Genomic DNA, 56,086 nt, shown 5'->3' with positions numbered 1-56,086 from the left:
CTCGTTGCAGCGCTGGCGCTGGCCGGTTGCACCACCGGCTCTGAAGAGGCCGGTCCGGCCACCCAGATCTTCACCTCCGAATATGGCGCGGTGACCGACGCCGGCTACACCATTCCGGCCATTCCGATCTCCCAGATCGACAAGCGCTATCACCGCCAGATCGTGCGCTACAATTCGGGCGAGAAGCCGGGCACCATCATCGTCGATACGCCGAAGCGCTTCCTCTATTACGTGCTGCCGGGCGGCAAGGCCGTGCGCTACGGCATCGGTGTCGGACGCGAGGGTTTTGCCTGGGAAGGTGACGCCTATATCGCCTGGAAGCAGCCCTGGCCGAAGTGGACGCCTCCGAAGGAAATGGTGGAACGCCAGCCGAAGCTGAAGAAATACGCCGAAGACGGCCAGCCCGGCGGCCTGACCAACCCGCTCGGCGCCCGCGCGCTCTATCTCTTCAACGAAGACGGCCAGGACACGCTGTTCCGCCTGCACGGCACCCCGGAATGGAAGTCCATCGGAACCGCCGCCTCCTCGGGCTGCATCCGGTTGATGAACCAGGACATCATCGATCTCTACGAACGCGTCCGTCCGGGCCGTTCGGCCAAGGTCATCGTCAAGCAGTAAGCGCCTGACACCGAGACCGTAAAAAACCGCCGCCGGAGCGATCCGGCGGCGGTTTTTTCATGTCATGTCGTCAATCCGGGATCAGGCGTGTTTCCGCTTGAACTCCAGACGGCGGCGGTGAAGCACCGGCTCGGTGTAGCCGTTTGGCTGCTCGCGGCCCTTGAGCACCAGATCGAGGGCGGCCTGGAAGGCTACCGAGCCGTCGAAATCATCGGCCATCGGACGATAGGCGGGATCGCCCTCGTTCTGGCGGTCGACCACCCTGGCCATCTTCTGCATCGTCCTGACGATCTGGTCCTCGCTGACCACGCCATGGTGCAGCCAGTTGGCCATGTGCTGCGACGAGATGCGCAAGGTGGCGCGGTCTTCCATCAGGCCGACATCGTTGATGTCGGGCACCTTGGAACAGCCGACGCCCTGTTCGACCCAGCGCACGACGTAGCCGAGAATGCCCTGCGCATTGTTGTCGAGCTCGGCCTGAATTTCCGCTTCCGTCCAGTTCGGGCGCGGCGCGACCGGCACCGAGAGGATGTCGGAAAGCTTGGCGCGATCGCGGCTCTTGAGCTTTTCCTGCACCTCGGCGACATCCACCTTGTGATAGTGGGTGGCATGCAGCGTGGCAGCCGTCGGCGACGGCACCCAGGCCGTGTTCGCGCCGGATTTCGGATGACCGATCTTCTGCTCGAGCATGGCATTCATCAGATCCGGCATCGCCCACATGCCCTTGCCGATCTGCGCGTGCCCCTTGAGCCCGCATTCGAGCCCGATATCGACGTTCCAGTTCTCGTAGGCCGAGATCCAGGCCGCCTGTTTCATGTCGCCCTTGCGGATCATCGGGCCGGCTTCCATCGAGGTATGGATCTCGTCGCCGGTGCGATCGAGGAAGCCGGTATTGATGAAGACGACGCGGTCGGAAGCGGCGCGAATGCATTCCTTGAGGTTGATGGTGGTGCGGCGCTCCTCGTCCATGATGCCCATCTTGATGGTGTTGGGCTTCATGCCGACGGCCTTCTCCACCCGGTCGAAGATCTCGACGGCAAAGGCCACTTCCTCGGGACCGTGCATCTTCGGCTTGACCACATACATCGAACCCTCGACCGAGTTCATGCGGCGGCCTTCGGGACCTATGTCGTGAAGCGCGATCAGACCGGTCAGAAAGGCGTCCATGATGCCTTCCGGCACCTCGTTGCCGTCCTTGTCGGTGATGGCCGGATTGGTCATCAGGTGACCGACGTTGCGCACCAGCATCAGCGCGCGGCCCTTGAGCGATGCCGGCTTGCCGTCGGGCGTGACGAATTCCACATCGCCCTTGAGCTTGCGGGTGAAGGTCTTGCCACCCTTGGACACGTCCTCGGTGAGGTCGCCCCGCATCAGGCCGAGCCAGTTGCGGTAGACGACGACCTTGTCCTCCGCATCGACGGCGGCGATCGAATCCTCGCAGTCCATGATGGCCGTGACGGCGGATTCCAGCGCGATGTCGCCAATGCCGGCCGGGTCGGTCTTGCCGATCATGCTGTCGGAATCCACGAAGACCAAGGTGTGCAATCCGTTGGTCGTGAAATAGAGCCGGTAGGCGGTGTCGCTCTCGCGCCTGAAACCGGCATATTGCGCCGGATCCTTGAGCGTCGTTTCACCCGAGGCGGTCTCGATCTTCAATGCGCCGTTCTCGAAATCGAAACCGGTGGCATCGGCCCATTTGCCGCTCGCAAGCGGCACGCTGTCATCGAGGAACGATTTTGCCCAGGCAATGACGCGGGCGCCGCGGTCTGCGTCATAGCCGCCGGCTTCGGGCAGGTCGCCCAGCGCATCCGTGCCGTAAAGCGCGTCGTAAAGCGAACCCCAGCGGGCATTGGCCGCATTCAGGGCGTAACGGGCATTCATGACAGGGACCACGAGCTGCGGGCCGGCGATGGTGGCGATCTCGGGATCGACGTTTTCGGTCGTGACCTGGACCGGTCCTCCCTCAGGCACGAGATAGCCGATCTCGCGCAGGAAGGCCTGATAGGCTTCCATGTCCGCCGGCGCGCCGTTCTTGCGATACCAGGCGTCGATCTCCTCCTGCAGCTTGTCGCGCCTGGCGAGAAGCGTCCGGTTCTTCGGCCCCAGTTCATGAACTGCGTCAGCGAGAGCGAGGAAAAACGCGTCCGCATCGACGCCGGTGCCGGGGATGGCTTCCCTGACGATGAAATCGTGAAGATCACCGCTGATCGTCAGACCGTGTTTTTCGACCTTGACCAAATCTATTCTCCCATGAGTTTGCCGCACGCGTCGTCCGCACCAGCCTGTCTGAAATTGAACGGGAGAGTGCCTTCCGTGCGGACAACCGTCAATCGGACAAAATCGAACAGGATTATTGCCTAAACAGACAAAGTGAATTCAATGCCGATCAGCCTCGTGGCGTAACCCGCATCCTGAGCCCGCCGCCCGGCTGGGTGGTCAGCTTCTGCACCGGCCAGGGGCTTGTTTCGGGCAAGACGTCGAACCGGAAGCCGCCCAGCAGCACGGCGAGCGCGATCACGGCTTCCTGAAGCGCGAAGGTGGCCCCGATGCAGATTCGCGGGCCGGCGCCGAAGGGCAGATACTGGAACCGGTCGATCTCGCCCCGGTTTTCGGGCAGGAACCGCTGCGGGACGAAGGCTCTCGGATTGCTCCAGAGCTTGCGGTGGCGATGCAGCGTCCAGGGCATGATGAGCACGGTCACGTCTTTCGGGATATCGACCGACGTCCCGTCCGGCGCCGTGTAGACATCGTCCTTGACGGCCCGGCGATTGATCGAGGGCGCGGGCGGATAAAGGCGCATCGTTTCCTCGAAGACGGCGCGGGTCCAGGGCATCTGGTCGAGCCACTTGACCGGATCCGGCTCGCTCGCCGTCACCCGGTCGATCTCGGCCTCGACCTCCAGCCGTTCGGCCGGCGAATTGGCAAGGCAGTAAAGCGTCCAGGCAAGCGCGCGCGCGGTGGTTTCATGGCCCGCGCCGATAAAGGTGATCAGATTGTCCTCGATCTCCTGCTCGGAAAGCCCGTCCGGCCCCATCTGCCGCAACAGCAGCGTCAGGAAATCCTCCGGCACGGAATGAGGATCGGCTTTCATCTGGGCCAGCCGGGCTTCCATCGTCTGCCGGACGATGGAGCGGAATTTCGCCATCACGCGGCGACCGGCAACCCGCATGACCCGCGGTACCCAGCTCGGTGCCTTCAACAGATCGAGCGGATCGACCCGCCCCATCGTCGAGAGAAGCCGGTCGACGTCCTGCGCAAAGCCCGCGTCGGAGCCGTGAACATCGTTGGAGAACAATGTCTCGGACAGGATGTCGAAGGTCAGCTCGGTCATGTCATGAGACAGATCGAAGATGCCGCCCTCGGGACCGGCCGAACGATAGCGGTCGACGAAGTTTTCGCTGCGATCGAGCATCTGCTCGGCAAAGCCGCGTGCATGGCGAGGGGTGAACACGGGCGCCATGGCCTTGCGGGACCGCTTCCAGACCTCTCCCTCCGCCGTCAGCAGGCCGTCATTGAGGATCGGCCTGAGAACCAGCTGGCGAATGACCGCCATGCGGTAGTTGGAGGCGTTATCGACCAGCACGTGACGGATCAGGCCGGGGTCGTTGGCAATCAGCGTGCGCTCGTTGAGGAACCTCGTGTGGATCCAGGGCTCGCTATAGGACGGCTCCCCCCACAATTCGAGCGGATTGCGCATGACCGTGGTGATGATCTCGAACACACTCGGCGGCACGGTGCGCGGTATCGGCGCAGGCGGGACGAACGGTTCCGGGCGGGCATCCATGATCGCAATCTCCTTTGTCCATAAGATAGGAAGCCGGCAGCATGCTGCCAGTCCGCCAGCCGCCGAGGGCCCGGTTCCGCGGGGCCGGCAGGACCGATACGCGGCAATTTGCGAGTCGCCTGAGAAGCCTTGCCCGGAGATCTGGCGGCAACGACCCCGCCATCCACCGCAAATGCTGCGGCGAGATTTGGCTTTTTGGCCGGAAATCCTATATCTTGAGGGGATATTCACGCCTGATTCGCCGCCCTCTTGCAGGTGGCAGCAAGCATCACAAGACACACAGGAATTACATGAGCGACACACCGATCGATCCGCAAGTCGACACGGGGGCCGTGGAGCCCGAATACGGCGCAGATTCCATCAAGGTTCTCAAAGGCTTGGATGCCGTTCGCAAACGGCCCGGCATGTATATCGGCGACACCGATGACGGCTCCGGCCTGCACCACATGGTCTACGAGGTGGTCGACAACGCCATCGACGAAGCGCTGGCCGGACATGCGGACCTCGTCACGGTGCAGCTCAATTCCGACGGTTCCTGCACGGTAATCGACAATGGTCGCGGCATTCCGACCGACCTGCACAGCGGCGAAGGCGTCTCTGCGGCCGAAGTGATCATGACCCAGTTGCACGCGGGCGGAAAGTTCGACCAGAACTCCTACAAGGTCTCGGGCGGCCTGCACGGCGTGGGCGTTTCGGTGGTGAATGCACTGTCGGATTTCCTCAAGCTCCGGATCAACCGCAACGGCAAGGTCCACGAAATGCAGTTCTCGCGCGGCGTGGCCGACGCGCCGCTCGAAGTGGTGGGCAGCTATGTCGAGAACAAGCAGCCGCAGACCTATGAGGGTCGTTCGGGCTCGGCGATCACCTTCATGCCGTCGTCCGACACCTTCTCGAAGACGGAGTTCGATTTCGGCACGCTGGAACACCGCCTGCGCGAACTCGCCTTCCTCAATTCCGGCGTCCGCATCATCCTGACCGACAAGCGTCATGCCGACGAGAACACCGTCGAACTGCACTATGAAGGCGGCCTGGAAGCCTTCGTGCGCTATCTCGACCGCACCAAGAAGCCGCTGGTTGCCGATCCGATCACGCTCTCGGGCGAGAAGGACGGCATTACCGTCGAAGTGGCGATGTGGTGGAACGACAGTTACCACGAGAACGTGTTCTGCTTCACCAACAACATCCCGCAGCGTGATGGCGGCACCCACATGGCCGGGTTCCGCGGCGCGCTGACCCGTCAGGTCACCTCCTATGCGGACGGTTCGGGCCTGACGAAGAAGGAAAAGGTCAACCTCACCGGCGACGACTGCCGCGAGGGCCTGACCGCCGTTCTTTCGGTGAAGGTGCCGGACCCCAAATTCTCCTCCCAGACCAAGGACAAGCTGGTTTCGTCTGAGGTGCGGCCGGTGGTCGAAAACCTCGTCAACGAAGCCCTGTCGATCTGGTTCGAGGAGCACCCGACGGAAGCGCGCACGCTGATCGGCAAGGTGATCGAGGCGGCCGCCGCCCGCGAAGCGGCCCGCAAGGCCCGCGAACTCACCCGCCGCAAGGGTGCGCTCGACATCGCCTCGCTGCCCGGCAAGCTCGCCGACTGCTCCGAGCGCGACCCGGTGAAATCCGAACTGTTCCTCGTGGAGGGCGATTCCGCGGGCGGCTCGGCCAAGCAGGGCCGTTCGCGCGAAACCCAGGCGATCCTTCCGCTGCGCGGCAAGATCCTCAATGTCGAGCGCGCACGCTTCGACAAGATGCTCTCGAGCCAGGAAATCGGCACGCTGATCACCGCGCTCGGCACGGGTATCGGCAAGGACGAGTTCAACGCCGACAAGCTGCGTTATCACAAGATCATCATCATGACGGACGCCGACGTCGACGGCGCCCACATCCGGACCCTGCTTCTGACCTTCTTCTTCCGCCAGATGCCGGAACTCATCGAGCGCGGGCACCTTTATATCGCCCAGCCTCCCCTCTACAAGGTAAGCCGGGGCAAGTCCTCGCAGTACCTCAAGGACGAGAAGGCGCTCGAGGACTTCCTCATCTCGAGCGGTCTGGACGAAGCCGTTCTCGAACTGCAGTCGGGCGAAATGCGCTCGGGCCAGGATCTGCGCGAGATCATCAACGACGCGCTTCGCGTGCGCAGCCTGATCGACGGCCTGCATTCGCGTTACGATCGTGACGTCATCGAGCAGGCGGCCATCGCCGGCGCACTGAACCCCGAGCGCATTGCCTCGCCGGAAAGTTCGGTTGCGACCGCGGCCCACGTGGCCGAACGCCTGAACCTGATCGCCGAGGAGACCGAGCGCGGCTGGACCGGGGAAGTCACCGACGGCGGCGGCCTGCGCTTCGAGCGCACCGTGCGCGGCGTCACCGAATCCATGCTGATCGACGCCGGCCTGATCGGCAGTCAGGATGCCCGGCTTCTCGACCAGATGCTCCCCAAGCTCACCGAGATCTACGAGAACACCCCGAAACTGCGCCGCAAGGACGCGACGGAAGTCATCGCCGGACCGCGCGGGCTTCTTGCCGGCGTGTTCGCCACCGGCCGCAGGGGCCTGACCATGCAGCGCTACAAAGGCCTGGGCGAGATGAACGCCGAGCAGCTGTGGGAAACCACGCTCGACCCGAATGTGCGCTCGCTCCTGCAGGTGCAGGTGGCCGACGCGCTCAATGCCGACGATCTGTTCTCGCGGCTCATGGGCGACGAGGTGGAGCCGAGGCGCGAATTCATCCAGGACAATGCGCTCAACGTCGCAAACCTGGATATCTGATCAGAAGCATTTTCGATTTTGCCGGAATCGGCACGATCGAAATGCGCAAATGAATTCATTGGCCTGTCGAACCTATGCGTTTGCGCCTGAAGGCGAAACGGACCGAATGGAATGGCTCGGGAAACCGGGCCATTCTTCGTTCCGGACGCCTGTCGCGGCCCGGCGGCGCATCGGCACGTCAAGCCTCGGGCCAGCACCACCGGCTATCGTCGGACCTTGCCGCGCTTGTTGCAGCGCATATATTGCCTTGCAGCGTAAGCGTGTTAGTGTGCCGGGGTTTGCGAGCCCAGTGAACTGATCGCAAGCATGAGCGCCGAAAAGGTGCCGGAACGATCCGGGGAGGGTGGACCCTGGCATGACGCGACGTTGTCGTCGACGAAAGGAATCGGGGCATGCTGTACCATTTCTACGAATTCACGCACGCCGCCCTGGCGCCCTGGCGGGCTGCCGCGGACACGATGCGCCTGGCCTACAAGAATCCGCTCAATCCGTGGACGCACACGCCCATGGGCCGCTCGATGGCCGCGGGGCTCGAACTCTTCGAGCGCACCACCCGCCGCTATGCCAAGCCGGAATTCGGACTGAACACGACCAAGCTGAATTCCGGCCCCGTCGATGTGACCGAGGAAATCGTCTGGTCGAAGCCGTTCTGCAATCTCATTCATTTCCGCCGCGACCTGCCCGAAGGCCGCCGGCCGGATCCCAAGATCCTTCTCGTCGCGCCGATGTCCGGTCACTATGCCACGCTCCTGCGCGGCACGGTGGAGACGCTCCTGCCCAAGGCGGAGGTCTACATCACCGACTGGGTGGATGCCCGCATGGTGCCGGTCCTCGAAGGACGTTTCGATCTCGACGACTATGTCGACTATATTATCGAGATGCTGCACGAACTCGGCCCGGATACCAATCTGATGGCCGTGTGCCAGCCCTCGGTGCCCGCGCTTGCCGCCGTGGCGGTGATGGAAAAGCGCGACGACCCGATGGTGCCGCTCACCATGACCCTGATGGGCGGGCCGATCGATACCCGCATCAACCCGACCGCGGTGAACCAGCTGGCGCAGGAAAAGCCGATCGAATGGTTCGAGAGCAACGTCATCATGAATGTGCCGTGGCCGCTGCCCGGCGTCGGGCGGGCCGTCTATCCCGGCTTCCTGCAGCTTTCCGGCTTCATGTCGATGAACCTCGACCGCCATGTCATCGCGCAGAAGGACTTCTTCGTTCACCTCGTCGAGGGCGACGGGGATTCGGCGGAGAAGCATCGCGAATTCTATGACGAGTATCTCGCCGTCATGGACATGACCGCAGAATTCTATCTGCAGACCGTTCAGACCGTCTTCATCGACCATGCGCTTCCGAAGGGCGAGATGACCCATCGCGGCGAGCTGGTCGACACGACCGCCATCAGGAATGTCGGCCTGCTGACCATCGAGGGCGAGCGCGACGACATTTCGGGCGTCGGCCAGACAGAGGCCGCGCAGACCATCTGCCCCAACATTCCGGACGACAAGAGGCACCATTACGTGCAGCCGACCGTCGGCCATTACGGGGTTTTCAACGGCTCGCGCTTCCGGGCCGAGATCGCGCCGCGCATTCTCGACTTCATCCGCACCCAGCAGCAGATGAAGGACAAGGCGAAGGCATCGCCCAGCCGCATCCGCCGCGTCATCACCGGTGGCAAGGCAGGTTGATCCGCTCCGTTTATTCGCGGAAATGCAGCAATTTAATCGAATTCGACCGTTCAATTCTTGAACGGCGCGTCACATCTCACCACATCCATATCAAGAGGCGGCGATATTCGTGGCCTCCGCTAGGGCAATTTCGTTTCTTGCCGAACCGGCAGGACCGGAATGCGTAAATGCACTCAACAGCCTGCTTGGCTGTCCGTTTCCGCCTGACGGCGAAACGGTCTGGATGAGGTTACGATTGATGAACACCAACGCACTGATCCGTCCCGCCTGGACGCCGGCGACCATCGCGCTGATGGTTCTCGGTTTCATGGTCTTCTGGCCGCTTGGCCTGGCGATGCTGGCCTACATCATCTGGGGCGATCGTCTCGAAAGCTTCAAGACCGAGGTCAACCGTTCGACCGACAATTTCTTCAGCACCTTCCGTGGCTGCACCCGCGGCCCCGCTTTCCGCGAGACCTCGGGCAACGTCGCCTTCGACGAATGGCGCGACAAGGAAATCGACCGCCTGAACGAGGAACGCCGCAAGCTCGACGAAGCCCGCGCCGAGTTCGATGCCCATATGCGTGATCTACGCATGGCCCGTGACCGTGAAGAATTCGAAAACTTCATGGCCGCGCGTCGCCGCAAATCCGACGACGGCGACAAGCCGACCAGCGTCCCCGAATTCGGCTAAGGCCGGATTACATCGACACCATGCTCAAGCGGCGCCTTCGGGCGCCGTTTTTCCTTCCGGGCATTCGAGGTGAAAGAATGTCTTTCCCTGTCGGGCATCCGCAACGAATCGCGTAAACAGACCATCATGTTCGCCAGCCTCCGCAAGACGCCTGTTTCCCGCCCCAAAGGCCCGGCTCGCCGGGATCTCGAGGTCAATGGGCGCTTGGTGCAGCTGACGATACGCGAACATGCGCGCGCGACCCGTATCACGCTCAGGATCGAGCCGGGCGGACAGGCCCTGCGGCTCACCATTCCACCCGGTCTTCCCGACCGCGAGGTCGACAGTTTCCTGACGCGCCATCACGGCTGGCTGATGACCAAGCTCGCCCACCTTCCGGGCGACACGCAGGTGGGCGAAGGCTCGATCGTCCCCATCCGGGGCGTCGACCATTTCATCGAGCGTTCCGGCAAGCTGCGCGGCCTTGCCGAGATGCTGGTGCTCGACGGCGAACATGTCCTGCGGGTCTCGGGCGCAGCCGAACATGCCGGACGGCGCGTCGCCGATCATCTGAAGCGGGAGGCGAAGAAGGATCTCGAAGCGCTCGTCGCCGGCCACGCCGCCACGCTCGGCCGCAAGGTGCGGTCGATCTCCTACAAGGACACGAGAAGCCGCTGGGGCTCCTGCACCTCGGACGGCCGGCTTTCCTTCTCCTGGCGCATCGCCATGGCCCCGCCCCACGTCATCGACTATCTCGCCGCCCACGAGGTGGCCCATCTGGCGGAAATGAACCACTCGAGCGCCTTCTGGGCCGTCTGCGAGGGCCTGTGCCCGCGCACAGACGAGGCCAAACGCTGGCTCAAGAAAAATGGTAACCGCCTGCAGGCGCTGCAGTTTTGACCGTCAATCTTCCATGATGCCGGCAAGGGCCAGATGCTGGAGCAGCATGATGGTCTTGGCATCGCGGATCTCGCCTGAACCGATCATCCGGAGCGCCCTTTCCAGGGTCGGCTCGAGAACCTCGATCTCCTCCCCTTCCGCCTCCTCGCCACCGCCGGCCGAGACCTTCATCTCCGCCTCGTAGGGCGCGATGAAGAAGTGCAACTGCTCGGTCACCGAGCCCGGCGTCATGAAAACGGTCCAGAGCTTTTCGACGGCGCCGACGCGGTAGCCGGTTTCCTCCTCGGCCTCGCGGCGAATGGCCGCTTCGGGATCCTGCCGGTCGAGAAGTCCGGCGCAGGCTTCGATGAGTTCGGGATCTTCACCCACGACATGAACGGGCAAGCGGAACTGACGGGTCAGGACCACCGTTTTTCGCGCCACATTGTAAAGCAGGATCACCGCCCCATCGCCGCGGTCGTAGACCTCGCGCGCCTGGCGCTCGGTCCGCCCGTCATGCCGCCGGAAATCGAAATCGTAGCGGGTCAGCCGGCCCCAATTGTCCGAAAGCAGCGTTTCGTCGCGCATGGTTACACGTGGAACATTGGTCGTCGAGCCGGAGGAGTTCATTGGCGGCTTGCCTTTCGTGTGAGATCATCGAGCAAACACGAAATCGCGGAACTGTTAAATCCCGGTGGATGTCGAAAGGCCACCGCGACCCTTATTTGAAGGGGTGAAGCCTCGACTCAGCCTTTTTTTCATGCCAGTGGAGCGACCATGGGTACGAAGGTCAAATTCTGCGGTCTCAAGACACCGGACGCCGTGCGGCTTGCCGCAGAGCTGGGCGCCTGGAAAATCGGCTTCATCTTCTTCCCCAAGAGCCCGCGTCACGTCGAGGTTCCGGTCGCCGCGGAACTTGCTGCCGTCGCACGCAATCTGGGTCTCGAGACCACTGCTGTGACAGTCAATGCAAGCGAGGCCGAACTCGCGGCCATCGTCGCCTCCATCCAGCCTGACCTGTTGCAGTTCCATGGTGCGGAGACACCGGACCATGTCGACAGGATGAAGGCCCGTTTCGGCCTGCCGGCGATGAAGGCGTTTTCGGTCCGGGAGGCATCCGATCTCGATGCTGTCGGCCCTTATCGCGGCATAGCCGATTTCATCCTGTTCGACGCCAAGGCGCCCAGGGGCTCGGAGCTTCCGGGCGGCAATGGCGTGTCCTTCGACTGGTCCTTGCTCGGTGGACTTCAGCCCAGGATCGATTATGTGCTTTCAGGAGGACTGACGGTCGACAATATAGAGGAGGCACTCGCTGAAACCGGTGCGCCTTTCGTCGATGTCTCCTCTGGAATAGAATCCGCGCCGGGGATCAAGGATCCGGCCAAAATGCGCGCTTTCGCGGCGGCCGTTCGCCGCCATGACGAAACGCAGGCGCTGACAAGGGAGTCTGTCGCGTGAACAAGCCAACCATTCCGAATTCATTCCGCACGGGACCGGACGAACAGGGCATGTTCGGCATTTTCGGCGGCCGCTTCGTCGCCGAGACGCTGATGCCGCTGATCCTCGAGCTGCAGGACGAGTGGAACAGGGCCAAGACGGATCCGGAATTCCGCGCCGAACTCGAGCATCTCAACACGCACTATACCGGCCGGCCCTCGCCACTCTATTTCGCCGAGCGGCTGACCGAGCATCTGGGCGGCGCGAAGATCTATTTCAAGCGCGACGAGCTCAACCACACCGGCTCGCACAAGATCAACAACTGCCTCGGCCAGATCCTGCTCGCCAAGCGCATGGGCAAGACCCGCATCATCGCCGAGACCGGCGCAGGCCAGCATGGCGTGGCATCGGCGACGGTAGCCGCACGTTTCGGCTATCCGTGCGAAGTCTATATGGGCGCCACCGACGTCGAGCGTCAGGCCCCCAATGTCTTCCGCATGAAGCTGCTCGGCGCGAAGGTCAATCCGGTGACTGCGGGTCACGGCACGCTCAAGGATGCGATGAACGAGGCGCTGCGCGACTGGGTGACCAATGTCGAGGATACCTATTACCTGATCGGGACCGCGGCCGGCCCGCATCCCTATCCGGAAATGGTGCGCGAGTTCCAGGCGGTGATCGGCAAGGAAACCCGTGAGCAGATCATGTCCGCCGAAGGCAAGCTGCCCGACCTTCTGGTCGCGGCGGTCGGCGGCGGTTCGAACGCCATCGGGCTGTTCCATCCCTTCCTCGACGACAAGGGCGTGCAGATCGTCGGCGTCGAGGCCGGCGGCAAGGGACTGAACGGCGACGAGCACTGCGCTTCGCTCACCGCCGGTTCACCGGGCGTCCTGCACGGCAACCGGACCTATCTGCTGCAGAACGAGGACGGACAGATCAAGGAAGGCCATTCGATCTCCGCGGGGCTCGATTATCCCGGCATCGGCCCGGAACATTCGTGGCTCAAGGATTCCGAACGGGTCGAATATGTCCCCATCATGGACGACGAAGCGCTCGAGGCGTTCCAGCTGCTGACCAGGCTCGAAGGCATCATTCCGGCGCTCGAGCCGTCCCACGCCTTGGCCGAGGTCATCAAGCGCGCGCCGAAGATGCGCAAGGACCAGACCATCGTGATGAACCTTTGCGGCCGCGGCGACAAGGACATCTTCACCGTCGGCAAGATCCTCGGAATGGGGCTCTAGGCTCAGATGGATCACCGGCGCATCCTCGACGACAGTGAGCTGTACGCCCCGCGCGAAGCGGGGTTCGTGACGCTCGTCGATCATCGGGATGCCATCGTCAAGCTCAGCGCCATCCATGCCCAGGGACTTGCCGCGCTGGACAGCGGTCTGGTGGAGGCTTCTCACGCGATCATCGAGAATGCCGAGCTCGTTTCGGCGCTGAAATTCTGCGAAACCGCCCAGCTCGGCGCCGGATTTGCCATTCTCCATGTGGGCGAGGAGGCGGTCTGGCTGCTTCTTCATTTCTGGCTGCCGGGCGGGATCGTCAGCCGCCATCTGTGGTACACCGAGATCGGCACGCACGAATTCAAACCCGCTCCGGATCATCTGATGGCCTGCCTGTGGGAACTTGCAGTCATCGATTTCGAGCGCCGCGCCTGGATGGAGACCGCTCTGGCCGGACGTCCGATTTCGGAGTATTTCTCCCGCACCCTTCCGGCTCAGCCGGTCTAGTTCGAGAGATTTTCGCGGCACTCAGGCCGCAGAGACAGGAATGACAGTTCGATGAAGACGCGTATCGATAGCCGTTTCGAAAAGCTCAAGGCCGAGGACCGGCCGGCCCTGGTGACCTATTTCATGGGCGGCGACCCGGATTTCGACACTTCGCTCGAAGTGATGAAGGCGTTGCCGGCGGCAGGTTCGGACGTGATCGAACTCGGCATGCCCTTTTCCGATCCGATGGCCGACGGCCCGGCGATCCAGGCTGCCGGCCTGCGCTCGCTCAATGCCGGCCAGACGCTGGTCCGCACGCTCGAGCTCGCCCGCAGATTTCGCGAAACCGACGACGAGACCCCGATCGTGATGATGGGCTACTACAATCCCATCTACATCCACGGCGTCGACAGATTTCTGGCCGAAGCCAAGGAAGCCGGCGTGGACGGCCTGATCGTGGTCGATCTGCCGCCGGAAATGGACGAGGAACTGTGCATCCCCGCCATCGAGGCCGGCATCAACTTCATCCGGCTTGCGACGCCCACCACCGATGACAAGCGGCTGCCCGCCGTTTTGCGCAACACCTCGGGTTTCGTCTATTATGTCTCGATGACCGGCATTACCGGAACCGCGATCGCCGACACCAGCAAGGTCAACACGGCCGTGCAGCGGATCAAGGGCCATACGGAGCTGCCGATCTGCGTCGGCTTCGGCGTGAAGACTGCCGAACATGCCCGTGCCATCGGCGCGACCGCCGACGGCGTCGTGGTCGGTACGGCCATCGTCAATGTGATGGCGGATGCGATCAAGGCGGGGAAATCGGCCGGCGAGACCGCCGGGGCCGTTACCGCACTGGTCAGCGAACTGGCGAAGGGCGTTCGTGAATCGCGCCTCGCCACCGCCTGAGCCGAAACAAGAACAATAAGACGGAGATACCGCGTTGAACTGGATCACAAATTACGTCAGGCCGAAGATCAACTCCATGCTCGGCCGCCGCGAAGTGCCCGAGAATCTCTGGATCAAGTGTCCCGAGACCGGCGAGATGGTCTTTCACAACGATCTGGTCGAGAACCATTATGTGATCCCGGCATCGGGCTATCACATGAAGATGTCGGCCACGGATCGCCTGAAATTCATCTTCGATGACGGCGCATACGAACTTCTGCCGTCGCCGAAGGTGGCACAGGATCCGCTGAAATTCCGCGATTCCAAGAAATATACCGACCGGCTGAAGGAATACCGCGCCAAGACCGGCAAGGACGACACCATCGTGGCGGGCTACGGCAAGGTTCACGGCGTTCCGCTCATCGCCTGCGTGCACGATTTCGGCTTCATGGGCGGCTCGCTCGGCATTGCCGCCGGCGAAGCGATCGTCCAGGCATTCCTGGCAGCCATCGAGCGCAAGGTGCCGCTCGTCATGTTCCCGGCATCGGGCGGCGCACGCATGCAGGAAGGCACGCTGTCGCTGATGCAGCTTCCGCGGACCACCGTTGCGGTGGAAATGCTCAAGGAAGCCGGCCTGCCCTATATCGTGGTCCTCACCAATCCGACCACCGGCGGTGTGTCGGCTTCCTATGCCATGCTTGGCGACATCCAGCTCGCCGAGCCGGGTGCGGAGATCGGCTTCGCCGGCAAGCGCGTGATCGAGCAGACCATCCGCGAAAAGCTGCCGGAGGGCTTTCAGACCTCCGAATATCTGCTCGAGCACGGCATGGTCGACATGGTTGTTCACCGTCACGACCTGCCGCTCACCATCGCCCGCCTTATCTCCATGCTGATGAAGAAGCCGCCGATCGCCGCCGCCGAGGTGGAGACCGCCGGCGTGGAACAGCTGGCTGCACCCGCCAATGGCGGCGAGCCGGTGCCTCTCCCCGCAGCCAACTAGCAGCCCTTATCCCGAAGCGGAGCGCGGCCTTGTCCAAGGCGGAGACCGAAATCGACGCGCTCATGGCGCTTCATCCGAAGGGCTACGACCTGTCACTCGACAGGATCGGCCGGTTGCTCGAGCGTCTTGGCAATCCGCAGGACCGCATGCCGCCGGTCATTCATGTGGCCGGCACCAACGGCAAGGGATCGGTCACGGCCTTCTGCCGGGCGATCCTGGAGGCGGGCGGGCTGACGGCCCATGTCCACACCTCCCCCCACCTCGTCAACTGGCACGAGCGCTTCCGGCTCGGCGCCGAAGGCGGCGGCAAGTTCGCGGAGGACGGCGTTCTCGCCGATGCCATCCGCCGTGTCGCAGAGGCAAACAGGGGCGAGCAGATCACCGTCTTCGAAATCCTGACCGCCGTCATGTTCGTGCTGTTCTCGGAACATCCCGCTGACGTCGCCATCGTCGAAGTGGGGCTCGGCGGCCGTTTCGACGCGACGAACGTGATCAGCAGGCCCGCCGTTTCGGTCATCATGCCCATCTCGCTCGACCATCAGGCCTATCTCGGCGACCGGGTCGAGCTCATTGCGGCGGAGAAGGCCGGGATCATCAAGCAGGGCGCTCCCGTCGTCATCGGCGAGCAGCCGGAAGACGCTGCGCGCGACGTGCTGATCGCGACCGCCGAGCGCCTCCGCTGCCCCTATACGGTCTATGGTCAGGATTTCATGGCCTTCGGCGAACATGGCCGGATGACCTATCAGGACGAGGATTGTCTTCTCGACCTGCCGTCGCCGCGTCTGGCCGGTCGCCACCAGTATGCCAATGCCGCAGCCGCCATCAGGGCGCTCAAGGCCGCGGGTTTTTCCCTTTCGGACGAGGCGATCGCCAAGGGCGTGGAAAGTGTCGAGTGGCCGGGACGCCTGCAGCGGCTGACCTCCGGCCATATCCATGACCTGGCAGCCGACGACAGCGAAATCTGGATCGACGGCGGTCATAATCCGGGCGCAGGCAAGGTCGTGGCCGAAGCCATGGCCAATCGCGAGGAAGCCGATTCGCGGCCGCTCTTCGTGATTGCGGGAATGCTCAACACCAAGGAGCCGAGAGGCTATTTCGAACCATTCGTCGGGATCGCGCGGCATGTCTTCACCGTGCCCCTCCACATGAGCGATGCCGGCCTCGACCCCGTGGCCCTCGCAACCGATGCGGCAGAAGCCGGATTGTCCGCGGAAGCGGTAGACGATGTCGAAAGCGCCATGCGCAAGATTGCCGCAACCTGGAGTGAGTGGGACAATCCCCCGCGCATCCTGATCGGCGGATCGCTCTATCTGGTGGGCGAGGTTCTCAAGCTCAACGGCACGCCGCCGCAATGACCCCTCCGGTATCCAAGACATGAAAAAACCCGCCGGCAGGACCGGCGGGTCTTCATCAGACAATAACGATCACATCGTTCAGGCAGCGCCCGAAATCCAGCCGCTGAGTGCGGTCTTGGGCGATGCACCGACCTTGATGTCGGCGACAGAACCGCCCTTGAACATGGCGAGCGTCGGGATGGAACGCACGCCGAACTGGGCCGCAAGTTCCGGGTTCTCGTCGATGTTGAGCTTGGCGATCTTCACCTTGCCATCCATCTCGGCGGCAATTTCCTCGAGGCTCGGGGCGATCATCTTGCAGGGACCGCACCATTCCGCCCAGAAGTCCACCACGACCGGGACATCGGATTCGAGTACTTCGGACTGGAAGTTCGCATTGTCGACTTTCACGGTTGCCATTGCGCGGCACTCCTTCGAATTCTGATTTGGTTGGCTCCAATGTGATGATTCGGAGCGGTGTATTCAAGGGTAATTTATCCCGCGGTCGCCTGATCGGAGACGAGGGTGGCAAATGCCTCGTCCATCTCGGCGGCTGAAAGCATGACGAGTTTCGGCAGGCCGGTGTAGAGAAGTGCCGCCCTGATCGCCTTGCCGGGATAAAGCGGCTTGAGCACCTCGCGATAGACCGCGAGCTGCGCCGCATGGGCCGGATGGTGAATCTCGCCCGGCAGCATGGCACCGGTCTTGTAGTCGAGAATCAGCACTTCGTCGCCAGACACCGAGAGCCGGTCGATACGACCCGACACGACGCGCTGCCTGCCGCCGAGCTCGATCGTGCCCATGACGGACACTTCGGTTCGGCTCTCGGCATCGAAGATATCCGAGAAATCGGGATGATTGAGGACGGCCAGCGATTCGGCGACGAGAGCTTGGCGGTCTTCCGCCGGCATGGATGGCATTGCGCGCTCGCAGTAGCGCCGCGCCGCTGCCTCCCGTTCGCCGCGCGGCAAGCCCGGGAGAACCTGCAACAGCCGGTGCGCCGCCTTGCCGCGCTCGGCGGCGTGTGCGTTCGACGTCCGGTCAGCCGAAAAGGGCGAGATGAATTCGTCGCGGGGCTCGTCGCCGGAAATTGCCGCTCCCGCCGCCGAGGGCATCAGCGGCCGGGGCAGCCCCGCGGGACGCGGGAGGGGTGTAGCCGGACAGTGGAAGCTTGCCCGGTCCGCTTCGCCGTCCCGGCTTTCCGTCGTGTCGATCGCCGCTGCCGGCTGTTGGTCGCGCTCATAGCGGATCCGGCGGACCGCGAAGCTCTCCTCGCCGACGGGCCGTTCGAACTGCTCGACCAGTAGATCCGCGTCGTCTTCCGCAAGTCCGAAGCCGGATTCCACCATCGAATGCCAGGTCGGCGTGCCAGCCTCCCTCAGGCCACGATACCCGCAGACGACAAGCCGGTCGGCGGGGCGCGTGAGACCGACATAGAGAAGCCGGCGATATTCCTCCTCCGCCTGGCTCTTCTGATCGGCAACGGCTTGCTGCGCGGCGGCGACCGAACGTGACGCCTTGTCGGGCAGCCAGAGCGGATATCTGCCGCGCGGTCCCTCAACCAGCCAGAATTTCGGCACATGGGAGGCCTGGAAATCGGCGCCACCGGAATCCACCAGGAATACGATCGGCGCCTCCAGCCCCTTGGAGGCGTGCACCGTCATCACCCGGACCGCGTCGCCTTCCTGCTCCATCTCGCGCTTGATCTCGGGTGACTGGCTGTCGAGCATCGCTATGAAGGACTGCAGCCCGGGAATACCCGCCTCGTCATGGTCGAGCGCAAGGCCGAGGAACTCGTCGAGGACGTCGCCGACTTCGGTTCCGAGCCGTCCGAGATAGGCGACGCGACCGCCTTCAGGCCCGAGGATGGTGGCGAAGAAATCATGCACCGAGAGCCGGCCGGCCAGGTCGCGCCAATGGATTACCGATTTGTGGAATTCGGCAAATGCCGGATCTGTCACCGCCAGCTCGGCGAGGCGGCGGGCGAGCGACATGCCGTCATCCCGCCCGGCAGCCAGCCTGAAGAGCGCATCCTCGTCGAGCTGGACCAGGGGGCTTTTCGCCAATCCGGCCAGCGACAGGTCATCGCCGGCATGGAGCACATGACGGCCGAGCGCGATCAGATCCTGAACCGCGATGTGATCGGTGAGTTTCAACCGGTCGGCGCCCGCCACGGGGATGTTGCCGCCGGCTTTCAGCATGCGCAGCAGCGTCGGCACGAATCCGTCGCGCTTGCGCACCAGGACAAGAATGTCGCCCGCCGTCACGGGCCTGAGATTGCCTTTGCGGTCAGCAATCGTTTCGGAGCCGATCCATGAGCGGATGGTCGCGGCGATGCGCGCCGCAAGCCGGGCCGCAGGGGCGGATTCCGGCACGTGGTCGAACGGATCTGTCCAGCTTTCGCCGGTCTCTACCTGTTCGGCGGCGATCATGTCCCAGAGTTCGACCTCGCCGGGTGCCGAGCGACGGGCGCTTTCGTGGATGATGGCTGCGCGCTCCTCGCCCAGGCCACGCTGCGCGTCCTGGCTCTCATAGACCAGATCGACAAGCTTGAGCACTTCGCGGGTCGAGCGGAAGGAGACGCGAAGCGGAATCGTCTCGAAATCACGCCCGGAGGCCTCGGCCTTGCGCCTGGCGTAGCGGCGTTCCTCCGAAAAGCTTTCCGGTCTCGCGCCCTGGAAGGAGTAGATCGACTGTTTCTCGTCGCCCACGGAGAAGAGGGTGCGCATGCCGCCGCGCGATCCTTCGCCGGCAAAGAACTCGCTCGCCAGTGACCGGATGACGTTCCACTGCAGGGGAGCCGTGTCCTGCGCCTCGTCGACCAGAATGTGATCGATGCCCTGATCGAGCTTGTAATGAACCCATGCACCGGCGCCGGAGCGCGACAACAAGGAATCGGTGGCCGCCACGAGATCGTCGAAGTCGAGAAAGCCCTGTCGGTGCTTGAGCCTCTCGAAGGCGGCGATATAGCGCCGCGCCAGGTGAAGGGCCGTGAGATTGTCGTCGAGCACGTCGAAGGCAGACAGCTTCTCGAGCGCCGTCGCCACCTGCGCCTTGGCTTCCTCCAGCCGTTCGGCGATATCCGGGATGACGGCGGCAACCTGTTTGGCACCGACATTCTTGAGCGACTTGATCTCGCCGGAGGCATTCAGGAACGCATCCGAAACGATTCTCGATGCCTCTTCCTTCGTCCCGGGAACGGCCTTGAGCATGTCCTGCGCGAAGGCGAGCGCGGTCTTGGCCGGCTTGTCGCCGCCGGCGGCACTTTCGATCTGCCTCAGCGTCTCGACGTCGAGGGCTTGGAGCGGCCAGAAGAGCGACAAGGCGTCCTGGCGCGTCGCCTGCGGCGCAATATCGAGGCCATCGCGCAATTCCGCCTCGATCCCGGCCCGCCTGTCCGCGCGCGCGAGGAAATCGGAAATGGCGCGGCGGTGCGAATAGATGTCGGCCAGAAGCGCTTCCAGACCGCCCTCACCCGCCCGGTCGAGAATGGCATCGATGGCGGCGGGAACGCCGTCATCGGTCTCGTTGACGCCGGCGGAGAACATGAGCCTGCGGGCTTCGGCCAGAAGATTGGCGGCCTCCCGGTCATCAAGCACCTGGAACCGGCCGGCGATATTGGCTTCGAGCGGGAAGCGCTGCAGCACGGCCTCGCAGAAGGCGTGGATTGTCTGGATCTTCAGCCCGCCCGGCGTTTCCAGCGCCATGGCGAACAGCTGCCGTGCACGGGCGAGCGTCCCCGCACCCGGCGCCGCCTCGCCCAGATCCTCGATGGCTTTCGCAAGGTCTTGTTCCGGCATCCGGCTCCAGCCGGCCAGGATGCGGAACACGCGATTGGACATCTCGGCGGCGGCCGCCTTGGTATAGGTCAGGCAGAGGATCGAGGACGGCCGCGCACCCGCCAGCAGAAGGCGGATCACGCGGTTGGCGAGAACATGGGTCTTGCCGGAGCCGGCATTGGCGGCCACCCAGGCGGAAAGCCCCGGTGTCGCGGCAAGGCGCTGGCGAAGCGTGGTCTCGCTGACCGGATCATGGGCGGTGTCGACGCGCAAACGGTCGTCAGTCATCGCCGCCTCCATTTTCACCCTCGGCGGCGGTCTGCCACTCGGCGACACGGGCGAGATGATCGTAATCGCCGGAGAACTCGCGGGCGGATTTCGGGATCACCCGGGACATGTAGCCCCGGCGACCGTCGCGCAGGGCCGAAACCAGCCCCTCGAACTCGCGGGCCGCTCGCGCGGCCAGCGCTTCGGCGCGGTAATCCGGATCGTCCTCCTTGCGCGGCGCCTTGTTGACGCGATCCTCGTATTTCTCGTTGCCCGTGAGACGCAGATAGAGAAGTTCGGAAACCGGTAGCGGCCCGATATCCCGGAAACCGCCAAGTCCGAGCACATGGGCTTCGAGCGCCAGTTGCGGATCAAGGAGCGTGCGGGCCTGCTTCAACGATGGCGAGGCGCCCGTCTTGTAGTCGATCAGACTGGCACTTCCGTCCGAGAGGATCTCGATGCGATCGGCGAGACCGCGGAGTTCCGCACCCGAGGGCAACGTCATCCTTGCGTAGGCCTCGACGAAAGTCTTCTCGCGGTTTGCCGCGCGGGCGGCCTCCCACCCGGCGATCACCGGGGCCGCGCGCGACAGGCGGTTGCGCCAGACGAGCCTCAGCTCGATCGGCAAACCTTCCCCGTCCAGCACCTCGTCGGCGATGGCCATGAGCCGCTGTTCGGTCAGATCGGCAGCCTCCGCATCGCGCACGAAGCGTTCGAGAATGGCATGATAGATCGTACCGCGTTCGCGCGGGCCGGGATCGGCAATGAAATCATCAAGCGGATCGAGCCCGAGAATGCGTTTGGCATAGATCGAATAGGGGTCGCGGCGCAGGCGTCCGACCTCGGAGAAACTGTAGCTGGTCGGCTGAAGCCCAGCGGGCGGGTGCGGCTCGGGGCGGCCGGGAAATGTTCCGGCCCCGGCAAGTTCGGCGGCGCGCAGCCATTTCAGTATCGCCTCTCCGCGCTCGCGCATGCCGCCCAGAGCCTCCGGCCCAGCCGTCGCCGCCAGCCGCTGCAGCCATCGCGAGGCCACCGTGGGAGCGCGTCCGGCGCGCAACGAGCGCGACAGGATGGCATGGGGCATGGCGATCGCCATCTGCACGTCGTGGGCCGCCTGGCCGATGCGCCGTTCCGGCGGTTCGAGCCCTATCGCCGCCTTCATGGCGCGAGAGAGAAACGGATCCTCCTTGCCGGGCGCGGGCCAGCTTCCCTCGTTCAGCCCGCCCAGAAGCACCGTATCGACGTGCTGCAGGCGCGCTTCGAGCGAACCCCAGACGAAAGCGCGCGGATGACCGCCGCCTTCGGGCTTGACCACCTGGCCGCTCAGCAGGGCCTCCAGTGCCGCAATCCATTCGAAACCGGAAATCGCGAGGCCCGTCCGGCTGTCGCGGCAATCGGACAGCAGACCGGCAAGCGCCTTGCCCGCGTCGCCACCCCAGAGGGCGGTGAGCGAACCCGCGGCATCCCTGGCGATGGCTTCGACCACCAGTGCAGTCGCAAAGGCGAGGTCACCGACCGGCGCGGTGCCGGAGCCGTCCGCAAACAGGGCAGTCAACGGTTCGAAGGCCGCCACGATCTTGCGCGCATGGCCCTGCGCCTGCGCGATCTCGGTCTCGCTCAGGCGGTGAAGCCAGGCCGGGGCATGGCGGTCGGTTTCCCGGCGCTCCTTGCCTGCCATGACGAGGTCCGGCAGGCTGGACAGCCTTGCCTCGCCCGGCCTGCCACGCAATCCGAGCGTCTCGACCGTCTCGCCGAGCCGCCGCGCCTCATTCGATTCGCATCCGAAACGAGCCAGAGGATGCTTGATCAGGGCTGCCAGCGCCACCGGATCCGACGGGCCGAAGGCCACGGAGACGGCGAGGCGCGCCAGCGAGCCGGCAGACGTGTCGCCAAGGCTGCGGCCGCCCGAATCATCGGCTTCGATGCCGTAGCGCCCGAGTTCTATCACCACCCGCCGCGCAAGCGCCCGGTCCGGCGTGACGAGGGCCGCCACGGGTTCGGCATTTCCCGCCGTGGGTTCGAGGGCGGCCCGCATGGCGGCTGCGAGCGCCTGGGCCTCCTCGCGCTCATTGGCGGCCTCGATGAGCGTGACCCCGGCCAGCGCAGTCGCGGTCAGGTCCGGAGCCGCAGGAACGGCAGCATCTGACCAGGCCGTGGTGGCGGCGGCGGGAAGCAGGGCCGTCGAGACGAGCCGGTTGCGAGCCCGGATCGTTTCCGGCGGCTGTCCGAGTTCCGGTATGTCGGAGACGGCGGAGGGCGGCAGGCCGAGCGCGCCCAGAAGCCGGAAGAGGCTGTATTGCGGGTGAGAACGGATGGTCACCGCGTCGAGCCGCGCGGAAGGGTTCTGAACCCTCCCGGCCGGCTCGGCGAAATCGGAGATCATCGCCCAATGGGCGGGGGCCATCAGCTTGTCGAGACCCGGCAGCACGACCGCACCCTGCCGGTGGCCGGCAATGGCCGCGATGAGGCGGGCGGTCGAGGGACGCGTGCCCGTGGAACCGGCGACGACGACCGGGCCTTCAAAGCGGCCCTCGGCGATGCGGCGGGTCTCGGCATCGATGAGGGCATTGTGGTGAGCCGCCGGACTCGACTGGTTCCGTTCACCGAGCAGCGCCGGCCAGAACTCCCGCGCCACCTTGAGGAACTCGGCAGTGATCCGCCACCATTCCTGAAGATCGGCTTCGATCGCTTCATCGAGCCTGGCGAAATCGGCCTCCTCGGATTCCACCGCCTGGACGAGATCGAAAAGAGCACGCGCCAGCCATACGGCATCGGCCGGATTGGCCGGAGCCATCATCGGCGCACCATCGAGATGGGCGGCAATCGCCTCGGGGAGCCGTGATTTCCAGGCAAGCACCAGCTCGGCCAGCGAGAGGATGGCATCCACCGTGCCGACAGGCGGGTCGAGCTCGAGCGCTACCGGTGTGTCCTCTTCGAAATAGCCGGTGTCATCGTCGGTTTCCCCAAGTGCGCGGATGACAGGGAGGATCGCACTGCCGGTTCCAAGCCGGTCGGCGATCTCCGAGCGCAGCACACGGGCGGCGCGGCGCGTGGGAAGATAGACGGTGACGGCAGAAAGCGCCATCGGATCGTCAGCCGGATTCGGCAATCCGAACCCGAACGTGTCATCGACCAGCGCTTCGGCCAGGAGGCGAAGGAATCCCGCGCCCGGCGGGACGGAATAGATGCGCCTTGTACCGCCGGTAACGGTCACGGCGCGTTTCCGGACCGGTAAGCGTGCATGGCCGCCTCGGCTTCCCCGATCGCTTCCGGTGTGCCCACCGTGAGCCACAGCCCCGCCATCGGCATGCCGTGGAGCCTGCGGCGTTCGATCGCTTCGTTGAAACAGGCATTGAGCGAAAATTTCGCCGGCCGGCCGGTACCGAAGATCGCCGGATCGATAACGAGCGCGCCGGCATAGATCAGCGGATCGCCCTCGCCCCGGTAACGCTGAAGCCGACCGCTGTCATCGGCGACGAAATCGCCCTTGCCGTCGAAGCCCGTCGCCTGATCGGGCCGTGCGGTCATCAGGGCGATATCCATCTCCGCGGGATTCCAGATTTCAATGAGCCGGGTAATATTTTCCGCCGTCGCCTGGGGATCCTCGAGCCAGAACGTGTCGGCATTGATGACGACGAAAGGCTCGGAACCGAGTTCGGCAAGCGCATTGACGATGCCACCGCCGGAATCGAGAAGTTCGGCGCGCTCATCGGCAATCGTGACTGCGTAGCCGGAGTCCGACAGCCAGGCCTCCAGCTTGTCGGCGAGGTAATGGACGTTGACGACGATAGTGTCGAGACCGGCGCTCCCGAGGGCCTCGAGCCCGTAGGCGATCAGCGGCTTGCCGTCGACCTCGACGAGCGGCTTCGGGATGCGCTCGGTGATCGGGCGCATGCGTGTACCCAGGCCCGCGGCCAGCACCATGGCGGAGCGGATTGTCATCGGCGTCTAGAACTCCCCGTGTCACGAATCGGCGGTGGCAATTCCAGCGCTTGCGAACCACGAACGCAAGGGCTCAAGTGCCGGATGCTCCAGCGAGCGGGCCATATAGGCTTCGATCCGCGGCAGATGTTTCAGATAGGCCGGCTTGCCGTCGCGCCTGTCGAGCCGGACGAAGATGCCGAGGATCTTGGCGGCGCGCTGTGCGGCCATGATCGCATAGGACCGGCGAAAGGCATCCGGATCGAAGCCGCCGTCGGCCATCAGGCGCTGCTCCTCGTAGCGGGCGAGCAGCATCCGGGCGAGCGGCTCCGGCACGGTGACCCGGGCATCCTGCACCAGCGAGGCGACGTCATAGGCGGAAGGGCCGATCAGCGCATCCTGAAAATCGATGAGACCGATGCGATCGATGCCCGTCTCTTCCGGCCGCCAGATGATATTGGGTGAATGGAAATCACGCAGCACCAGTGACTTGTGGGCACTTTCCAGCGCGTCGAAGAGCCCCTGCCAGCGGGCAAGATAGTCCTCACGAATCCGGCCCTCGACCTCGGAGCCCGTCCTGTAGGGCAGGTACCAGTCGGTCAGAAGCTCGACCTCGATTCCGAGCGCCCGACGGTCATAGGGAGGGATCTCGTAGGTCTCGCCGTCGGGCAGCATGATCGGACCGGGCACGCCCTTGGCATGCAGGGCCGCCAGCACGTCGATGGCCTGCACATAACGCTCCGGCACGGGCTCGCCCTTTTCGTCGAGCGGGGTCTCGCTGCCGAGATTTTCGACCAGCAGGAAGCCGTGCGCCATGTCGGCGGCGGGAATGCGCGGAGCGGCAAAGCCCCATTCGCGCAGCAGACGGTCGATGGCCACGAAGGGTTTCACATCTTCGGCCAGATGAGCGATCTGCGAATAGGGCAGGCCGTCACGTACCGGCGGACCGTCAGGCCGGCGCGGCGCATTCATCAGGATGAGGCTGCCGTCGCCGATGCGTTCATAGGAGCGCGCCGACGCGTCACCCAGCAGGAACCGGCGCCGCACGCCCTCATGGCCGTTCGCATCGAGAAAATCGCGAGCGACGCGGGATCGGATGAAACGTTCGAGAAAGGGCCCCGTGCCCGAGATCTCGATATCCCGGCCCTCGTCTCCGCCTGTCAGAAACAGTGAAATCGCGTCACCCGGCAGGGTGCCCTCGGCGCGCTCGGGCCATTCGACAAGGGCGGCACCGGTTTCCAGGATCTCGTCGAGGCCGAGCTCGTCAAGCTCGTCGGCCGATCCCAGACGATAGAGGTCGAAATGGCTGACCGGCACCCGCAGATCGTAACTCTGGACCAGCGTGAAGGTGGGGCTCGGCACTTCCAGCCGATCGTCACCTGCAATCGCACGGATAATGCCGCGCGCCAGCGTCGATTTGCCGGCGCCCAGGTCACCCGAAAGCGCCAGGCAATCGCCGGGAGCCAGGGCCAGCGCGATATCTTCGGCAAGGCGGAGCGTGGCAGCCTCGTCGGGGAGATGGATGACGGTGCGATATTCAGACATGCGCCCGGGACTATTCAGCCGCGTCACGGCTTACTTGCGGATTGAGAGGAAACCGGCAGGTAACGGTTGCGCCGCCCTTTACCCGGTTCTCGATCATGACGGTGCCGTGGTGCAGGCCGACGAAACTCTCCACAATCGACAGGCCGAGGCCCGCGCCCCGCTTGCGCCCCGACTGCGAGCCGGTGGAAAAGCGCGAGAAGAGGGTTTCGCGCATGTCCTCGGGCACGCCGGGGCCGTTGTCCGAGACGCGGAAGACGACTTCGCCGTCCTCGCGGGCGCATTCGAGCTCGATGACCGAGCCTTCGGGCGCGAAATTCGCGGCATTCATCATCAATTTGAAGAGAATCTGCTTGAGCCGCTGATGGTCGCCGACCATGGATTCCGGCGCCTGTTCGTCGCGGATGACGATCTGAAGGCTGCTCTCCTTGAGGCGGCTGTTGATCTGCTCGCGGGCTTCCTCGAGAAGCTCGGGTATCTCCACGTGATCGAGGTCGAGCTTCATGATGCCGGCATCGACCGTGGCAAGATCGAGGATGTCGTTGACGATGGTCAGAAGCACGGAAGAGGACGCCGCGATATGCTCGACATATTCGCGCTGGCGGTCGTTGAGTTCGCCGATCGTCGGCGTGGAGAGCAGGTCGGCGAAGCCGATGATGTTGGTGAGCGGCGAGCGCAGTTCGTAGGATACGTGCTGGACGAAATCGTTCTTCAGCGCATCGGCCTTGCGCAGCGCTTCGTTCTTCTCGGTCAGCATCCGCTCCGCACCGACGGAATCGGTCACGTTGACGAAAGCGATCATCGTCTGCGCGTTGGGCAGCGGCACGACGGCGTAATCGAGGATCAGCCCCGTATTGAGCTCAAGCCGCCCTTCGCGGGTGCTGCGATCCTCGTCGAAACCGGTGATCGCTGAGGTGAGAAGCGGCCAGCCATCGGCCTTGTCGTGCGAGGCCTGGCAGAGATTGGCGATCTCGCGGATATGGGTGCCTGGCCTGGTTTCAGCCTCGGTGAGCCCCCAGAGCGAGCGGAAGGCGGTGTTGGACAGCTTGATCTTGCCGTCGGGACCGAAAACGCTGACGCCCTCGGTCAGATGGTCGATGGTTTCGCCCTGCACACGGACCAGCGTGTTGTAGCGCGCCTCGAGATCGACCTGTTCGGTCAGGTTCTCGAAAATCCAGGTGGCCCCGCCCAGCGGATGGGCATTGGCAATGACGTTGAGCGTCTGGCCATCCGGCAGGTGCCAGAGCTGCGGCTCGGTATCGACTGAGCGATAGACCGAGAGCACCTGTTCCTTCCAGTCGCGCCAGGAATGGGGCTCCGGCAGCTTTCCGAGACTGCGCAGCTTTTCGAGCAGTTCGCCATTGTCGGGGCGGCGTTCGAGATAGGCGGTATCGAGATCCCAGAGCTTGAGGAAGGCCTGGTTGAAGAACTGCAGGCGCTGCTCGCGGTCGAAGATCGCCACCGGGGTCGCAAGCTGGTCGAGCATGTCCGAATGACTGCCGAGCGTGCGCTTGAGTTCCTCGCGCACATCCTCGATCTCCGACACGTCGAGGGCCAGTCCCGCCTGCCCGGCGGCCGTCTTGACGTCGGCGACCTCGAGAAAGCGGCGATGGCCACGTACGACGGTCGAGACCTTTTCGAGGAAAGGCCGCTCCGGCGTGACCGACATGCGGATGCGTTCGCGGGTGGCGGACCCCAGAAGCTCGAGCTTGCGATCGATGGCGTCCTGGCGGCTTTCGCCCTCTACGGCCTCGGCATAGGCCTCGTTGACCCAGCGCAGCTGGCCATCGGCATCGCGCAGCCAGACCGGCATGTCGATGATGTCGAGCATGTTCTGGAGAAGATCGACGGAGACGAGCAGACGGTCGCGTTCGGTGCGCAACTCCGCCAGCTCGGCGCGCAGGTTGGACAATGCCACAAGACGGATAAAGGCCCGGCCGCCGGCCACACGGCCCTGGGCTTCCAGGACCTGACCGGTATTGGTTTCCAGCGTGATATCGAAGCTCTGGGCATTCGACCGGAGTTTTTCGGAAGCGCTTTCGAGCGCCCGCGCCGATGTCGGGCTCAACCAGCCGGAATAGGCGAGAAACCCCTCGACCTCGTCGGGCGCGCCGATTTCCGGCGGCAGCGTGCCCAGGATTTCGGCGGGCACGCCCACGCCTTCCCAGATGATGATGCGGCGATTGCGATCGATGATGAGGGACTGGTAGCGCGCAGCACGGGCATTCGCATCGGCGAGCGAGGCCCGCAGCTCCCGGTTTTCCGCATCGGTGCGGCCGCGTTCCCTGATCAGCCAGATCGCCGAGATCATGGCGGCGGAAACCGCCCCGATGACCATCGCGAAATTCACGACGTCGAGCGTGGAGAGCGAAAGCTTGGCGACGTCCTCGGCGGCACGTGCGGGCGCGGGGAAGACGGCGGGCAAGGCGATGCCGGCCGCAAGCCAGCTGCGCAACCGTTTCAGCCGCACCGAATCCCCGGCGTGGCCGGGCGCCTGGTCATCTGTCCCGCCCGACTGCAATTTAGCCGTCATCGATTTGGTCCCCTGCCGGGCGATGCGCGCGTCGGCCCGGTCATGTTCATGAGGGCCGCGTCCAATCCCGCGCGAATCATCGCCTCAAAAACATACCGGTTTGTCGAATCACGGTGAAGACCAAGTGTGCCAAAAAGAGATGCGCGCCCTTTTGTCAAGAGCGCGCACACAAGATGTAGTAGGTTATGAACTATTGGTTAATAGCGGTAGTGTTCCGGCTTGTAGGGACCTTCCGGCTTCACGCCGATATAGGCGGCCTGCTCTTCGGAAAGCTCGGTCAGCCTGACTCCCAGCTTGTCGAGATGGAGCCGGGCGACATGCTCGTCGAGGTGCTTGGGCAGCACGAAGACCTTGTTGTCGTATTCGCCGTGTTTGGTGAAAAGCTCGATCTGGCCGAGCACCTGATTGGTGAACGAGGCGCTCATGACGAAGGACGGGTGACCGGTGGCGTTGCCGAGGTTCAGCAGGCGGCCTTCAGAAAGCAGGATCAGGCGCTTGCCGTCCGGGAACTCGATCATGTCGACCTGCGGCTTGATGTTGTCCCACTTGTAGTTGCGCAGCGAGGTCACCTGGATCTCGTTGTCGAAGTGACCGATATTGCCGACGATGGCCATGTCCTTCATCTCGCGCATGTGGTCGAGACGGATGATGTCCTTGTTGCCGGTGGTGGTGATGAAGATATCGGCGGTCTTCACCACATCCTCGAGCAGAACCACTTCATAGCCGTCCATGGCCGCCTGAAGTGCGCAGATGGGATCGGCTTCGGTGACCTTGACGCGGGCGCCTGCGCCCGAAAGCGAAGCGGCCGAGCCCTTGCCCACATCGCCGTAACCGCAGACAACGGCGACCTTGCCGGCCATCATCACGTCGGTCGCGCGGCGAATGCCGTCGACCAGCGATTCCTTGCAGCCGTACTTGTTGTCGAATTTCGACTTGGTGACGGAGTCGTTGACGTTGATGGCCGGGAAAGGCAGCAGGCCCTTCTGCTGCAATTGGTAGAGGCGGTTCACGCCGGTGGTGGTTTCCTCGGTCACGCCGCGGATGGCGGCGCGCTGCTTCGTGAACCAGCCGGGGGAGGCTTCCAGGCGCTTCTTGATCTGGGCGAAGAGAACTTCCTCTTCTTCCGAACCGGGGTTGGAGAGCACGTCCTCACCGGCTTCGGCACGGGCGCCCAGCAGGATATACATGGTGGCGTCGCCGCCATCATCGAGGATCATGTTGGAGACGCCGCCATCGGTCCACTGGAAGATCTGGTCGGTATAGGTCCAGTACTCCTCGAGCGTCTCGCCCTTGACCGCATAGACCGGGATACCGGCCTTGGCGATGGCCGCGGCGGCATGGTCCTGGGTCGAGAAGATGTTGCAGGAAGCCCAGCGGACCTCGGCGCCGAGAGCGACCAGCGTCTCGATCAGCACGGCGGTCTGGATGGTCATGTGCAGCGAGCCGGAAATGCGGGCGCCCTTGAGCGGCTGGCTCTCGCCGAACTCGGCGCGGCTGGCCATCAGGCCCGGCATTTCGGTTTCGGCGATGACGATTTCCTTGCGGCCGTAATCGGCGAGACCGATATCAGCGACCTTGTAATCGGGGGATTGAGCCATGGAAGTCTCCGGCAATATTTTCGCGCCCGGCCAGCGGATCCGGCGGGTAACTTTGGGCGCTCAAATAACAGGATTTGCCGCGACTGGCAACCATGACATAAAGATGTCTTTATGTCTTGATGAGGCTTGCATCAAGACGGTGCCGGCGACTTACTCCTCTTCGCCGAAACGATCGGCAACCAGCTTTTCCAGTGCATCGAGCACATCCTCGGCCTGCGGGCCGGACGCCTCGACGAAAATGCTGCATCCGGGCGAGGCCGCAAGCAGCATCAGCCCCATGATGGAGGTGCCGCCGACCGTGGTGCCGTCGCGCGACACCTTCACATCGGCATCATAGCCCTCGGCAACCTGGACGAATTTCGCCGAAGCGCGGGCATGCAGGCCGCGCTTGTTGCGAATGGGGAATTCCCGCGATGTGCCTTCACCGGTCATTATTTGCTCGTCAGCAGCCGGCTGGCCACATTGATGTATTTGCGCCCGGCTTCCTGGGCTTCCTGCAGCGCACGCTGCATGTCACCGCCGACGCGAATGCCGGCAAGCTTGATGAGCATCGGAAGATTGACGCCGGCAATGACTTCGACGCGACCGTCTTCCATGACGGAAATGGAGAGATTGGAAGGCGTACCGCCGAACATGTCGGTCAGGATGATGACACCTTGACCATCCTCGGCGCGGGAGACCGCTTCGACGATATCCAGACGGCGTTGATCCATATCGTCTTCGGGGCCGATGCAGACCGTCTCGAAAGACGACTGCGGTCCGACCACATGTTCCAGCGCATGCCGGAACTCTTCAGCGAGCTTGCCGTGGGTGACAAGCACCAGACCGATCATTCTGCCTCCACATATGTCCTACCGGTGCGGAACGCGGATCAGGTTTCGTCACTGTCCGCGAGGCCGGTTCAACAGGCTCGCCATCTTGGCCAGACAGCGACGATATTCAAGACCAAATGTCATCAAACCGTCTTTTTTCGCACTGCGGCAATTTGCGCCGACTCACGGCTTCGCCGCGAGAGCCGACAGGATGACCTGCAGGGGGTCGACAGGTGAACGGTAGTCGACGCGAATGAGTTTCAACCGGCACGTGCCGATCATGCAGAATTCATCGTCGGGCGGGAGGCGTCCGGCGCCTTCCGGGCTTGCGGCCATGACGACGGCCTCGAGAACCGCGCTTTGCCGCCAGGCAAAGGAAAAGATGCCGGTTCCGCGGATTTCGGCCCTGCCGGCTATAGGCTGCGGACAACGGGCAATCACCCGGCCGCCCGAAACCGCCAGGTTCACGCCGTCATCGGCGATGAGGGCCGCGTGGGTTCCAGTGGTCCGCGCCGAGGACATGCAACGCAGGGCGGTGGTGGTTTTGCCCGAACCCGAAGCGCCGGTTAGGAGAAGTCCGCGCTCGCCGATCACCACCGCCGTGGCATGGACCGGCGCTCCCTCGGCAAGCGTGAGGGCGGGGTCATTCATCAGATGTCGGCCGCCGGCAGGTCGACGACAAACCGGGCGCCGGACCATCTGCGCTCATCCGCATCGGGGGCGGGCGCCTTTGCGGCCTTCCTGCCCCTGGCCGGCTTCGGCTCCAGCGGAATGTTCTCGGCATAGAGCCGGCCGCCATGGGCCTCGATGATCTGCCGGCTGATCGACAGGCCCAGGCCGGAGTTCTGGCCGAAATCCTCACCGTCGGGCCGGTCCGTATAGAAGCGCTCGAAGACGCGTTCGATATTTTCTGCCCGGATACCCGGTCCGTTATCGGCGACGCTGACGCGGATATTGTTGCGCCGGCGGGAGAGATGAACGGAGATCTCGCCTGAATCCTGCGGCACGAAGGACCGGGCATTCTCGATCAGGTTGGTGATCACCTGGCCAAGCCTGAGATCGTGGCCATAGACGCGGAAATCGGTCTTGTCGTCAGCCTTGCCGTCGACGTGGAAGGAGATATCGACCGTGCGATCCTTGCGACCGACCTGCCTGGCGATGCCGACGAGGTCACCGAGCAATTTGCGCATGTCGACGATGGCGCTGTCCTGGCGGGCGAGTTCGGCATCAAGACGCGAGGCATCCGAAATATCGCTGATCAGCCGGTCCATGCGACGCACATCGTGCTGGATGACGTCGAGAAGGCGCTTCTGCGATTCCGGCGTGCGCGCCACAGGCAGGGTTTCCACCGCGCTGCGCAGGGATGTCAGCGGGTTCTTGAGCTCGTGGCTGACATCGGCGGCGAAGCTCTCGATCGCGTCGATGCGGTCATACAATGCGTTGGTCATGTCGCGCAGCGCCACGGAGAGGTTGCCGATCTCGTCCTGGCGCGCCGAGAAATTGGGGATCTCCTCGCGCTCGCGCGCACCACGACGGACACGGACGGCAGCAGCCGACAGGCGACGCAGCGGGGTGGCTATCGTGCTTGCAAGCAGGAGCGAGAGGATCACGTTGACCAGCGCCGCCACACCGAAGACACGGAAGATCGCCATCCGCTCGGCATGGACGATCTTGTCGATGTCGCCAGCCTGGGTGGAGAGAAGCAGCACGCCGAGGACGGCCCGGAAACGCTGGATCGGCACCGCGACGGAGACGATCAGCTCGCCCTTTTCGTTGACGCGCACGATCGCGCCGCGGCTTCCCGTCAGCGCGTTCATGACTTCCGGGTAAATCGTGCCGTCCGCGCCCGGCGGCTCGCGGTAGAGCGGCAGGTCGCGCCGCTGGAACAGCCGGTTGAACCAGGCCCAGATACGGTCGTCGAAGCTGAACGTGTCGGGTTCGGCGGATGGCAGGTCGAAGCGCAGCACCTGGCCGGATGTATAGAGATAGCGCGAATCCAGAAGCAGGCTCGCATCCTCGTCGAAGATGCGGGCGCGCGTGCGCGTCGGCGAAATCAGGCGCCTGAGCACCGGGGCGACGCGTTCCGGATTGATCGGAAAATCGAGACTGTCGCTGCTCGAAGGCTTGATGGTCTGCCCGGCCTGCAGTTCGAGCAGCTTTTCGGGATCGATGGTGATCGAGTTGGTATCGACGGACGCGGAGGCCGCAATCGCACCCGCAATGATCTCGCCCTGGGTGAGGAGGCTTTCGACGCGGGCATCGATGAGGCCTTCGCGAAACTGGTTGAGGTAGAGGATACCGGTCACCAGAACGAAGAGCGCCAGCAGGTTGAGCGAAAGGATACGGCGCGTCAGGCTTGAAAACAGCACGTGGCCAAAGAGGCGACGCACCATCGTCACCAGCCGGGTGAACCCGGCGGGACGCCGGCCCGCCCGGGCCTTGCCGCCGGGAGCGCTCTCCATGTCCTCTGCTTCAATCGCCATCGTTTCCGATCCGGGGCGTCACCGGCCCGCTAGCCGCACCCTGCCTCAGGCGCTTTCGCGGAAGCGGTAACCGACCCCGTAGAGCGTTTCGATCATGTCGAAGTCGGTGTCGACCACCTTGAACTTCTTGCGCAGCCGCTTGATGTGGCTGTCGATGGTGCGGTCGTCGACATAGACCTGTTCGTCATAGGCCGCATCCATCAGCGCATCGCGACTTTTGACCACGCCCGGACGCTGGGCCAGAGACTGCAGGATCAGGAACTCGGTGACCGTCAGCGTCACCGGCTGGTCCTTCCAGGTGCAGGTATGGCGCTCCTGGTCCATGACGAGGTGGCCGCGTTCGAGCGTCTTGGACGGCGTGGCCGTGGCGCGCCCCTGGGCCGCACCCTCGCGGCTGGCCGCGCGGCGCAGCACGGCCTTGACCCGCTCGACCAGCAAGCGCTGCGAGAACGGCTTGGTGATGAAGTCGTCGGCGCCCATCTTGAGCCCGAAGAGTTCGTCGATCTCCTCGTCCTTCGAGGTGAGGAAGATCACCGGCAGGTCCGACTTCTGGCGCAGGCGGCGGAGAAGCTCCATCCCGTCCATGCGCGGCATCTTGATATCGAAGATCGCCAGCTGCGGCGGGCGTGCCGCCAGGCCGTCGAGCGCCGATGCCCCGTCGGTATATGTTTCCACGCGATATCCTTCCGCCTCCAGAGCGATCGACACCGAGGTCAGGATATTGCGGTCGTCATCGACGAGCGCGATGGTCTGCATCTGTTCAAACTCCATCATTTTCAGGCCTACCTCTTGGACGCGCCCCACACGCCCGCGGACCGGCACGATCATGCCGCTTCGCGAAGCCGCCACATGCGTCCATGAGGATAAACTGGGAACAAAATGTGGCACAGTTTTACGTAAGTGTCATTCGACGATTGGCCGGTCATCCATACCCTTGATTGCTTCCAGGGGAAAAACAACGCCCAGTTAAACCGATTTAACCGGAACTGAAATTTTTTAAATCGATTAATTTATTGATTTCATTGATTTTTCGATGAAAGATATGTTGTCCCTGTGGCGCGTTGCCACTATGGTCCGCGCGAATTTCAGATTTGGGCTGCTTCCCAAGACAGCTTCAGCACGAAGGAAAGAAAATGCTCGAAGAGTTTGGAACCCGCAATCCCGCGGAGGGAATCGACCGTGCCGGAATTACCGACGCCGCGGTCGTAAGATACAATCTGCGAGAAGCCGAACTCGTCGAACTCGCCGTATCACGCGGCGAGGCTCGCCTGACGGCCTTCGGCGCCCTTCGCGCGCTGACCGGCCAGCATACGGGCCGGTCGCCCAAGGACAAGTTCGTCGTCAGCGACGACACCACGCGAGATACCGTCTGGTGGGACAACAACAAGCCGATGGACCCGGAAGCCTTCGACCGGCTGCATCAGGACATGGTGGCACACGCAGCCGGCAGGGACCTCTTCGTGCAGGACCTGATCGGCGGCGCCGATGCGGAGAATTCCATCCGCTCGCGCATCGTCACCGAATATGCCTGGCATTCGCTGTTCATCCGCAATCTGCTGATCCGCCCCGAGCGGGCCGCGCTTGAAAGCTACGTGCCGCAGCTCACCATCATCGACCTGCCGAGCTTCACCGCCGATCCCGAGCGCCATGGCTGCCGCTCCGGCACGGTCATCGCCTGCAATTTCGACAAGGGCATCGTGCTGATCGGCGGCACCTCCTATGCCGGCGAGATGAAGAAATCGGTCTTCACCGTTCTCAACTACCTGCTGCCCGAGCGCGGCGTGATGCCGATGCACTGCTCGGCCAATGTCAGCCATGACGGCGAGGCTGCAGTCTTCTTCGGCCTCTCGGGCACCGGAAAGACCACGCTGTCCGCCGATCCCTCGCGCATCCTCATCGGCGACGACGAGCATGGCTGGGGTGCGGACGGCATCTTCAACTTCGAGGGCGGCTGCTACGCCAAGACCATCCGCCTGTCGCGCGAGGCGGAGCCCGAAATCTACGGCACCACCGAGCGCTTCGGCACCGTTCTGGAAAACGTCGTGCTCGACGAGAACCTGGTCCCCGACTTCGACGACGGCTCGCTGACCGAGAACACCCGCTGCGCCTACCCGCTGCACTACATCCCCAATGCCAGCGAAACCGGCCGCGCCGGACACCCGAAGAACATCATCATGCTGACGGCTGACGCCTTCGGCATCCTGCCGCCGATCGCGAGGATGACGGCCGAACAGGCGATGTACCACTTCCTGTCGGGCTACACCGCCAAGGTGGCCGGCACCGAGAAGGGCGTCACCGAACCGGAAGCCACATTCTCGACCTGCTTCGGCGCACCCTTCATGCCGCGCCATCCGTCCGAATACGGCAACCTGCTGCGCAAGCTGATCGGCGAACACAAGGTCGATTGCTGGCTGGTCAACACCGGCTGGACCGGCGGCACCTATGGCGTGGGCTCGCGCATGCCGATCAAGGCGACGCGCGGACTTCTGACCGCAGCGCTCGACGGTTCGCTCAAGGATGTCGAGTTCCGCACCGATCCCAATTTCGGCTTCCAGGTGCCGGTCGCGGTGGAAGGCATCGACAGTTCCATCCTCGATCCGCGCTCGACCTGGGCCGACAAGGATGCCTATGACGCCTTGGCTTCGCGCCTGACCGGCATGTTCGCCGACAATTTCGCGAAGTTCGAGAACTATGTCGACGGTTCGGTGCTCGACGCCGCTCCCGGCCTGAAGGCCGCCGCCGAGTAGCAAGGACCGTCCGGGAACACTTCTCCCGCCTTGAGGAGGAAGGCAGATGCCGCCGTTCGCACAATACGGCGGCATCTGTTCTTTTGGCCCCCGTCATCCCACTAGCCCGCCGGTTGGACAGAACCTGAATTTCGCCGTCATTGCCTGCTTGTCTGTTGAGGACAGGGCAGAGGGGTTTGCGGCAATTGTTTCGGCGCATCAGGTGGATAGTCGGCACATGCGGGCTGGTGACCGCGGCAATCGGCTTCTTCTCGTCACCCTATTACCAGGTCGCGAAGGTGGCGCTCGACTATGACGAGCCCTATGCGATCGCGAGCTACCGCCTCGCCAACCTGCCGAAATCGGATTTCGAACGGGAGATCAGTGAAGCCATCGACGCGGCGGAGTTCGATGATGCCCGGCAGATCGTGGCGATCGGCGAAGCGCAGGGCCATGCGTTCGATCCCGATCTCGTCGCCCGCACCGTCGAGACACCGGCTGAACGGACGATCCGCGAGAGCGCCCAGTTCGCACGCGGGTTCGTGACCGGAGACGTCAGGGGTGTTTCGGGTTTCGCCGGCGCCGTCTCTTCGGATTTCATGATCGTGGGCGATATACGCGACATTCTCATCCAGGGCCCCCGCGCCATATCGGGCCAGGATTACGACAGGCTGGTTCTCGGCCTTTCGCTGGTGGGAATTGCAACCGTTCTGCCATCCGGCCCGATCGATGTCGGCGCCTCGGTGCTGAAGACGGCCAAGCGCACCGGCAAGATGAGTGCGCGGCTTTCGAAGACGCTTGGCCGCACGCTCACGCGCCTCGTCGATGTCGAGGCGCTGAAGGCCGCGATTTCCGGCGGTTCGACAAGGATCGTGCGGATGGCGCGCAAAAGCGGATCGGCGCGCATCCTAAAGGTCTCCGACAAGCAGGGTCTGAAAGCGGCCGACAAGTCGGCGCTTGTCCGCCGGTTCGACGGTGTGTTGCGGGCGGGTCCCGCGCAGGAACTGGCCGAAATGGCTGCCGCGACACAGACGATTGCCGGCAAGGGCGGACTGAAGGCATCGGTGCGCGCACTCGCCCATGCCGATACACCCGCGGATCTCGGGCGCATCGCGAAGCTTTCGGCCAGGACCGGGGACAAGACCGCCGGCGTTCTCAAACTTCTCGGCAAGGGCTCGTTCCGGCTCGGGCGGCTGCTGTTGAAGGTGGTATATGCCACCGTCTGGGCGCTCGGATGGTTTCTGGGCGCGGTCTGGTACTCGCTTTCCCTCGCCCGCACCCTTGCCCGCATGTCACGGCGGATGGCAACATTGCCCGCATGAGCACAGATCCACTTTACGCCGCCCGCAACATCGTCATCCAAGGCTGGGAACTGACGGAGAACTTCATTCGGGCCGCCGGTCCCGGCGGACAGAATGTCAACAAGGTCTCCACGGCCGTTCAGCTGCATTTCGACATCCGGAATTCGCCCAGCCTGGCGCCGATGACGAAAGCGCGGATGATCCGCCTCGGAGGACGCCGGGTGAGCAAGGACGGCGTGATCATCATCGAGGCGAACCGCCATCGCACCCAGGAACGCAACCGGGCCGATGCCCGCGAGCGGCTTGTCGAGCTCGTGGACCAGGCCTCCGAGCCACCGCCGCCGCCGCGGAAGAAGACACGCCCTTCGCGCGGCGCCGTCGAGCGCCGGCTGAAGGCCAAGTCGATCCGCGCGGATGTCAAATCCAAGCGCGGACGGGTCAGCGACGACTAGCAGGATCTACCTGTAATTTGTTGGCAAGGCCGAATTGCCGTGCTTATCTCGCTTCATCAGCCAGGGAGGAATGGAATGGGACTTTTCAACTTCATCAAGAATGCCGGCAAGAAGCTCGGAATCGGCGGCAGCGATGAGCCGGATGCCGCAGAGATCAAGAAGGAGCTGGAGACGCACAAGCTCGGCACCGACAAGGTCGACGTGGCGGTGGAGGGCGACAAGGTCGTGGTCAAGGGTGTTGTCGAGGACCAGTCGATCTTCGAGAAGGTGGTCGTCGCCGTCGGCAATACGCTGGGCATTTCCAAGGTCGAGGCCTCCGAACTCAAGATCGTACCGCCGGATTCGGGCCTGTCCCTGACGGCAACCGACATGACCGAGTTGGTCAAGGCGTCCACGCCCGCCAGGGAGCCGAAGCTCCACACGGTCGAAAAGGGCGACACACTCTGGGCCGTTTCGGAGAAGGCCTATGGCAACGGCAAGCACTACAAGGTGATATTCGAGGCCAATCGTCCCATGCTGAGCCATCCCGACAAGATATATCCGGGTCAGGTGCTGCGCATTCCGGAACTCGACAAGGCGTGAACGCATTCGTCAGGCAAGGCGGGCGTCCTGCCCCCTGCTGATGTACCGACAGGAGGAGACGGAGTGATGATGGTGTTGCCGAAGGGCGTTCGCCACATTCCCGGCTTCCTCGACCGGCAGAACCAGGAGGCGCTGCTTTCCGATATCCGCGATATCGTCAAAGCGGCGCCGCTGTTCGTCCCGGTGATGCCGAGAAGCGGCAAGCCCTTTTCGGTGCGGATGACGAATTGCGGTCCTCTCGGCTGGGTCGCCGACCGCAAGGGCTACCGGTACCAGAATTCTCATCCGGAGACCGGCAGATCATGGCCGCATTTCCCCCCGCGCCTCCTCGACCTCTGGAACGAATTGTCCGGCTGCGATTATCCGCCGGAGGCGTGCCTGATCAATTTCTACACCGTGGACGCAAGGATGGGACTGCATCAGGACAAGGACGAGGCCGATCTTGACGCGCCGGTCCTCTCCGTCTCGCTCGGAGATGCCTGCCTGTTCCGGGTCGGCCAGGTCGAGCGGCCCTCACCCTCGCGCTCGTTCCGGCTGGAAAGCGGCGATATCGTCGTAATGGGTGGCGCGGGACGACTGGTCTATCACGGCGTCGACCGGATCTATCCGGCGACGTCCACGCTTTTGAAGAACGGCGGCAGGATCAACCTGACGTTGCGACGAGTGACCAAACCCTGAATTAGCGCGAGCAATTTTTACTAGGCATTTTTTTAGGTTTCTCGTTTTTAATCGGCGTGTCCTCGATCACGACCGAAACATTCATGCCATGCCCCAGTCTTTCGCGGTGAACCCGCCGAAAAACAATCTCACGCAGCTGCAGTCACGTATCGCTTTTGCCATTGCCGCCTATGCCTTCATCATTGGAATCATAGACTACGCACTGGTCTGGTATCTCGTTGAGGACGGCATTTCGCCGGTCAACTTGCGGCTCCCATACTGGGACTTCAGCAATCTCTGGTCCGGGTCGAGACTCGTGATCGAAGGCAAGCTCGATCTCATATTCGACCCGGAGACATATCGCAGGGAAATCAGCCGGCTTCATGGGCTCGACCTGACGAATCAGGAATGGAGCTATCCTCCGAGCCTCCTGCTGCTCGGCGTGCCGCTCGCTCTTTTTCCCATCTGGTTTGCCTACATCGTCTGGTCGGCCGGAACGCTTTATGTCTGGCACCTTGCCGTCCAACAATTTCAGCTTCCGAAGCTCGCCCATTTTTTCGTCGTCTTCAGTCCCGCGGCCATCACCAATCTGTCGCTGGGCCAAAACGATGCGTTGATGGCGGCATTCCTGATCGGCGGGCTCGTGCTGGCGCCGAAACGGCCGATCATCGCCGGTGTCCTGTTCGGGCTCCTGACACTCAAGCCGCATCTCGGGCTTCTCGTCCCGTTTTGCCTCATTGCCAGCTGGAACGTCAGGGCCATCCTGTCGGCGACTGCAACGACCGTGCTGATCATCATCGTCACCGGGCTCGCATTCGGCTTTAACGTCTGGACCGAATTCTTCGAGGTTACGCGTCCGCTCATGATCCGCATCATGGAGGCGCCCTTTCCGCAGGGGTACCACGCCAAGGCAACCACGGCGTTCGTCCTGCTGCGCTCGCTCGGCTCCGATGTCAGTCTTGCCTATGCCGCCCAGCTGCCTGTGATCGTGCTGTCCGTCGGGCTGACGATCTATCTCTGGCACCGGCAGAACATGCTTGATCACGGAAGCCGCGTCGCACTGACCGGCGTGCTCGTCGTCCTGGCGACGCCTTACGGATATACCTACGACTGCCTGCCACTCTATCTGGCGATAGCGTGGTTCCTGTTTCGGCTGAAGCGTCCGAACCTGTTGCTGCTGGGCGGGGTGTGGTGCTTCCCCTACATCATGGTCCTGACAAACGAGCTTTTTCTGTCGCTCGGCTTCATCGCGCCCGCGCTGCTGACGACATGGCTGTTCGTTCGCCTGCGGGGAGAGATGACTGCAAGCCGCGCGCCGGATCTCACAGCTTCCTAAGCGCCACCTGCTCGATGAGGTGATCCGGTCCTTTTCGGAGGATCAGATCGGCGCGGGGGCGCGTCGGCAGGATATTGCGCTTCAGGTTCTTGAGGTTGATGTTGGCCCACAGGTCTTCGGCCTTGGCGCGTGCCGCCTCTTCCGCGATCGAGGCATAGCGGTTGAAGAAGGATTCCGGATTGCGGAAGGCCGTCTCGCGCAGGCGCATGAACCGCTCGACATACCAGCGGTGAATGTCCTCCTCATCCGCATCGATATAGATCGAGAAGTCGAAGAAGTCGGACACAAAAGGCACGATCTTGCCGTCCTCCGGCAGATCGCGCACCTGCAGCACGTTGATGCCCTCGAAGATCAGGATATCCGGACGGTCGATGACGGTAAATTCGTCGGGCAGCACGTCATAGGTCAGGTGCGAGTATTTCGGCGCCTTCACATTGGGCTGGCCGGCCTTGATGTCCGAGAGGAAACGCAAGACCGCGCTGACGTCGTAGCTTTCCGGAAACCCCTTGCGTTCCATCAGGTTCTCGCGAAGCAGGATCTCGTTGGGATACAGGAATCCGTCCGTCGTAACGAGATCGACCTTCGGGCTCGAGGGCCAGCGCGCGAGAAGCTCAGCCAGGACACGGGCGGTGGTCGACTTGCCCACGGCCACCGAACCGGCGATGCCGATGATGAAGGGCGTTTTCCAGGCCTGGTCGATGTTGAGGAAGCTCTTGCGCTGATTGAACAGCAGCTGCGACGATTCCACATGCGTCGACAACAGGCGCGACAATGCGAGATAGATGCGACGGATCTCGCCGAGATCGACCGGATCGTTCAGGGACCGCAGCCGGCGCACCTCCTCCTCGGTCAGCGTCAGCGGTGTATCGGCGCGGAACCGGGCCCAGTCTTCTGCGGAAAAGAAGCGATAGGGCGAAAAATCGTCGCCCCGGAAATGGTCGAGCGTGTCGCTCGCCGGATCGATATGGCTCATTCTGCGTGGCTCATGGCAAATTCTCCCCCCGCCGTATCGCCAGTTCAGCTGGCGCTGCGGGAAGCCTTCTCCGCGATCCCGCTCTGGCCGGTCCGCCGCTCAAGCTCCGCCAAAACGTCACTCAGCGGCACATCGCTCATCCTTAGCACGACGAGAAGATGAAAGAGAAGATCGGCGGATTCGCTCGCGATTTCCGCCTTCTCGCCCTTCATCCCGGCAATCACGGTTTCGACCGCTTCCTCGCCGAGCTTCTTGGCGGCCTTTTCCATGCCGGATGCCACGAGCCTGGCGGTCCAGGATTCCTCCGGCGAGGCGGCGGCGCGCCTGGCGATGATGGCCTCGAGATCGGCAAGGGTGAAATCGGTCATAGGTCATGTCCCGTGAAAGTCAGGCTGGACGGTCGGAGTGATCGATCCGCAGGTCCGGCTCAGTTGAGCCGCATCTGCAATCCGGCTTTTGCCATATGTTGCTTGGCTTCGCCGATCGTATAGGTGCCGAAGTGGAAAATCGAGGCGGCAAGCACGGCCGTCGCGTGACCGTCCCGGATACCCGCGACCAGATGATCGAGGTCGCCCACCCCGCCCGAGGCGATGACGGGAGCCGGGATGGCGTCGGCGATCGTCCGGGTGAGCGCGATGTCGTAGCCCGCCTTGGTGCCATCGCGGTCCATCGATGTCAGCAGGATTTCGCCGGCGCCCAGATCGACCACCTTGCGTGCGAACTCGACGGCGTCGATCCCGGTCGGGGTCCGTCCGCCATGGGTGAAGATCTCCCAGCGGTCGGTCTCACCCTTTTCGGAAACCTTCTTGGCATCGATCGCAACCACTATGCACTGATTGCCGAACTTGTCGGCGGCTTCGGCCACGAAGTCGGGGTTCTGCACCGCAGCGGTGTTGATCGACACCTTGTCGGCACCTGCGAGAAGAAGTTTGCGGATATCGGCCACCGCGCGTACGCCGCCACCCACGGTGAGCGGCATGAAGCAATGTTCGGCGGTGCGCGCCACGACGTCGAAGATCGTCTCGCGATTGTCCGATGAAGCGGTGATATCGAGGAAGCAGAGCTCGTCGGCACCTGCGGCGTCATAGGCGATTGCGGCCTCGACCGGATCGCCGGCGTCGATGAGGTCCACGAAGTTGACCCCCTTGACGACGCGGCCGTCCTTGACGTCGAGACAGGGAATGACGCGGGATTTGAGGGTCATTGTGAAATCTCCCTGGCGTCGTTTCTCTTGCATGCGCGTCCTGGCGGGCAAGCCGCTGCGGGCGTCGCGGGCCGCCCATCCGTCACGTCGAAACAGGGAATGACACGGGATTTGAGGGTCACTACAAATACACCTCTGGATTGGTCGGGATTTCCATATGAAAACTCAAGATGGAAGCTATATCTTCTACGCCGACGAAAGCGGGGACCACTCTCTTATCTCGGTAGACCCGAGATATCCAGTTTTTGCGCTGGCATTATGCGCGTTCCGGAAGGACACATACTGCACCCGCGTCGTGCCTCGGTTTCAGCGGCTGAAGTTCCACTATTTCGGTCACGATTCGATCGTTCTGCATGAGCATGACATACGGAAGCAGAAAAACGATTTCCGGATCTTTGTGGATCAGACGCTAAGGGAACGCTTTCTTTCCGACCTCAATGAATGTGTGAAGAAGAGCCCGTTTCGGATATTCTCCACGGTGATCCACAAGGATGAACTGCGTACAGACTTCTTTGCTGAAAATCCCTATTCAATCTGCCTCAAGATCTGCCTTCAGCAGGCCGCTCTCTTTCTTAAGCGACACGGCGAAGTGGACCGACGTACGCACTTCATTTTCGAGAAGAGGGGCTCGAAGGAGGATAACGAACTGGAGCTGGAGTTTCGGCGCATCACATCTGGCGAGAACGAATTGCATGAACGCTTCCCCAATTTCATCATTCACTTCTCCGATAAGAGAACCAATTCCACGGGAATGCAGATCGCCGATCTGACGGCACGACCGCTCGGCCTACGGGTTTTCAGGCCAGCGCAAGCCAATAGAGCGTATGAACTCATTCAAAGAAAAATAATGGGATCCCGCCGCTTCTCGCAGCCAAGCCGGGGCATATACATCCCCAAATAAGCGAAAAGCCTCGGACTACTCCGAGGCTCGACGCCGACCGGGAACCCCCAATCCACTTACGTGAAATATAGTAGAAAACTGCCAATTTGTCAATAAAACTCAATCATTTATGCAGGCAGGCCTAAGTGATTCTGTTGATTTGGCTTTTGCTTTCTCACCACGCCGCGCACGGCAATCATCTCAAGATCGCCAGCGCTTCGGCCGGATCGATGCGGCCGTCATAGAGGGCGCGGCCGGAAATGGCGCCTTCGAGGCCCGATGCATCGGGCTCGGTCATGCGGCGGATATCGTCGAGCGATGCGAGCCCGCCCGAGGCGATGACCGGGATCGACACCGCGCCGGCAAGTTCGATGGTGGCGTCCCAGTTGATGCCGGTCAGAATGCCGTCTCGGTCGATGTCCGTGTAGATGATCGCGGCAACGCCCGCGCCCTCGAAACGCCTGGCCATCTCGATGACGCCGAGCTCGCTGGCTTCCGCCCAGCCCTCGACCGCCACCTTGCCGCCCTTGGCATCGATGCCGACGGCGACGCGGCCGGGGAAGAACTTGCAGGCCTCGCGCACCAGCTTCGGATCGCGCACGGCTATGGTGCCGAGAATGACCCGCGACAGGCCCTTGGACAGCCAGGTCTCGATATGGGCGAGCGTGCGGATGCCGCCGCCGAGCTGCACCGGGTTCTTCGTGGCCTTGATGATCGATTCGACGGCCGCGCCGTTGACCGACTGGCCCTCGAAGGCGCCGTTGAGATCGACGACATGCAGCCATTCAAAGCCCATCTCCTCGAAGGCCCTGGCTTGTGCGGCGGGATCGTCGTTATAGACGGTCGCCGTGTCCATTTCGCCGAGCTTGAGGCGGACACACTGGCCGTCCTTGAGGTCGATGGCGGGAAAGAGGATCTTCTTGCTCATGCTTACGGCTTCCACCGGAGGAAATTGGCGATAAGGGCCAGGCCGAGGGTCTGGCTCTTTTCGGGGTGAAACTGCGTGCCCACCATGTTGTCGCGGCCCACGGACGCGGTGACGGCGCCGCCATATTCGGTCGTCGCCAGAACATGGTCGGGATCGGTCGCGGCCAGGTGGTAGGAGTGGACGAAATAGGCGTGCAGTCCGTCCGGCCCTGTCGGAATGCCGTCAAACAGCGGATGCGCCTTCCTGACGTCGATCGTGTTCCACCCGATCTGCGGGATCTTCAGCGAGGGGTCGGCGAGCTGCATTTCAACCACGTCGCCGGGGATCCAGCCAAACCCTTCCGTGGTGGTTTTTTCGAGACCGCGCGAGGACATCAACTGGGTGCCGACGCAGATGCCGAGAAACGGACGCGCCTTGGCTTCCACGGCGTCCCTGAGCGCCTCGACCATGCCGTCCACGGCGTCGAGCCCGGCGCGGCAATCCGCATAGGCGCCGACGCCCGGCAGAACGACGCGATCGGCAGCGGCCACCACCTCGGCCTTGTCTGTCAGAATGATCTCGGCATCGATCCCGTGTTCACGGGCGGCGCGCTCGAAAGCCTTGGTCGCGGAGCGGAGATTGCCCGATCCGTAATCGATGATGGCAACTTTCATGGCTGAACTTCCGGTCATGCCTCACCCCTCCCGGCGGGAAGGAACGAGGCCGATCATGTCGGGCGTGCTCGCGGGACGGGGCCGCACAAGCTGGTTATTCCTGCCGGGCAGCGGCGGCGGGGTTTTCGGCAGTGCGCGGGCTGCGGCGCGATAGGCATAGATTTCGAAGGCGGTATCCGGATCAGGCGCCTCGACGATATCGACGATGCGCCTGCCGCGGCGTTCCTCGGCATCGAGCCGCCAGGCATTGCCTTCCAGGCCGACGATCAACGCCAGCGCGATATCCAAGGCCAGGGCGAGACCGGCATAGCCGCCCGGATAGAGCAGCAGCGGGATGGTCAGATCCGCGATCAGCACCAGCGCGCCGGCAAACCAGGCACGGTGCCACAACAGCCAGAAGCCGCCGAAAGCGAAAGCCGGCCAGGCAAAGCGGTCGGCAATGACGCGGGCGGTTTCGTCGCCGCCCGGCGCATTTCTGTCTGACAAGATCGCGTAGGAGGCCATCGACCTCTCCCTTTCACGAAAATTCCGGCGCCCGATGGTTCAGTATCGCACTCAGACCAGCATGCCTTTGGTCGAGGGAATTGCATCGGCCATGCGCGGATCGATCTCGCAGGCGGTGCGCAGCACCCTCGCCACCGCCTTGAAGCAGCTTTCGGCGATATGATGGCTGTTGGCACCGTAGTGATTGGTCACGTGAAGCGTGATGCCGCCGTGCTGGGACAGGGCCTGGAAGAACTCGCGCACCAGTTCGGTATCGAATGTGCCGATCTGCGGCGCAGTGAAGGCGACGTCCCAGACCAGAAAGGGCCGTCCCGACACGTCGACTGCGGCGCGGGTCAGCGTCTCGTCCATGGCAAGGTCGATCGAGGCATAGCGGCAGATGCCCTTGCGGTCGCCGAGCGCCCTGTTGAGGGCCTGTCCGATGGCAATGCCGACATCTTCCACCGTGTGGTGATCGTCGATGTGCAGATCGCCCTTGGCCTTGATCTCCATGTCGATGAGGGAATGGCGCGAAAGCTGTTCGAGCATGTGATCGAAGAAGCCCACACCGGTCTCGATCGTCGAGCGGCCGGTGCCGTCGACCGATACCGCCACGGCGATATCCGTTTCCCCAGTCTTGCGGGCGACTTCCGCCGCGCGGTTCTTCGAAGGCTGTGCCATTCGGGCATCTCCGGTCCGTCATGTGCCGGCCGAATAGGGGCCGGTCGATGTTTCCCGCGCTCAATATCAGCACCCCGGCGAAATATCCAGACAAGGGCCGCCGGCAATGAGGGCCGAACCGCGCGAGTTTGCAATCACGTTTGCCCTGCTTACATATGGCGGGAACCAAAGTCAGGCCGCTCCGCCGGCCAAGCAAAGCAAGGATTACCCCATGGCCGAAGACAATCCCTTTGGCAGCATGCATGCCACAACCATCATCACGGTTCGCAAGAACGGCAAGGCCGTCATGGCGGGCGACGGACAGGTCAGCCTCGGCCAGACGGTGATGAAGGGCAATGCGCGCAAGGTCCGCCGCATCGGCAAGGACGGTTCGGTCATCGCCGGGTTCGCCGGCGCAACCGCCGACGCGTTCACGCTTCTCGAGCGGCTCGAAGCCAAGCTCGAGCAGTATCCGGGCCAACTCACCCGCGCCGCGGTTGAACTGGCCAAGGACTGGCGTACCGACCGCTATCTCCGCCGGCTCGAAGCCATGATGCTGGTCGCCGACAAGTCGGTGACCCTGGCGATCACCGGCAATGGCGACGTGCTTGAGCCCGAACACGGCACGATGGCCATCGGATCGGGCGGCAACTACGCCTACGCTGCAGCGCGCGCGCTGATGGACACCGACAAGTCGGCCGAGGACATTGCCCGGCGCGCCATGGAGATCGCAGGCGACATCTGCGTCTACACCAACGGCAACATCGTCATGGAAACGCTGGACGCGGAGTAATCCGCGCGCGATCCATCCCATTTTTGCGAGACAATTCCGCAGGTATTCGAAATGACCACATTCTCCCCACGCGAAACGGTCACCGAGCTCGACCGCTACATCATCGGCCAGAAGGACGCCAAGCGCGCCGTAGCGATTGCGCTTCGCAACCGCTGGCGCAGGCAGCAGCTCGAGGGGCCGTTGAAAGACGAGGTGACGCCGAAGAACATCCTGATGATCGGACCGACCGGCGTCGGCAAGACCGAGATTTCCCGGCGGCTGGCGAAACTTGCCGGCGCACCCTTCATGAAGGTGGAAGCCACCAAGTTCACCGAGGTCGGTTATGTCGGCCGCGATGTGGAGCAGATCATCCGCGATCTCGTGGAGGTCGGCATCGGCATCGTGCGCGACAGGAAGCGCAACGAGGTCAAGGCCAAGGCCCATATCAGTGCCGAGGAACGGGTGCTCGACGCGCTCGTCGGCGCGACCGCCTCGCCGACCACCCGCGATTCCTTCCGCAAGAAGCTGCGCGCGGGCGAACTCGACGACAAGGAAATCGAGATCGAGGTCAGCGACACTTCGGGCGGCATGCCGAATTTCGAGATCCCGGGCATGCCGGGCGGCAATATCGGCGTGATGAACATTTCCGACCTGTTCGGCAAGGCGATGGGCGGGCGCCAGCGCAAGGTCAAGACGACCGTCAAACAGTCGCACGACATGCTGGTCAACGACGAATCCGACAAGCTTCTGGACATGGAGCAGATCCAGGCCGAAGCGCTCAAGCTGGCCGAAAACGAAGGCATCGTCTTCATCGACGAGATCGACAAGATCGCCAATCGGGACGGCGGCATGGGTGCGGGGGTTTCCCGCGAAGGCGTGCAGCGTGACCTTCTGCCGCTGGTCGAAGGCTCCACCGTCGCCACCAAATACGGGCCGGTGAAGACCGACCATATCCTCTTCATCGCATCGGGCGCCTTCCACGTGTCCAAGCCGTCGGACCTCCTGCCCGAGCTGCAGGGCCGTCTGCCCATCCGCGTCGAGCTTCGGGCGCTGGAAAAGGACGATTTCCGCCGCATTCTCACCGAGACCGAAGCCAGCCTCATCAAGCAGTATGTGGCGCTGATGCAGACCGAAGGCGTGACGCTCGACTTCACCGAGGATGCGATCGACGCCCTGGCCGAAGTCGCGGTTCACCTGAACGGCACGCTGGAGAACATCGGCGCCCGTCGCCTGCAGACGGTGATGGAGCGCGTTCTCGACGAGATCTCCTACGAGGCGCCGGACAAGTCAGGCTCGACAATGAAGATCGATTCGGATTATGTCCGGAAGCACGTTGGCGACCTGGCCCAGGACACAGATTTGTCACGTTTCATCCTCTAAGGAACGGGCCCCGCCTATCAGCCGCAGCCGGTGAGCACGCCGGCGCGGCAAGGGCCCGGTACATTCAGGAGGAGACACGTCGTGGCATTTTCCAAAGGCAGGCTTCTGCTCGCTGTCGCAGCCGGGGCCTTCATTGCCGCCACGACGCTTCCGTCCCTTGCCGCGGTGACGGTGCCGGCGGGCAACCGCAATGTCGAGCAGCCGGCCATACCCGGTGCATCGAAGCGCCGGACGCAGGCGCTCAAGTCCACTTTCGAGCAGAAATACGAAAAGATCCGCGACCTCATCGCGACGGACAAGCGGCTCAAGTCGAAGATCCGCAAGACGGCTTCGATGTTCGGGATCGATCCGATCCACATCGTCGGCGCGCTGGTCGGCGAACACACCTATAATGTGGACGCCTACGACCATCTGCAGACCTATTACGTCAAGGCGATGTCCTATGCGGGCGAACGCTTCCGCTTCGACTACAAGGGCGAGGCGGTTTCCGATTTCGTGGATCGGCCCGAGTTCGACGCCTGCAAATCCCTGTCGAACAGCCGCGATACCTGGAGCTGCCGGCAGGATGTCTGGGATTCGACATTCCGCGGCAAGACCGTGGGCGGCAAGAGCTATCCGAACAACCGTTTCAATGCGGTTTTCTTCGAGCCGTTCTATGCGGGCCAGACCTTCGGCCTCGGCCAGCTCAGCCCGCTGACGGCGCTGACCAACCAGGATCTCGCCGTACAGGTTGCCGGCATCAAGCGGATTTCCGCCGACAACGCCTCCGGCGTCTACGAGGCGATCATGGATCCCGATTCGACCCTTGCCTACATGGCGGCGTCCATCCGGGCGGACATTGACGACTACAGGACCATAGCCGGATTCGACATCTCGAAAAATCCCGGCATCACCGCCACCCTCTACAATATCGGCGGCGCGAAAGCGCGGGCTCAGGCGCTTGCCCGGAAGAATGGCGGAAAAGGCGGCAGCCGCATGCCGGAAGAAAATTATTACGGCTGGCTCGTCAATGAAAAGGAAGCCGAGCTGCGGTCGATCATCGGCAGTAATTAGCCGGAGTCATCGCCTTGCTTGCGGTTCAGCACTTGCTCGATCGCAGCCAGGTTTTCATCGTCGAGTTCCGGCCAGGCTTCCGCCAGCCTGTTGGCAAGAATTGCCGAGCGCGGCGGAATGTTGCGTGCATCGATGACGATCCTGGGCCGGGACAGGGCTGCCAGGCGCTGCAACTCCTCCGCCTCGTCCCAGATGATATGGAAAAAGCCGATGATGCGCTGGACGAGCTCCCAGCTCGGCTCGGAGCGCTGGCCATGTTCGAGCGCCGAAAGATAGGCCGCGGAGACACCGAGATGAGCGGCCATCTCCTTCTGGCTGATGCCGCGTTCGGCGCGCAGCTTGCGCACGGCTTCTCCAAAAGGCGTCATGAGCGCGGCTCGCCGGTGCGGCGCAGCCTGACATAGAGCGCGCCTTCGCCGCCATGGGCACGCGACGACGTTTCCAGACCGGACACGAGCAAGCGAAATTCCGGCTTGTCGAGCCATTGCGGCACTTCGCGGCGCAACGCCCCCTCGCTGCCGCCCGAACGCCCCTTGCCGGTGATGACGAGGACATGCCGCAAACCCCGCTCGCGGGCGCGGGCGAGAAAATCATAAAGAAGATTGTGCGCCTCGGCGCGCTTGAGGCCGTGGAGATCGAGACGGGCGTCGATGGCGATACGTCCCTTGCTGATCTTCTTGACGGTGGGACGCTCGATCGGATGGAGCCGGTGGGCACGCATGCGCGGCTGGCGATCGCGCGGCTCGGGCTGCCTTTCGGCGACAAGCCCGGCCGCGGGGCCGTTCCGGACCACGCCATCCCCCATCAACGAGGCCATGGTTTCCGGTGTCTCCGTCACCTCGACCCTCTTCCTGCCCGGCAACGGGGTGACCGTCCGGGCCACTTTCTCCCAGATGATCCGGTCCTCGTGGGACAGTTTTGAGTTCTTATCAGCCATGGGCGAGAGAAACCGGTGTCAGGCGCGCGGGAACAACAGGGTGAAACTTGCCACGGCGTTTACCCCGCCCGCAAGTTCCCCGGCGCGATCGCCGCCGCCGGCATAGAGATCGCCGCGCGCCGGACCGACGATGGCCGAGCCCGTATCCTGCGCAATCATCAACCGACGAAAGGGTTTCGGCGCATCGAAATCCCGAAGATTCGGAGCGGAAACAAAAATCGGCGTACCGAAGGAATGGATCAGTCTGTCGACGGCAAGCGAGCGGCCGGGCTCCAGCGGGACATCGGCAGCACCGATGGGTCCCGGAGCATCATCGGGTATCTCGATCTCACGGAAGAAGATGTAGGAACGGTTCTCCCACATCAGCGCATCGGCCTCGTCCGGATGGTCGGCGAGCCATTTGCGGATCGTCTGCATGGAGATCTCCGCCTGCGGGATCTCGCCGCGTTCGACGAGAATGCGCCCGATGCCGGTAAAGGGATGGCCGGATTTCGCGGCATAGCCGATTCGCATGCCGCTGCCGTCGCCGAAATCGAGCCGCGCCGAGCCCTGAACCTGGGTGAAGAACACATCGGCCTTGTCGCGGGCCCAGGCGATTTCGAGATCGCGTCCGGCAAAGGCACCCTGATCGACGGCCTGCCTGTCCGGGCTTTCAACCAGACCCTCTCCCGTCTGCAGCGCAAAGGCAAATCCCTTCGGCACTCCCTCCGGCGGAGTGTCGGGATCGGCGACCTTCACCAGTTCGGGCGGACGGCGCAGAAAGGGGTGGACGAAATCGCCGGCCTTCTCGCGGCGGGCTTCGACGGTCGGCTCGTAATAGGCCGTGACCTTGCCCTCCGCGCCCTCGCCCGGCTCGACGCGATAGGCGTCGAAATACGTTTCGAAGAAGGTGCGGGCCGCCGCATTGGTGATCCGCAGCGGATCGGTCACCCGCGCCGCCTCATAGACGGTGATGAGGCTTTCAGGCGGCGGTGACGCGGAGCCCTGCTTATAGGGCCCCTTTTTCAGCGCATGGATTGCGGTCCGGCGGAATGCGCGAAGCGCGCCCGCCATGTCGTCCCCCGCCCATCCCTCGATCTCCTCGAACCGGACAGGGCGGAGGGAGAGAGGGCTCACTGATCGGCTTCGGTGGCGATCAGGCGCCAGTTCGGATCGCGCGAGCGGGTGTCGCGCGCGAATGTCCAGACATCGTTGACCTCGGACACTTCCTCCGCGTCGCCGTCCACCAGCTTGCCGTCGGCATCGAACGTCGCGGAAATGAGCTGGCTGACGATACGGAGGGTGAGATTGGCCTCCGAGCCCTTCATTTCCGCCTGGGTAATCGCCGATTTCTCGATCCCGACGAAATTCGAGCGCATGGTCTGGCCGGCCGCCTCGCGTTCCTCGATGGCGGCGACGAAGCCGTCATAGACATCGCGGGAGAGAAGATTGCGCAGCGTCTTGCGATCACCTTCCGCATAGGCGGTGACGATCATCTCGTAGGCCATGCTGGCGCCCTTGACGAATTCCTTCGGATCAAAGGACGGATCGGCGGCCTTTACCCCGCGCAAACCTTCATTGAGGTCGGTGCCCCGCGGCGCATAGGCATCGATCGCCTCCATCTGGTCCGGCTGCGGCTCGCCGTCCTTGCCACGGGAGGGAAGCGTCACCACCTTGGGGTCGTCTGACGGGATCGGCGGTGCTTCACGGCGGGCGCGACGGCGCTCGATGCGGGCGTCGTCGCTGGAATCGCGCCGACCAAGCACCGACCGCAGCTGGATGAAGATCACCACTGCCACGATGAAGAATATGAAGGTGACGACGTCGAACGAACCCATTCCAGCCTTCTTTCGGTTTAATCCTGTACAGGCTTGCATATAATCGCCACGTGCCCGTCAATCAATTTAATCGGCAATTAAATCGGGCGTCAGAACCTCATCGCAGCCCGAAATGGCTGCGCCCAAATGTCCCGGACCCGGAAATTCATGCGTTTCAGCCTCATTCCTCTTGCCCTGATCATCATCCCAATCGCCGAGATCGCGGCCTTCATCGTCATCGGCGACGCAATCGGCGTGCTGCCGACGCTGGCGATGGTCCTCGTCACCGCGGTCATCGGCAGCGCGCTGTTGAGATGGCAGGGGATCGGCATCCTCAATCGCATCCGGATGGAAACGGATGCGGGGCGCATTCCCGGACGGGATCTCGTCCACGGCGCGATGATCCTGGTTGCCGGTGTGCTTCTGCTGACGCCTGGCTTCGTGACCGATACGCTCGGCTTCCTGCTCTTCGTTCCGGCAATCCGCGACGGGGCTTGGAAACTGCTCAAGGACAAGATCACCATCGTCGGCTCGCGCACGGTTTTCACCGGTGCCGGCGGGCCGCGCGGCCCCAGTGCAGGACCCCGTGGAGGCCCCGGCGGCGCACGCGGGCAGGGACCGGTTTTCGATCTCGACGAGAGCGACTACCGCGATGACGGCCCGCGACGTCCGAACCCGGATTCGCCCTGGCGCGAGGATGGCCAAACCATCGAAAACCGTGCCGATTCGCGCTCCGGAAGCGAGCCTGATCGCTAAACGGGTTGTAAGCAGCGGAGCTAAATGCTAGCCCCTCGCCCGGGATTATCAGGGTTCACGACTTGTGAAACCCAAGTTTTGAGGAACGCCAGATGGCCAAAGAACCTAAAGCAACGGCAGCCAATGAAGGCAACGCAGCCCCGAATGGCGGCGCGGCACCTTCACTCAACATTCTCGCGCAGTACGTGAAGGATCTCTCCTTCGAGAACCCGGGCGCACCGCAGACACTCGTCAATCGCGAGAAGGCACCCGAGATCAGCATCAACGTCAACGTCAACGCCAATCCGATCGCCCAGAGCGATTACGACGTGGTGCTCAAGCTCAATGCCGAAGCCAAGTCCGGCGACAAGACGGTCTTCAATGTCGAGCTGGTATATGGCGGCGTTTTCCGCATCGCCAACTTCCCGCAGGAACACATGCTGCCGCTGCTCTTCATCGAGTGCCCGCGCCTTCTGTTCCCGTTCGCACGCCAGATCATCGCGGACGCCACGCGCAATGGCGGCTTCCCGCCGCTGATGATCGACCCGATCGATTTTGCCCAGATGTTCCAGCAGCGCATGGCCGCCGAACAGCTCAAGCAGCAGACCGCGGCAAACACCCAGACGACAAACTAAGCCGGATTCGATACTCGGCACAAAAACGCCCGGATCGAGAGATCCGGGCGTTTTCCTTTATAATTGCCGGATATCCGCTCAGGCGTGCTTGCGCCACAAGGCCTTGTCGCCCATCCGGGCGATGAGCTTTTCATGGGCGACGAACTCGTCCTCGGTCAGAAGCGAGGGCAGGGGCGCCGGACGCTCCCCATAGGAAACCATCTCGACCGCGACTTCATCGTCAGCCGGATTCTGATCGCCCTGATTGACGAGACCCAGCGCCGCCTGACGCCCGCCATTCATCTCGATATAGACGTCGGCAAGAAGTTCGGCGTCGAGAAGCGCGCCGTGTCTGGTACGGTGCGAGTTGTCGATGCCGTAGCGCCGGCACAGCGCGTCGAGACTGTTGGGGCCCATGGGATGGCGGCGTCTGGCAATCGCCAGCGTATCGATCACACGCGCCGGATCGACGGCCGGGATACCAAGCCGCGCAAATTCCGCATTGACGAAACCCATGTCGAAATTGGCGTTGTGGGCAACATATTTGGCGCCGTCGAAGAAATCGATGATCTCCTGAACGACGTCGGCGAACACCGGCTTGTCGGCCAGGAATTCGGCCGTGATGCCGTGAACGGCCTGGGCGTCCGGGTGGATGTCGCGGCCATCGGGATTGATGTAGAGATGGATGGAACGGCCGGTCGGGAACATGTTTTCCAGTTCCACGCCGCCGATTTCGATGATCCGGTCGTTCTTGTTTTCCAGACCTGTCGTTTCCGTATCGAAGATGATCTCACGCATCGCCCGGTTCTTTCGTCTCGAGGCCCAGTTCGGCGAGAATGTCCCTCACCTGTTCGCGCGCGGCATCGATACCGTGTCCGGTATCGACGATGAAATCGGCGCGTTTCCTTTTTTCCGCGTCGGGCACCTGTCGCGCAAGGATGGATTTGAACTTTTCCTCCGTCATTCCGGGACGGGCAAGCACGCGTTCGGCCTGTGTCTCGGGACTGCAGGTCACCACAATCACCTTGTCGAGCCGGCTTTCGCCACCGGTTTCATACAGAAGCGGGATGTCGAGAAGCACCGCGGGCGTATCTTTTGCCCGCTCCCGGGCAAGAAACTCGGCCTCCTTCCGGCGCACCAGCGGGTGGACGATCGCTTCGAGTCGCTTGAAGCCTTCCGGATCGTCGATGAGTTGCCCGGCAAGTATGGTGCGATCCACCCTTCCATCGGCCGTGGTGCCGGGAAAGGCCGTCTCGATCAGCGGTGCTGCCTCGCCCGCATAGAGTTCGTGAACCACCTGGTCGGCATCGTTGACGGGAATGCCATGGGCGGCGAACATTTTCGCCGTCGTCGATTTTCCGGTCCCTATCGATCCGGTGAGCCCCAGGAGCAGCATCAATGGACCTCCAGATCGGCAACGATCATGGCGCGAAGCTCCGCATCGACCTCGGGCCGCGTGCCGAACCACTTCTCAAAACCGGGAACGGCCTGGTGGAGCAGCATGCCGAGACCGTCGGCAGTGGCCAGTCCCTGACTTCTGGCTTTCCGGAGGAACGGCGTGACGAGCGGCGCATAGACGATATCTGTCACCAGTCCACCCTTCGCCATGACCGAGAAATCAAGGTCTGGCGTCGCCGAACCCTCCATGCCGAGCGACGAGGTGTTAACGAAAAGCCCGGCGCCAACGAGCGCGGCGCCGAGCTCGGCCAGAGGTGCTGCGGTTATCGAGTCGGATCCGAAACGTTTGGCCAGTTCTCCTGCCCGCGCCACGGTGCGGTTGACGAGGACGATATCCGAAAAGCCGCGCTCGATCAGCGAGAACAGGATGGCCCGGCTGGCACCGCCGGCGCCGAGGACGACTGCCTTCCCGCCCTTGTCCCAGCCGGGTGCTTCCGCATCGAGATTGGCGGCAAAACCATAGGCGTCGGTATTGGTGGCCTTGAGCTTTCCATCCTCGAGCCACAGCGTATTGGCCGCACCGATGAGTTCGGCGACCTCCTCGGTCTCGTCGGCGAGCGCGAAGATCGCCTCCTTGTGAGGGATGGTGACATTGCCGCCGACGAAGCCTGCTTCACCGTCCTTGAGGCCGGCGGCGAAGGCCGGCAGCGCCTCCGGAACGACCCGGACAGGCTCGTAGGCGCCGGTAATCGCGTGCTTTTCCAGCCAGTACCGATGGATCATGGGGGAGCGGGAATGGGCGACGGGATCGCCGATGATGAAGGCGCGGCGCATGAAATCCCCTATCCGTCGATCGCGTCGAGTTGGCGAAGCTTGGCCA

The 56,086-nt window shown here is 63.2% G+C and carries 53 protein-coding genes (2 of these 53 running past the window's edge); 23 read left to right on the top strand and 30 right to left on the bottom strand.

Annotated features, from left to right (window positions below):
- Window positions 1–618 carry the 3' portion of a L,D-transpeptidase gene (locus E2A64_RS01610; protein ID WP_133282698.1) on the top strand. 33 nt of this gene lie to the left of the window's left edge, so only the last 618 of its 651 coding nucleotides appear in the window; its start codon lies off the left edge, out of view; its stop codon occupies window positions 616–618.
- Between the two features lie 81 nt (window positions 619–699).
- Here E2A64_RS01610 and E2A64_RS01605 read toward each other — a convergent pair whose 3' ends face one another.
- Window positions 700–2,856 (bottom strand): malate synthase G, encoded by a 2,157-nt coding sequence (locus E2A64_RS01605; RefSeq protein ID WP_133282697.1) that lies wholly within the window; start codon window positions 2,854–2,856, stop codon window positions 700–702.
- A 148-nt stretch (window positions 2,857–3,004) separates the two neighbouring features.
- On the bottom strand, window positions 3,005–4,402 hold the full coding sequence (locus E2A64_RS01600) for a cytochrome P450 (protein WP_133282696.1): 1,398 nt from the start codon (window positions 4,400–4,402) through the stop codon (window positions 3,005–3,007).
- 290 nt (window positions 4,403–4,692) lie between these two features.
- Here E2A64_RS01600 and gyrB point away from each other — a divergent pair, with 290 nt between their 5' ends.
- From gyrB to E2A64_RS01580, 4 genes are all read left to right on the top strand, one after another.
- Window positions 4,693–7,167 (top strand): DNA topoisomerase (ATP-hydrolyzing) subunit B, encoded by a 2,475-nt coding sequence (gene gyrB / locus E2A64_RS01595; RefSeq protein WP_133282695.1) that lies wholly within the window; start codon window positions 4,693–4,695, stop codon window positions 7,165–7,167.
- Between the two features lie 392 nt (window positions 7,168–7,559).
- Window positions 7,560–8,855 carry a polyhydroxyalkanoate depolymerase gene (locus tag E2A64_RS01590; protein ID WP_133282694.1) on the top strand — a complete coding sequence of 432 codons (1,296 nt, stop codon included), beginning with the start codon at window positions 7,560–7,562 and terminating at the stop codon, window positions 8,853–8,855.
- Between the two features lie 238 nt (window positions 8,856–9,093).
- Window positions 9,094–9,528 (top strand): DUF2852 domain-containing protein, encoded by a 435-nt coding sequence (locus tag E2A64_RS01585; RefSeq protein ID WP_133282693.1) that lies wholly within the window; start codon window positions 9,094–9,096, stop codon window positions 9,526–9,528.
- Between the two features lie 126 nt (window positions 9,529–9,654).
- Complete coding sequence (locus tag E2A64_RS01580; protein ID WP_133282692.1) at window positions 9,655–10,407, top strand: M48 family metallopeptidase; 753 nt, start codon at window positions 9,655–9,657, stop codon at window positions 10,405–10,407.
- Window positions 10,408–10,410: 3 nt separating this feature from the next.
- Here the strand turns inward: E2A64_RS01580 and E2A64_RS01575 are convergent, their stop codons facing one another.
- Window positions 10,411–11,016 (bottom strand): NUDIX domain-containing protein, encoded by a 606-nt coding sequence (locus E2A64_RS01575; RefSeq protein WP_174235736.1) that lies wholly within the window; start codon window positions 11,014–11,016, stop codon window positions 10,411–10,413.
- A gap of 147 nt (window positions 11,017–11,163) precedes the next feature.
- Between E2A64_RS01575 and E2A64_RS01570 the strand changes: the two genes are divergently transcribed.
- From E2A64_RS01570 to E2A64_RS01545, 6 genes are all read left to right on the top strand, one after another.
- A complete protein-coding gene (locus E2A64_RS01570; protein WP_133282691.1) occupies window positions 11,164–11,844 on the top strand; it encodes a phosphoribosylanthranilate isomerase in 681 nt (226 codons plus the stop codon).
- On the top strand, window positions 11,841–13,061 hold the full coding sequence (gene trpB / locus E2A64_RS01565) for a tryptophan synthase subunit beta (RefSeq protein ID WP_133282690.1): 1,221 nt from the start codon (window positions 11,841–11,843) through the stop codon (window positions 13,059–13,061). Before E2A64_RS01570 ends, trpB begins: the two co-directional genes overlap by 4 nt.
- A 6-nt stretch (window positions 13,062–13,067) precedes the next feature.
- Window positions 13,068–13,553 (top strand): hypothetical protein, encoded by a 486-nt coding sequence (locus E2A64_RS18140; RefSeq protein WP_342210778.1) that lies wholly within the window; start codon window positions 13,068–13,070, stop codon window positions 13,551–13,553.
- 51 nt (window positions 13,554–13,604) lie between these two features.
- On the top strand, window positions 13,605–14,438 hold the full coding sequence (gene trpA / locus E2A64_RS01555) for a tryptophan synthase subunit alpha (protein ID WP_133282689.1): 834 nt from the start codon (window positions 13,605–13,607) through the stop codon (window positions 14,436–14,438).
- A 34-nt stretch (window positions 14,439–14,472) separates the two neighbouring features.
- Window positions 14,473–15,417 carry an acetyl-CoA carboxylase, carboxyltransferase subunit beta gene (gene accD / locus E2A64_RS01550; protein ID WP_133282688.1) on the top strand — a complete coding sequence of 315 codons (945 nt, stop codon included), beginning with the start codon at window positions 14,473–14,475 and terminating at the stop codon, window positions 15,415–15,417.
- Between the two features lie 62 nt (window positions 15,418–15,479).
- Window positions 15,480–16,772, top strand: a complete 1,293-nt coding sequence (locus E2A64_RS01545; protein ID WP_133284203.1) for a bifunctional folylpolyglutamate synthase/dihydrofolate synthase — start codon at window positions 15,480–15,482, stop codon at window positions 16,770–16,772.
- Window positions 16,773–16,850: 78 nt separating this feature from the next.
- On the opposite strand, the gene trxA is transcribed toward E2A64_RS01545, so the two are convergent.
- The 12 genes from trxA to E2A64_RS01485 all read right to left on the bottom strand — a co-directional run bounded on the left by trxA (window position 16,851) and on the right by E2A64_RS01485 (window position 34,442).
- A complete protein-coding gene (gene trxA / locus E2A64_RS01540; protein ID WP_133282687.1) occupies window positions 16,851–17,171 on the bottom strand; it encodes a thioredoxin in 321 nt (106 codons plus the stop codon).
- Window positions 17,172–17,245: 74 nt separating this feature from the next.
- Window positions 17,246–20,818: a double-strand break repair helicase AddA gene (gene addA, locus E2A64_RS01535; RefSeq protein WP_133282686.1), complete on the bottom strand. Its 3,573-nt coding sequence runs from the start codon at window positions 20,816–20,818 to the stop codon at window positions 17,246–17,248.
- The gene (gene addB, locus E2A64_RS01530; RefSeq protein ID WP_158285658.1) at window positions 20,811–24,011 is read right to left on the bottom strand and encodes a double-strand break repair protein AddB; all 3,201 of its coding nucleotides are present in this window, start codon (window positions 24,009–24,011) and stop codon (window positions 20,811–20,813) included. The genes addA and addB overlap by 8 nt, the downstream gene beginning before the upstream one ends.
- Window positions 24,008–24,739: a nucleotidyltransferase family protein gene (locus E2A64_RS01525; protein ID WP_133282684.1), complete on the bottom strand. Its 732-nt coding sequence runs from the start codon at window positions 24,737–24,739 to the stop codon at window positions 24,008–24,010. The genes addB and E2A64_RS01525 overlap by 4 nt, the downstream gene beginning before the upstream one ends.
- Window positions 24,740–24,760: 21 nt before the next feature.
- Window positions 24,761–26,263 carry a tRNA (adenosine(37)-N6)-threonylcarbamoyltransferase complex ATPase subunit type 1 TsaE gene (tsaE, locus tag E2A64_RS01520; protein ID WP_133282683.1) on the bottom strand — a complete coding sequence of 501 codons (1,503 nt, stop codon included), beginning with the start codon at window positions 26,261–26,263 and terminating at the stop codon, window positions 24,761–24,763.
- Between the two features lie 10 nt (window positions 26,264–26,273).
- Window positions 26,274–28,793: a sensor histidine kinase gene (locus tag E2A64_RS01515; protein ID WP_133282682.1), complete on the bottom strand. Its 2,520-nt coding sequence runs from the start codon at window positions 28,791–28,793 to the stop codon at window positions 26,274–26,276.
- A 197-nt stretch (window positions 28,794–28,990) separates the two neighbouring features.
- Window positions 28,991–30,391: an adenosylhomocysteinase gene (gene ahcY, locus E2A64_RS01510; RefSeq protein ID WP_133282681.1), complete on the bottom strand. Its 1,401-nt coding sequence runs from the start codon at window positions 30,389–30,391 to the stop codon at window positions 28,991–28,993.
- Window positions 30,392–30,541: 150 nt separating this feature from the next.
- Complete coding sequence (locus E2A64_RS01505; RefSeq protein WP_133282680.1) at window positions 30,542–30,823, bottom strand: HPr family phosphocarrier protein; 282 nt, start codon at window positions 30,821–30,823, stop codon at window positions 30,542–30,544.
- Window positions 30,823–31,224, bottom strand: a complete 402-nt coding sequence (locus tag E2A64_RS01500; RefSeq protein ID WP_133282679.1) for a PTS sugar transporter subunit IIA — start codon at window positions 31,222–31,224, stop codon at window positions 30,823–30,825. Before E2A64_RS01500 ends, E2A64_RS01505 begins: the two co-directional genes overlap by 1 nt.
- Before the next feature lie 162 nt (window positions 31,225–31,386).
- Window positions 31,387–31,854 (bottom strand): HPr kinase/phosphorylase, encoded by a 468-nt coding sequence (locus tag E2A64_RS01495; RefSeq protein ID WP_158285657.1) that lies wholly within the window; start codon window positions 31,852–31,854, stop codon window positions 31,387–31,389.
- Window positions 31,854–33,686, bottom strand: coding sequence for a sensor histidine kinase (locus E2A64_RS01490; protein ID WP_133282677.1), 1,833 nt, complete (start codon window positions 33,684–33,686; stop codon window positions 31,854–31,856). Before E2A64_RS01490 ends, E2A64_RS01495 begins: the two co-directional genes overlap by 1 nt.
- Window positions 33,687–33,731: 45 nt before the next feature.
- Window positions 33,732–34,442, bottom strand: a complete 711-nt coding sequence (locus E2A64_RS01485; RefSeq protein WP_133284202.1) for a response regulator transcription factor — start codon at window positions 34,440–34,442, stop codon at window positions 33,732–33,734.
- 377 nt (window positions 34,443–34,819) lie between these two features.
- On the opposite strand from E2A64_RS01485, the gene E2A64_RS01480 reads away from it, so the two are divergent.
- From E2A64_RS01480 to E2A64_RS01455, 6 genes are all read left to right on the top strand, one after another.
- On the top strand, window positions 34,820–36,433 hold the full coding sequence (locus E2A64_RS01480) for a phosphoenolpyruvate carboxykinase (protein WP_133282676.1): 1,614 nt from the start codon (window positions 34,820–34,822) through the stop codon (window positions 36,431–36,433).
- Between the two features lie 227 nt (window positions 36,434–36,660).
- Window positions 36,661–37,734: a hypothetical protein gene (locus E2A64_RS01475; RefSeq protein ID WP_133282675.1), complete on the top strand. Its 1,074-nt coding sequence runs from the start codon at window positions 36,661–36,663 to the stop codon at window positions 37,732–37,734.
- A complete protein-coding gene (arfB, locus tag E2A64_RS01470; RefSeq protein WP_133282674.1) occupies window positions 37,731–38,165 on the top strand; it encodes an alternative ribosome rescue aminoacyl-tRNA hydrolase ArfB in 435 nt (144 codons plus the stop codon). Before E2A64_RS01475 ends, arfB begins: the two co-directional genes overlap by 4 nt.
- 75 nt (window positions 38,166–38,240) lie before the next feature.
- Window positions 38,241–38,747 (top strand): peptidoglycan-binding protein LysM, encoded by a 507-nt coding sequence (gene lysM, locus E2A64_RS01465; RefSeq protein WP_133282673.1) that lies wholly within the window; start codon window positions 38,241–38,243, stop codon window positions 38,745–38,747.
- A 66-nt stretch (window positions 38,748–38,813) separates the two neighbouring features.
- Window positions 38,814–39,425 carry an alpha-ketoglutarate-dependent dioxygenase AlkB family protein gene (locus tag E2A64_RS01460; protein WP_133282672.1) on the top strand — a complete coding sequence of 204 codons (612 nt, stop codon included), beginning with the start codon at window positions 38,814–38,816 and terminating at the stop codon, window positions 39,423–39,425.
- Window positions 39,426–39,513: 88 nt separating this feature from the next.
- Window positions 39,514–40,740, top strand: a complete 1,227-nt coding sequence (locus E2A64_RS01455; RefSeq protein WP_133282671.1) for a glycosyltransferase family 87 protein — start codon at window positions 39,514–39,516, stop codon at window positions 40,738–40,740.
- On the opposite strand, the gene coaA is transcribed toward E2A64_RS01455, so the two are convergent.
- The 3 genes from coaA to hisF are packed head-to-tail and all read right to left on the bottom strand — an operon-like array spanning window position 40,727 to window position 42,917.
- Complete coding sequence (coaA, locus tag E2A64_RS01450) at window positions 40,727–41,713, bottom strand: type I pantothenate kinase (RefSeq protein ID WP_133282670.1); 987 nt, start codon at window positions 41,711–41,713, stop codon at window positions 40,727–40,729. The genes E2A64_RS01455 and coaA overlap by 14 nt on opposite strands.
- Window positions 41,714–41,757: 44 nt before the next feature.
- Window positions 41,758–42,081 (bottom strand): phosphoribosyl-ATP diphosphatase, encoded by a 324-nt coding sequence (locus E2A64_RS01445; RefSeq protein WP_133282669.1) that lies wholly within the window; start codon window positions 42,079–42,081, stop codon window positions 41,758–41,760.
- Window positions 42,082–42,140: 59 nt separating this feature from the next.
- Window positions 42,141–42,917 carry an imidazole glycerol phosphate synthase subunit HisF gene (hisF, locus tag E2A64_RS01440; protein ID WP_133282668.1) on the bottom strand — a complete coding sequence of 259 codons (777 nt, stop codon included), beginning with the start codon at window positions 42,915–42,917 and terminating at the stop codon, window positions 42,141–42,143.
- A gap of 157 nt (window positions 42,918–43,074) precedes the next feature.
- Here hisF and E2A64_RS01435 point away from each other — a divergent pair, with 157 nt between their 5' ends.
- A complete protein-coding gene (locus E2A64_RS01435; protein ID WP_133282667.1) occupies window positions 43,075–43,818 on the top strand; it encodes a DUF3800 domain-containing protein in 744 nt (247 codons plus the stop codon).
- A 175-nt stretch (window positions 43,819–43,993) separates the two neighbouring features.
- Here E2A64_RS01435 and hisA read toward each other — a convergent pair whose 3' ends face one another.
- The 4 genes from hisA to hisB are packed head-to-tail and all read right to left on the bottom strand — an operon-like array spanning window position 43,994 to window position 46,542.
- Window positions 43,994–44,725, bottom strand: coding sequence for a 1-(5-phosphoribosyl)-5-[(5-phosphoribosylamino)methylideneamino]imidazole-4-carboxamide isomerase (gene hisA, locus E2A64_RS01430; protein ID WP_133282666.1), 732 nt, complete (start codon window positions 44,723–44,725; stop codon window positions 43,994–43,996).
- Between the two features lie 2 nt (window positions 44,726–44,727).
- Entirely contained in the window at window positions 44,728–45,378 is a 651-nt protein-coding gene (gene hisH, locus E2A64_RS01425) for an imidazole glycerol phosphate synthase subunit HisH (RefSeq protein WP_133282665.1), read from the bottom strand.
- Window positions 45,379–45,399: 21 nt separating this feature from the next.
- A complete protein-coding gene (locus tag E2A64_RS01420) occupies window positions 45,400–45,882 on the bottom strand; it encodes a DUF2628 domain-containing protein (protein WP_133282664.1) in 483 nt (160 codons plus the stop codon).
- A 51-nt stretch (window positions 45,883–45,933) separates the two neighbouring features.
- A complete protein-coding gene (gene hisB / locus E2A64_RS01415; protein ID WP_133282663.1) occupies window positions 45,934–46,542 on the bottom strand; it encodes an imidazoleglycerol-phosphate dehydratase HisB in 609 nt (202 codons plus the stop codon).
- 211 nt (window positions 46,543–46,753) lie between these two features.
- On the opposite strand from hisB, the gene hslV reads away from it, so the two are divergent.
- The 3 genes from hslV to E2A64_RS01400 all read left to right on the top strand — a co-directional run bounded on the left by hslV (window position 46,754) and on the right by E2A64_RS01400 (window position 49,726).
- The gene (hslV, locus tag E2A64_RS01410) at window positions 46,754–47,314 is read left to right on the top strand and encodes an ATP-dependent protease subunit HslV (protein WP_133282662.1); all 561 of its coding nucleotides are present in this window, start codon (window positions 46,754–46,756) and stop codon (window positions 47,312–47,314) included.
- A 51-nt stretch (window positions 47,315–47,365) separates the two neighbouring features.
- Window positions 47,366–48,673, top strand: a complete 1,308-nt coding sequence (hslU, locus tag E2A64_RS01405; protein WP_133282661.1) for an ATP-dependent protease ATPase subunit HslU — start codon at window positions 47,366–47,368, stop codon at window positions 48,671–48,673.
- An 81-nt stretch (window positions 48,674–48,754) separates the two neighbouring features.
- Window positions 48,755–49,726 carry a DUF1402 family protein gene (locus E2A64_RS01400; RefSeq protein ID WP_133282660.1) on the top strand — a complete coding sequence of 324 codons (972 nt, stop codon included), beginning with the start codon at window positions 48,755–48,757 and terminating at the stop codon, window positions 49,724–49,726.
- Here the strand turns inward: E2A64_RS01400 and E2A64_RS01395 are convergent.
- Genes E2A64_RS01395 through E2A64_RS01380 form a run of 4 tightly spaced genes read right to left on the bottom strand, consistent with a single transcriptional unit; the run spans window position 49,723 to window position 52,480 of the window.
- Entirely contained in the window at window positions 49,723–50,094 is a 372-nt protein-coding gene (locus E2A64_RS01395) for a helix-turn-helix domain-containing protein (RefSeq protein WP_133282659.1), read from the bottom strand. The two genes, E2A64_RS01400 and E2A64_RS01395, sit on opposite strands and share 4 nt — an antisense overlap.
- Complete coding sequence (locus E2A64_RS01390; protein ID WP_133282658.1) at window positions 50,091–50,663, bottom strand: Smr/MutS family protein; 573 nt, start codon at window positions 50,661–50,663, stop codon at window positions 50,091–50,093. The genes E2A64_RS01395 and E2A64_RS01390 overlap by 4 nt, the downstream gene beginning before the upstream one ends.
- A gap of 18 nt (window positions 50,664–50,681) precedes the next feature.
- A complete protein-coding gene (gene mltA / locus E2A64_RS01385; protein WP_133284201.1) occupies window positions 50,682–51,716 on the bottom strand; it encodes a murein transglycosylase A in 1,035 nt (344 codons plus the stop codon).
- A 59-nt stretch (window positions 51,717–51,775) separates the two neighbouring features.
- Window positions 51,776–52,480 (bottom strand): Tim44/TimA family putative adaptor protein, encoded by a 705-nt coding sequence (locus E2A64_RS01380; RefSeq protein ID WP_133282657.1) that lies wholly within the window; start codon window positions 52,478–52,480, stop codon window positions 51,776–51,778.
- 147 nt (window positions 52,481–52,627) lie between these two features.
- Here E2A64_RS01380 and E2A64_RS01375 point away from each other — a divergent pair, with 147 nt between their 5' ends.
- Window positions 52,628–53,215: an FxsA family protein gene (locus tag E2A64_RS01375; protein WP_133282656.1), complete on the top strand. Its 588-nt coding sequence runs from the start codon at window positions 52,628–52,630 to the stop codon at window positions 53,213–53,215.
- 92 nt (window positions 53,216–53,307) lie between these two features.
- Window positions 53,308–53,829, top strand: a complete 522-nt coding sequence (gene secB, locus E2A64_RS01370; protein ID WP_133282655.1) for a protein-export chaperone SecB — start codon at window positions 53,308–53,310, stop codon at window positions 53,827–53,829.
- 78 nt (window positions 53,830–53,907) lie between these two features.
- On the opposite strand, the gene dnaQ is transcribed toward secB, so the two are convergent.
- The 4 genes in view from dnaQ to E2A64_RS01350 are tightly spaced (at most 8 nt apart) and all read right to left on the bottom strand, a layout consistent with a single transcriptional unit that may run on beyond the window.
- Window positions 53,908–54,606, bottom strand: a complete 699-nt coding sequence (dnaQ, locus tag E2A64_RS01365; RefSeq protein ID WP_133282654.1) for a DNA polymerase III subunit epsilon — start codon at window positions 54,604–54,606, stop codon at window positions 53,908–53,910.
- The gene (gene coaE, locus E2A64_RS01360; RefSeq protein WP_133284200.1) at window positions 54,599–55,204 is read right to left on the bottom strand and encodes a dephospho-CoA kinase; all 606 of its coding nucleotides are present in this window, start codon (window positions 55,202–55,204) and stop codon (window positions 54,599–54,601) included. The genes dnaQ and coaE overlap by 8 nt, the downstream gene beginning before the upstream one ends.
- Window positions 55,204–56,040 carry a shikimate dehydrogenase gene (locus tag E2A64_RS01355; RefSeq protein ID WP_133282653.1) on the bottom strand — a complete coding sequence of 279 codons (837 nt, stop codon included), beginning with the start codon at window positions 56,038–56,040 and terminating at the stop codon, window positions 55,204–55,206. The genes coaE and E2A64_RS01355 overlap by 1 nt, the downstream gene beginning before the upstream one ends.
- Before the next feature lie 8 nt (window positions 56,041–56,048).
- Window positions 56,049–56,086 carry the final stretch of a Maf-like protein gene (locus E2A64_RS01350; protein WP_133282652.1) on the bottom strand. The gene runs 559 nt beyond the window's last position, so only the last 38 of its 597 coding nucleotides appear in the window; its start codon lies off the right edge, out of view; it ends in the stop codon at window positions 56,049–56,051.

It is taken from the genome of Pseudohoeflea suaedae, assembly GCF_004354915.1.
GTDB lineage: Bacteria > Pseudomonadota > Alphaproteobacteria > Rhizobiales > Rhizobiaceae > Pseudohoeflea > Pseudohoeflea suaedae.
The sequence above is the reverse complement of the archived record's forward strand: the minus strand, read 5'-3'. Positions and strand labels throughout refer to the sequence as shown.

What these genes read in the sequence shown, in the direction of transcription:
- E2A64_RS01600 (WP_133282696.1), bottom strand. Translation starts at nt 4,402, where the DNA reads ATGGATGCCCGCCCGGAACCGTTCGTCCCGCCTGCGCCGATACCGCGC.
- gyrB (WP_133282695.1), top strand. Translation starts at nt 4,693, where the DNA reads ATGAGCGACACACCGATCGATCCGCAAGTCGACACGGGGGCCGTGGAG.
- E2A64_RS01590 (WP_133282694.1), top strand. Translation starts at nt 7,560, where the DNA reads ATGCTGTACCATTTCTACGAATTCACGCACGCCGCCCTGGCGCCCTGG.
- E2A64_RS01585 (WP_133282693.1), top strand. Translation starts at nt 9,094, where the DNA reads ATGAACACCAACGCACTGATCCGTCCCGCCTGGACGCCGGCGACCATC.
- E2A64_RS01580 (WP_133282692.1), top strand. Translation starts at nt 9,655, where the DNA reads ATGTTCGCCAGCCTCCGCAAGACGCCTGTTTCCCGCCCCAAAGGCCCG.
- E2A64_RS01575 (WP_174235736.1), bottom strand. Translation starts at nt 11,016, where the DNA reads ATGAACTCCTCCGGCTCGACGACCAATGTTCCACGTGTAACCATGCGC.
- E2A64_RS01570 (WP_133282691.1), top strand. Translation starts at nt 11,164, where the DNA reads ATGGGTACGAAGGTCAAATTCTGCGGTCTCAAGACACCGGACGCCGTG.
- E2A64_RS18140 (WP_342210778.1), top strand. Translation starts at nt 13,068, where the DNA reads ATGGATCACCGGCGCATCCTCGACGACAGTGAGCTGTACGCCCCGCGC.
- trpA (WP_133282689.1), top strand. Translation starts at nt 13,605, where the DNA reads ATGAAGACGCGTATCGATAGCCGTTTCGAAAAGCTCAAGGCCGAGGAC.
- E2A64_RS01545 (WP_133284203.1), top strand. Translation starts at nt 15,480, where the DNA reads ATGGCGCTTCATCCGAAGGGCTACGACCTGTCACTCGACAGGATCGGC.
- trxA (WP_133282687.1), bottom strand. Translation starts at nt 17,171, where the DNA reads ATGGCAACCGTGAAAGTCGACAATGCGAACTTCCAGTCCGAAGTACTC.
- addA (WP_133282686.1), bottom strand. Translation starts at nt 20,818, where the DNA reads ATGACTGACGACCGTTTGCGCGTCGACACCGCCCATGATCCGGTCAGC.
- E2A64_RS01525 (WP_133282684.1), bottom strand. Translation starts at nt 24,739, where the DNA reads ATGACAATCCGCTCCGCCATGGTGCTGGCCGCGGGCCTGGGTACACGC.
- tsaE (WP_133282683.1), bottom strand. Translation starts at nt 26,263, where the DNA reads ATGTCTGAATATCGCACCGTCATCCATCTCCCCGACGAGGCTGCCACG.
- E2A64_RS01515 (WP_133282682.1), bottom strand. Translation starts at nt 28,793, where the DNA reads ATGACGGCTAAATTGCAGTCGGGCGGGACAGATGACCAGGCGCCCGGC.
- ahcY (WP_133282681.1), bottom strand. Translation starts at nt 30,391, where the DNA reads ATGGCTCAATCCCCCGATTACAAGGTCGCTGATATCGGTCTCGCCGAT.
- E2A64_RS01505 (WP_133282680.1), bottom strand. Translation starts at nt 30,823, where the DNA reads ATGACCGGTGAAGGCACATCGCGGGAATTCCCCATTCGCAACAAGCGC.
- E2A64_RS01500 (WP_133282679.1), bottom strand. Translation starts at nt 31,224, where the DNA reads ATGATCGGTCTGGTGCTTGTCACCCACGGCAAGCTCGCTGAAGAGTTC.
- E2A64_RS01495 (WP_158285657.1), bottom strand. Translation starts at nt 31,854, where the DNA reads ATGAATGACCCCGCCCTCACGCTTGCCGAGGGAGCGCCGGTCCATGCC.
- E2A64_RS01490 (WP_133282677.1), bottom strand. Translation starts at nt 33,686, where the DNA reads ATGGCGATTGAAGCAGAGGACATGGAGAGCGCTCCCGGCGGCAAGGCC.
- E2A64_RS01485 (WP_133284202.1), bottom strand. Translation starts at nt 34,442, where the DNA reads ATGCAGACCATCGCGCTCGTCGATGACGACCGCAATATCCTGACCTCG.
- E2A64_RS01480 (WP_133282676.1), top strand. Translation starts at nt 34,820, where the DNA reads ATGCTCGAAGAGTTTGGAACCCGCAATCCCGCGGAGGGAATCGACCGT.
- arfB (WP_133282674.1), top strand. Translation starts at nt 37,731, where the DNA reads ATGAGCACAGATCCACTTTACGCCGCCCGCAACATCGTCATCCAAGGC.
- lysM (WP_133282673.1), top strand. Translation starts at nt 38,241, where the DNA reads ATGGGACTTTTCAACTTCATCAAGAATGCCGGCAAGAAGCTCGGAATC.
- E2A64_RS01460 (WP_133282672.1), top strand. Translation starts at nt 38,814, where the DNA reads ATGATGGTGTTGCCGAAGGGCGTTCGCCACATTCCCGGCTTCCTCGAC.
- E2A64_RS01455 (WP_133282671.1), top strand. Translation starts at nt 39,514, where the DNA reads ATGCCCCAGTCTTTCGCGGTGAACCCGCCGAAAAACAATCTCACGCAG.
- coaA (WP_133282670.1), bottom strand. Translation starts at nt 41,713, where the DNA reads ATGAGCCATATCGATCCGGCGAGCGACACGCTCGACCATTTCCGGGGC.
- E2A64_RS01445 (WP_133282669.1), bottom strand. Translation starts at nt 42,081, where the DNA reads ATGACCGATTTCACCCTTGCCGATCTCGAGGCCATCATCGCCAGGCGC.
- hisF (WP_133282668.1), bottom strand. Translation starts at nt 42,917, where the DNA reads ATGACCCTCAAATCCCGCGTCATTCCCTGTCTCGACGTCAAGGACGGC.
- E2A64_RS01435 (WP_133282667.1), top strand. Translation starts at nt 43,075, where the DNA reads ATGAAAACTCAAGATGGAAGCTATATCTTCTACGCCGACGAAAGCGGG.
- hisA (WP_133282666.1), bottom strand. Translation starts at nt 44,725, where the DNA reads ATGAGCAAGAAGATCCTCTTTCCCGCCATCGACCTCAAGGACGGCCAG.
- hisH (WP_133282665.1), bottom strand. Translation starts at nt 45,378, where the DNA reads ATGAAAGTTGCCATCATCGATTACGGATCGGGCAATCTCCGCTCCGCG.
- E2A64_RS01420 (WP_133282664.1), bottom strand. Translation starts at nt 45,882, where the DNA reads ATGGCCTCCTACGCGATCTTGTCAGACAGAAATGCGCCGGGCGGCGAC.
- hisB (WP_133282663.1), bottom strand. Translation starts at nt 46,542, where the DNA reads ATGGCACAGCCTTCGAAGAACCGCGCGGCGGAAGTCGCCCGCAAGACT.
- hslV (WP_133282662.1), top strand. Translation starts at nt 46,754, where the DNA reads ATGGCCGAAGACAATCCCTTTGGCAGCATGCATGCCACAACCATCATC.
- hslU (WP_133282661.1), top strand. Translation starts at nt 47,366, where the DNA reads ATGACCACATTCTCCCCACGCGAAACGGTCACCGAGCTCGACCGCTAC.
- E2A64_RS01395 (WP_133282659.1), bottom strand. Translation starts at nt 50,094, where the DNA reads ATGACGCCTTTTGGAGAAGCCGTGCGCAAGCTGCGCGCCGAACGCGGC.
- E2A64_RS01390 (WP_133282658.1), bottom strand. Translation starts at nt 50,663, where the DNA reads ATGGCTGATAAGAACTCAAAACTGTCCCACGAGGACCGGATCATCTGG.
- mltA (WP_133284201.1), bottom strand. Translation starts at nt 51,716, where the DNA reads ATGGCGGGCGCGCTTCGCGCATTCCGCCGGACCGCAATCCATGCGCTG.
- E2A64_RS01380 (WP_133282657.1), bottom strand. Translation starts at nt 52,480, where the DNA reads ATGGGTTCGTTCGACGTCGTCACCTTCATATTCTTCATCGTGGCAGTG.
- E2A64_RS01375 (WP_133282656.1), top strand. Translation starts at nt 52,628, where the DNA reads ATGCGTTTCAGCCTCATTCCTCTTGCCCTGATCATCATCCCAATCGCC.
- secB (WP_133282655.1), top strand. Translation starts at nt 53,308, where the DNA reads ATGGCCAAAGAACCTAAAGCAACGGCAGCCAATGAAGGCAACGCAGCC.
- dnaQ (WP_133282654.1), bottom strand. Translation starts at nt 54,606, where the DNA reads ATGCGTGAGATCATCTTCGATACGGAAACGACAGGTCTGGAAAACAAG.
- coaE (WP_133284200.1), bottom strand. Translation starts at nt 55,204, where the DNA reads ATGCTGCTCCTGGGGCTCACCGGATCGATAGGGACCGGAAAATCGACG.
- E2A64_RS01355 (WP_133282653.1), bottom strand. Translation starts at nt 56,040, where the DNA reads ATGCGCCGCGCCTTCATCATCGGCGATCCCGTCGCCCATTCCCGCTCC.